Origin of the sequence: Acinetobacter sp. YH12116, assembly GCF_013418895.1 — a bacterium.
In the GTDB taxonomy this organism is placed as follows: Bacteria; Pseudomonadota; Gammaproteobacteria; order Pseudomonadales; family Moraxellaceae; genus Acinetobacter; species Acinetobacter indicus.
This window is the reverse complement of the sequence record NZ_VPBE01000011.1, coordinates 1-57,671: the sequence shown is the minus strand read 5'-3', so window position 1 is coordinate 57,671 and position 57,671 is coordinate 1. Positions and strand designations below refer to the sequence as shown.

The 57,671-nt window shown below is 45.7% G+C and carries 49 protein-coding genes and 1 pseudogene (1 of these 50 running past the window's edge); 14 read left to right on the top strand and 36 right to left on the bottom strand.

The features are described from left to right. A protein-coding gene (gene thrS / locus FTU54_RS08520; RefSeq protein ID WP_104472408.1) for a threonine--tRNA ligase crosses the window boundary here: on the bottom strand, nt 1-902 show its beginning. The gene continues 1,021 nt to the left of window position 1, outside the view; the window shows 902 of its 1,923 coding nt (coding positions 1-902); the start codon lies at nt 900-902; its stop codon lies beyond the left edge, outside the window. A 497-nt stretch (nt 903-1,399) separates the two neighbouring features. Between thrS and FTU54_RS08515 the strand changes: the two genes are divergently transcribed. Continuing rightward, entirely contained in the window at nt 1,400-3,043 is a 1,644-nt protein-coding gene (locus tag FTU54_RS08515) for an acyl-CoA synthetase (protein ID WP_127801702.1), read from the top strand. A 130-nt stretch (nt 3,044-3,173) separates the two neighbouring features. On the opposite strand, the gene yjgA is transcribed toward FTU54_RS08515, so the two are convergent. The 9 genes from yjgA to mazG form a co-directional block, all read right to left on the bottom strand. After that, nucleotides 3,174-3,707 (bottom strand): ribosome biogenesis factor YjgA, encoded by a 534-nt coding sequence (yjgA, locus tag FTU54_RS08510; RefSeq protein WP_156188789.1) that lies wholly within the window; start codon nt 3,705-3,707, stop codon nt 3,174-3,176. Nucleotides 3,708-3,709: 2 nt separating this feature from the next. Beyond that, on the bottom strand, nt 3,710-3,979 hold the full coding sequence (locus FTU54_RS08505; RefSeq protein ID WP_034598158.1) for an HPr family phosphocarrier protein: 270 nt from the start codon (nt 3,977-3,979) through the stop codon (nt 3,710-3,712). Further along, nucleotides 3,976-4,827: an RNase adapter RapZ gene (gene rapZ / locus FTU54_RS08500; protein ID WP_005182418.1), complete on the bottom strand. Its 852-nt coding sequence runs from the start codon at nt 4,825-4,827 to the stop codon at nt 3,976-3,978. Before rapZ ends, FTU54_RS08505 begins: the two co-directional genes overlap by 4 nt. 27 nt (nt 4,828-4,854) lie before the next feature. Continuing rightward, a complete protein-coding gene (gene panC / locus FTU54_RS08495) occupies nt 4,855-5,700 on the bottom strand; it encodes a pantoate--beta-alanine ligase (RefSeq protein ID WP_005182413.1) in 846 nt (281 codons plus the stop codon). Nucleotides 5,701-5,703: 3 nt separating this feature from the next. After that, complete coding sequence (gene panB / locus FTU54_RS08490; protein ID WP_180046231.1) at nt 5,704-6,513, bottom strand: 3-methyl-2-oxobutanoate hydroxymethyltransferase; 810 nt, start codon at nt 6,511-6,513, stop codon at nt 5,704-5,706. A 45-nt stretch (nt 6,514-6,558) separates the two neighbouring features. Next, nucleotides 6,559-7,047, bottom strand: a complete 489-nt coding sequence (gene folK, locus FTU54_RS08485; protein ID WP_180046233.1) for a 2-amino-4-hydroxy-6-hydroxymethyldihydropteridine diphosphokinase — start codon at nt 7,045-7,047, stop codon at nt 6,559-6,561. Then, a complete protein-coding gene (gene pcnB, locus FTU54_RS08480; protein ID WP_180046235.1) occupies nt 7,044-8,516 on the bottom strand; it encodes a polynucleotide adenylyltransferase PcnB in 1,473 nt (490 codons plus the stop codon). Before pcnB ends, folK begins: the two co-directional genes overlap by 4 nt. Nucleotides 8,517-8,652: 136 nt before the next feature. Continuing rightward, the gene (locus FTU54_RS08475; protein ID WP_104470595.1) at nt 8,653-9,066 is read right to left on the bottom strand and encodes a ComEA family DNA-binding protein; all 414 of its coding nucleotides are present in this window, start codon (nt 9,064-9,066) and stop codon (nt 8,653-8,655) included. Nucleotides 9,067-9,076: 10 nt separating this feature from the next. Then, nucleotides 9,077-9,838, bottom strand: coding sequence for a nucleoside triphosphate pyrophosphohydrolase (mazG, locus tag FTU54_RS08470; RefSeq protein ID WP_104487792.1), 762 nt, complete (start codon nt 9,836-9,838; stop codon nt 9,077-9,079). Between the two features lie 100 nt (nt 9,839-9,938). On the opposite strand from mazG, the gene FTU54_RS08465 reads away from it, so the two are divergent. Further along, a complete protein-coding gene (locus FTU54_RS08465) occupies nt 9,939-10,715 on the top strand; it encodes an SDR family oxidoreductase (protein ID WP_180046236.1) in 777 nt (258 codons plus the stop codon). Nucleotides 10,716-10,779: 64 nt separating this feature from the next. On the opposite strand, the gene der is transcribed toward FTU54_RS08465, so the two are convergent. The 19 genes from der to FTU54_RS08370 all read right to left on the bottom strand — a co-directional run bounded on the left by der (nt 10,780) and on the right by FTU54_RS08370 (nt 31,062). Next, complete coding sequence (gene der / locus FTU54_RS08460; RefSeq protein ID WP_005182406.1) at nt 10,780-12,192, bottom strand: ribosome biogenesis GTPase Der; 1,413 nt, start codon at nt 12,190-12,192, stop codon at nt 10,780-10,782. Nucleotides 12,193-12,366: 174 nt separating this feature from the next. Then, nucleotides 12,367-13,515, bottom strand: coding sequence for an outer membrane protein assembly factor BamB (bamB, locus tag FTU54_RS08455; protein ID WP_180046237.1), 1,149 nt, complete (start codon nt 13,513-13,515; stop codon nt 12,367-12,369). Then, a complete protein-coding gene (locus FTU54_RS08450; protein ID WP_180074638.1) occupies nt 13,512-14,216 on the bottom strand; it encodes a tetratricopeptide repeat protein in 705 nt (234 codons plus the stop codon). Before FTU54_RS08450 ends, bamB begins: the two co-directional genes overlap by 4 nt. Before the next feature lie 30 nt (nt 14,217-14,246). Continuing rightward, nucleotides 14,247-15,542: a histidine--tRNA ligase gene (hisS, locus tag FTU54_RS08445; RefSeq protein ID WP_005182398.1), complete on the bottom strand. Its 1,296-nt coding sequence runs from the start codon at nt 15,540-15,542 to the stop codon at nt 14,247-14,249. A gap of 3 nt (nt 15,543-15,545) precedes the next feature. After that, nucleotides 15,546-16,667 (bottom strand): flavodoxin-dependent (E)-4-hydroxy-3-methylbut-2-enyl-diphosphate synthase, encoded by a 1,122-nt coding sequence (gene ispG, locus FTU54_RS08440; RefSeq protein ID WP_005182396.1) that lies wholly within the window; start codon nt 16,665-16,667, stop codon nt 15,546-15,548. Between the two features lie 22 nt (nt 16,668-16,689). Beyond that, nucleotides 16,690-17,478, bottom strand: coding sequence for a helix-turn-helix domain-containing protein (locus FTU54_RS08435; protein ID WP_127799074.1), 789 nt, complete (start codon nt 17,476-17,478; stop codon nt 16,690-16,692). Beyond that, nucleotides 17,469-18,266: a type IV pilus biogenesis/stability protein PilW gene (gene pilW, locus FTU54_RS08430; protein ID WP_104470591.1), complete on the bottom strand. Its 798-nt coding sequence runs from the start codon at nt 18,264-18,266 to the stop codon at nt 17,469-17,471. Before pilW ends, FTU54_RS08435 begins: the two co-directional genes overlap by 10 nt. A gap of 35 nt (nt 18,267-18,301) precedes the next feature. Then, entirely contained in the window at nt 18,302-19,537 is a 1,236-nt protein-coding gene (gene rlmN, locus FTU54_RS08425; protein WP_180046238.1) for a 23S rRNA (adenine(2503)-C(2))-methyltransferase RlmN, read from the bottom strand. A gap of 122 nt (nt 19,538-19,659) precedes the next feature. After that, nucleotides 19,660-20,091, bottom strand: coding sequence for a nucleoside-diphosphate kinase (gene ndk, locus FTU54_RS08420; protein WP_180046240.1), 432 nt, complete (start codon nt 20,089-20,091; stop codon nt 19,660-19,662). Between the two features lie 108 nt (nt 20,092-20,199). Then, the gene (gene iscX, locus FTU54_RS08415) at nt 20,200-20,400 is read right to left on the bottom strand and encodes a Fe-S cluster assembly protein IscX (RefSeq protein ID WP_005182385.1); all 201 of its coding nucleotides are present in this window, start codon (nt 20,398-20,400) and stop codon (nt 20,200-20,202) included. 94 nt (nt 20,401-20,494) lie between these two features. Continuing rightward, nucleotides 20,495-21,046: a phosphatase PAP2 family protein gene (locus tag FTU54_RS08410; protein ID WP_016659534.1), complete on the bottom strand. Its 552-nt coding sequence runs from the start codon at nt 21,044-21,046 to the stop codon at nt 20,495-20,497. Nucleotides 21,047-21,078: 32 nt separating this feature from the next. Continuing rightward, entirely contained in the window at nt 21,079-22,362 is a 1,284-nt protein-coding gene (locus FTU54_RS08405; RefSeq protein WP_163142800.1) for a glycosyltransferase family 1 protein, read from the bottom strand. A 167-nt stretch (nt 22,363-22,529) separates the two neighbouring features. Further along, the gene (locus tag FTU54_RS08400; RefSeq protein ID WP_005182377.1) at nt 22,530-22,949 is read right to left on the bottom strand and encodes a hypothetical protein; all 420 of its coding nucleotides are present in this window, start codon (nt 22,947-22,949) and stop codon (nt 22,530-22,532) included. A 14-nt stretch (nt 22,950-22,963) separates the two neighbouring features. Beyond that, nucleotides 22,964-25,264 (bottom strand): fimbria/pilus outer membrane usher protein, encoded by a 2,301-nt coding sequence (locus tag FTU54_RS08395; protein WP_180046242.1) that lies wholly within the window; start codon nt 25,262-25,264, stop codon nt 22,964-22,966. A 20-nt stretch (nt 25,265-25,284) separates the two neighbouring features. Next, a complete protein-coding gene (locus FTU54_RS08390; RefSeq protein ID WP_016659537.1) occupies nt 25,285-25,989 on the bottom strand; it encodes a molecular chaperone in 705 nt (234 codons plus the stop codon). A gap of 69 nt (nt 25,990-26,058) precedes the next feature. Beyond that, nucleotides 26,059-26,580 (bottom strand): hypothetical protein, encoded by a 522-nt coding sequence (locus FTU54_RS08385; RefSeq protein ID WP_180046244.1) that lies wholly within the window; start codon nt 26,578-26,580, stop codon nt 26,059-26,061. A gap of 1,145 nt (nt 26,581-27,725) precedes the next feature. Continuing rightward, nucleotides 27,726-28,742, bottom strand: coding sequence for a ketol-acid reductoisomerase (gene ilvC / locus FTU54_RS08380; protein ID WP_005182373.1), 1,017 nt, complete (start codon nt 28,740-28,742; stop codon nt 27,726-27,728). 104 nt (nt 28,743-28,846) lie between these two features. After that, nucleotides 28,847-29,338, bottom strand: coding sequence for an acetolactate synthase small subunit (gene ilvN / locus FTU54_RS08375; RefSeq protein WP_005182370.1), 492 nt, complete (start codon nt 29,336-29,338; stop codon nt 28,847-28,849). Further along, entirely contained in the window at nt 29,335-31,062 is a 1,728-nt protein-coding gene (locus tag FTU54_RS08370) for an acetolactate synthase 3 large subunit (RefSeq protein WP_035363671.1), read from the bottom strand. Before FTU54_RS08370 ends, ilvN begins: the two co-directional genes overlap by 4 nt. A gap of 707 nt (nt 31,063-31,769) precedes the next feature. On the opposite strand from FTU54_RS08370, the gene FTU54_RS08365 reads away from it, so the two are divergent. The 8 genes and pseudogenes from FTU54_RS08365 to FTU54_RS08330 all read left to right on the top strand — a co-directional run bounded on the left by FTU54_RS08365 (nt 31,770) and on the right by FTU54_RS08330 (nt 42,287). Further along, the gene (locus FTU54_RS08365) at nt 31,770-32,123 is read left to right on the top strand and encodes a DUF4124 domain-containing protein (protein WP_005182363.1); all 354 of its coding nucleotides are present in this window, start codon (nt 31,770-31,772) and stop codon (nt 32,121-32,123) included. 127 nt (nt 32,124-32,250) lie between these two features. Further along, nucleotides 32,251-34,872: a leucine--tRNA ligase gene (gene leuS, locus FTU54_RS08360; RefSeq protein ID WP_180046246.1), complete on the top strand. Its 2,622-nt coding sequence runs from the start codon at nt 32,251-32,253 to the stop codon at nt 34,870-34,872. Between the two features lie 196 nt (nt 34,873-35,068). Next, nucleotides 35,069-35,596 carry an LPS assembly lipoprotein LptE gene (gene lptE, locus FTU54_RS08355; protein ID WP_005182353.1) on the top strand — a complete coding sequence of 176 codons (528 nt, stop codon included), beginning with the start codon at nt 35,069-35,071 and terminating at the stop codon, nt 35,594-35,596. Next, nucleotides 35,593-36,582 carry a DNA polymerase III subunit delta gene (gene holA / locus FTU54_RS08350; RefSeq protein WP_163142809.1) on the top strand — a complete coding sequence of 330 codons (990 nt, stop codon included), beginning with the start codon at nt 35,593-35,595 and terminating at the stop codon, nt 36,580-36,582. Before lptE ends, holA begins: the two co-directional genes overlap by 4 nt. A gap of 118 nt (nt 36,583-36,700) precedes the next feature. Beyond that, nucleotides 36,701-38,044 carry a MacA family efflux pump subunit gene (locus FTU54_RS08345; protein ID WP_180046248.1) on the top strand — a complete coding sequence of 448 codons (1,344 nt, stop codon included), beginning with the start codon at nt 36,701-36,703 and terminating at the stop codon, nt 38,042-38,044. A gap of 2 nt (nt 38,045-38,046) precedes the next feature. Continuing rightward, a complete protein-coding gene (locus FTU54_RS08340) occupies nt 38,047-40,026 on the top strand; it encodes a MacB family efflux pump subunit (protein WP_180046250.1) in 1,980 nt (659 codons plus the stop codon). Nucleotides 40,027-40,036: 10 nt separating this feature from the next. Then, entirely contained in the window at nt 40,037-41,455 is a 1,419-nt protein-coding gene (locus tag FTU54_RS08335; protein ID WP_180046252.1) for an efflux transporter outer membrane subunit, read from the top strand. Nucleotides 41,456-41,587: 132 nt separating this feature from the next. After that, nucleotides 41,588-42,287: pseudogene (locus FTU54_RS08330) on the top strand (IS5 family transposase). 66 nt (nt 42,288-42,353) lie between these two features. On the opposite strand, the gene FTU54_RS08325 reads toward FTU54_RS08330, so the two are convergent. From FTU54_RS08325 to orn, 7 genes are all read right to left on the bottom strand, one after another. After that, nucleotides 42,354-42,872, bottom strand: a complete 519-nt coding sequence (locus tag FTU54_RS08325) for a tetratricopeptide repeat protein (protein WP_075167347.1) — start codon at nt 42,870-42,872, stop codon at nt 42,354-42,356. A 593-nt stretch (nt 42,873-43,465) separates the two neighbouring features. Beyond that, a complete protein-coding gene (locus tag FTU54_RS08320) occupies nt 43,466-44,197 on the bottom strand; it encodes a tetratricopeptide repeat protein (RefSeq protein WP_168383420.1) in 732 nt (243 codons plus the stop codon). Nucleotides 44,198-44,203: 6 nt separating this feature from the next. Beyond that, nucleotides 44,204-48,928 carry an RHS repeat-associated core domain-containing protein gene (locus FTU54_RS08315; RefSeq protein ID WP_180046254.1) on the bottom strand — a complete coding sequence of 1,575 codons (4,725 nt, stop codon included), beginning with the start codon at nt 48,926-48,928 and terminating at the stop codon, nt 44,204-44,206. A 40-nt stretch (nt 48,929-48,968) separates the two neighbouring features. Further along, nucleotides 48,969-52,370, bottom strand: coding sequence for a type VI secretion system Vgr family protein (locus FTU54_RS08310; RefSeq protein ID WP_257222802.1), 3,402 nt, complete (start codon nt 52,368-52,370; stop codon nt 48,969-48,971). 142 nt (nt 52,371-52,512) lie between these two features. Then, nucleotides 52,513-53,316, bottom strand: coding sequence for an enoyl-ACP reductase (locus FTU54_RS08305; protein WP_005182307.1), 804 nt, complete (start codon nt 53,314-53,316; stop codon nt 52,513-52,515). Between the two features lie 148 nt (nt 53,317-53,464). Further along, nucleotides 53,465-54,199 (bottom strand): Bax inhibitor-1/YccA family protein, encoded by a 735-nt coding sequence (locus FTU54_RS08300; protein WP_016659546.1) that lies wholly within the window; start codon nt 54,197-54,199, stop codon nt 53,465-53,467. A gap of 253 nt (nt 54,200-54,452) precedes the next feature. Further along, nucleotides 54,453-55,007, bottom strand: a complete 555-nt coding sequence (gene orn, locus FTU54_RS08295; protein WP_005182297.1) for an oligoribonuclease — start codon at nt 55,005-55,007, stop codon at nt 54,453-54,455. Nucleotides 55,008-55,132: 125 nt separating this feature from the next. Here orn and rsgA point away from each other — a divergent pair, with 125 nt between their 5' ends. From rsgA to secB, 4 genes are all read left to right on the top strand, one after another. Continuing rightward, a complete protein-coding gene (gene rsgA / locus FTU54_RS08290; protein WP_005182294.1) occupies nt 55,133-56,191 on the top strand; it encodes a small ribosomal subunit biogenesis GTPase RsgA in 1,059 nt (352 codons plus the stop codon). Between the two features lie 96 nt (nt 56,192-56,287). After that, nucleotides 56,288-56,695, top strand: a complete 408-nt coding sequence (locus tag FTU54_RS08285) for a rhodanese-like domain-containing protein (protein WP_005182291.1) — start codon at nt 56,288-56,290, stop codon at nt 56,693-56,695. Between the two features lie 20 nt (nt 56,696-56,715). Next, entirely contained in the window at nt 56,716-56,973 is a 258-nt protein-coding gene (gene grxC, locus FTU54_RS08280; protein ID WP_005182284.1) for a glutaredoxin 3, read from the top strand. A gap of 40 nt (nt 56,974-57,013) precedes the next feature. Beyond that, nucleotides 57,014-57,472 carry a protein-export chaperone SecB gene (gene secB, locus FTU54_RS08275; RefSeq protein ID WP_005182282.1) on the top strand — a complete coding sequence of 153 codons (459 nt, stop codon included), beginning with the start codon at nt 57,014-57,016 and terminating at the stop codon, nt 57,470-57,472. The last annotated feature ends 199 nt before the right edge of the window (nt 57,473-57,671 follow it).

The window sequence follows — 57,671 nt, the reverse complement described above, 5'->3', positions numbered from 1 at the left end:
GTGAAATCGACCACCTGCGGAGTACGGATTTCCTGATAACCGTTGTCCTGCTGCACTTTACGCATGTACTGTTCCAGCACCTGGTAAATGGTCCAGCCATTTGGATGCCAGAACACCATACCCGGCGCTTCTTCCTGCATATGGAACAGGTCTAAGGCTTTACCAATTTTACGGTGGTCACGCTTTTCTGCTTCTTCAATACGTTTGATGTAGGCAGCCAGCTGTTTTTTGTCAGCCCAAGCGGTACCGTAAATCCGTTGCAGCTGCTCGTTCTTGGCATCACCGCGCCAGTAAGCACCCGAGATTTTGGTCAGCTTGAACGATTTTAAGAATTTGGTATTTGGTACGTGCGGACCACGGCACATATCCAGATAGTCCTGATGGTAGTACAGGCCCATTTGAGTTTCTTCAGGCATGTCTGCAATCAGGCGCAGTTTGTATTCTTCGCCACGCGCAGTGAATTCAGCAATAACTTCATCACGCGGGGTCATTTTTTTCACAACATCGTAGTCCTGGTCGATGAGCTTTTTCATACGCTCTTCGATGGCCGCCATGTCATCTAAAGTAAATGGACGTGGCATCCAGATGTCATAGTAGAAACCTTCTTCAATGACCGGACCAATCACCATTTTTGCTTCAGGGAACAATTGTTTTACCGCATGGCCCACCAGGTGCGCACAAGAGTGACGAATAATTTCGACCCCTTCTTCGTCTTTCGGTGTGATGATTTGTAAGGTGGCATCTTCGGTAATTAAATCGCAGGCATCGACTAAACGATCGTTCACACGACCTGCCACAGTATTTTTGGCAAGACCCGGGCCGATGCTTTGTGCAACTTCCATCACAGATACGGCTTGATCAAATTGTTTTTGATCACCATTCGGCAAAGTGATAATTGGCATAGAAAATCCTTAAGGAGTGATGCCCCGTACCATGGAGCATGTCACCGCGAGATTATGATCGAGGAGAACCTCAAAAGATAAAAAACGGTGGTAAATAAAAAATCGACTAGAATTTTACACGTCTTGGCGCGGTGATTAAACCTTTTCTCCGAGAAAATTCAAATTAAGCCTCGTGTTTATGCTTAATTTTTTCCGATTTAAAAAAATGTGCTGCATGGGCCAATTTTATTTCCGGATTTACCGGTCAAACGGATGATGTGGCTTTTTATATGCTGATCTGGCCAATCTATCTGCAACTGCCATCATCAGCTACACCCAGATAAAAAAGAAATATCTCCATACAATTTTACCGGATCAAAAAAGGTTTATATTTCAGATGATAGCGTGCCTATTCAGCAGCAATACCGCTCACTCGACTAAAGAATAACTGCAAGCCTGCACTGAAATGAATATCTTTAAACCAGAGAAACAATAAATATGATTAGGGAGTAATAATAATGGTTAGCGCATATGATCAATTGCCGCGTACCCCTGCCAATTTCGTGGCCTTGTCTCCACTGAGATACCTTGAACGCGCTGCTTATATCTACCCGCATCAGGACGCCATTATTCACGGTAAACGCCGCATTACCTGGCGAGAAAAATATCAACGTTGCCGCCAGTTTGCCCATCAGCTACAACAGCTGGGGGTCGGCAAGAATGATACCGTGTCCACCTTACTCCCGAACGTACCAGCCATGCTGGAAGCACATTTTGCCGTACCAATGGCAGGCGCCGTCCTCAATACCCTCAACACCCGGCTCGATGCCAAAAGTCTGGCCTTTATGCTGGAACATGCCGAATCCAAAGTGTTACTGGTTGATCCGGAATTTTCTGCCGTGGCCAAAGAAGCGTTGGCGCTGGTGCCACAAGAAATTTTTGTGATTGATGTTGAAGATGAGCTGTACGAGCAGTGCTTTACTGCCCCGATTGGCCAGATTGAATATGAAGACTGGCTGGCTGAAGGCGATGCCAATTTTGAATGGTCACTCCCACAAGATGAATGGGATGCGATTAGCCTGAACTATACCTCTGGCACCACCGGCAACCCGAAAGGCGTGGTCTATCATCATCGTGGGGCTTATATCAATGCCGCCAGTAATATTATTGCCTGCGGCATGACCCCGCGCGCGACCTATTTATGGACCTTGCCGCTGTTCCACTGCAATGGCTGGTGTTTTGCCTGGACCATGGCGGCCAATGGCGGCACCAATATCTGCCTGCGCAAAGTCGATCCTGAACTGATTTTTAAGCTGATTGCAGAACACAAAGTTGATTACTTCTGCGGCGCACCGATTGTACTGTCGATGCTGATTAATGCCCCGGAACAGCAGCAGATCAAAATTGAGCATCGCGTAGAAGTGATGGTGGCCGGTGCTGCACCACCTGCGGCGATTATTGAAGGGATGCGTAATCTGGGCATTAACGTGACCCATGTTTATGGCTTAACTGAAACCTATGGCCCATCGGCGCTATGTGCATCACAAGCTGGCTGGTCTGAGCTGACTATTCAGGAACAGGCGCAATTGCATTCACGCCAAGGCGTGCCATATCCGCTGCAAGATGGCATGAAAGTCCTCGACCCGGAGACCATGCAACCGGTACCGAACGATGGCGAAACCATGGGCGAAATTATGTTCCGTGGCAATATCGTGATGAAAGGCTATTTAAAAAATCCGGAAGCGACGGCCGAAGCCTTTGCCGGTGGCTGGTTCCATACCGGTGACCTGGCCGTTTGCCAGCCGGATGGCTATGCCAAAATTACCGACCGCTCCAAGGATGTGATTATTTCCGGCGGTGAAAATATTTCCTCGCTGGAGGTTGAAGAGGTGCTGTACCAGCACCCTGCGGTCCTCACCGCGGCAGTGGTGGCCAAACCGGATCCGCGCTGGCAGGAAGTCCCGTGCGCCTTTATTGAAATTAAAGAAGGTAAAACCGTGACCGAAGATGAAATCATTGCCTTCTGCCAGCAGCATCTGGCGCGCTTTAAAGTGCCAAAAGAAGTGGTGATTACCGAGATTCCTAAAACCTCGACCGGAAAATTACAGAAGTTTGTATTACGTGAATGGGCCAAAGAACGCGCTGTCGGCGAGTTCGGTTAAAGCCAGCTGAGATGTTGATGCGGGTCATAGTGCCCGTTTTCAAATCAGTCACCCAAAAATGAACCGCAATAAAAAAACGACTCCATTGAGTCGTTTTTAATGGCTTCGGACCAGATAAAGTCTGATTAGCTTAATTGTCAGATAACAGCGCCACTTGCTGCACATAGTTAAACAATTTTAACTTGGATGCTTCCAGCTCTGCTTCCGGCATTTCCACTTTCAAATCACGGTGAATGCGCAACACATGCTGACGCAGGGTATGTCGTTCTGCCGCATTATAAGTTTTGCAGAAATCATTAATTACCGGATCACCATCTTTAATAATCCGCTCGACCCAGCGTTGCAGCTGTGCGGTTTTTTTGGCACCCTGCTGCGGGGTTAAATAAGACAGAATCACCGATTCATCTTCATTGCGCAGCAGTTTCCCAATCCGCTGGAACTGACGGCGACGCGCCTCATGCGAACTGATATTCTGCACTTCAATGAGTGCATCAATTAAACGCTCATCTACAGGAAGCTTTTGAATTTGCTTCGGGTTCAGTTGAGACAACTGCTCGCCCAAAGCAGCCATACGCTGTACGGCTTTTTTCTGTTCAGTTTTACTTGCACGTCCTTCTAAAGATTCGAAATCATCTTCGGTAAAACGGTGCGGTCGACGTGCCACGATTAATCTGCCTCGTAAAATTTTGCTGCAAAAAGTGCCTGAATTTCAGATAAAGCTTGTTCTTCATCTGCACCTTCAATCACTAAACGTAAAGTTGTGCCCTTACCTGCGCCGAGCATGAGCAGGGACATGATATTTTTTGCATCGACCAACTTGTCACCTTTGCCAATTTGAATGGACGAACGGAATTTCGTGGTGACTTCAATCAGTTTGCCTGATGCACGCGCATGTAAACCTAGTTTATTAATTACGTCAACAGTTGTGTCAATCATGACCAGTGCTTCATTTCCCGGTGTAAGACTTGAATAGACCATTGTGCCTCAAGTGCCTTTTTTAGTCTATCCACCATATAAACAGATCGGTGCTGCCCACCGGTACAGCCAATAGAGATGGTCATATAATGACGATGCCCTTCTGCAAATGCAGGCAGCCATTTATTTAAAAACTGATAAATATCCTGGAACATTTCATTGGTCTGTTCATGCTGTTCCAGAAACTGTTGCACCGGCTCATCCAGCCCGGAATATTTGCGCAAAGACAGATCCCAATGTGGGTTCGGCAAATGCCGGATATCAAAGACATAGTCGGCATCCAGCGGAATACCATGCTTGTAGCCAAAAGATTGCAAAATCACAATCAGTTTATCGGTCTGACCCAGCTTCGACAGCAAGGTATGCTTTAAGTCATGCACACTCTTGTCGGTGGTATCAATGTGCACCGTGGAGCGCAGCTGAATCGGCATAAGCAGGACTTTTTCTTCCTGAATGCATTGATGCAGACTTTTAAACCGGCTGGCCAGAGGATGTGGACGGCGCGAAGCACTAAAGCGGGTGATCAGCTCCTGATCTTGGGCGGTCAGATAAATAATATCGACCGAGCCATGACCCTGCAGCTGTTCAAATACCTGGTCAAATTCCTGCAAATTGGCGCGGGTACTGCGCACATCGACCCCTAGCGCCAGCTGTTCCAGATTATTTTCCAGATCAAGCTTGGCCACAATTTCGGGCAGCAATGCCAGAGGAAGGTTATCAATACAGTAATATCCGAGGTCTTCGAGAACCTGCAAAGCCGAGGATTTTCCTGAACCTGATTGTCCGGTCACAATCAAAATACGCTTCATGACAAGGCTGTCCTTTCCATTGCTGAGCTATGCAGTCGGTTTGATCTGCATATTATCAATTAAGCGGGTGCTTCCCAATTTTGCCGCCACGAACAAAACAATCTCTTGATTAAATTCATCAATTTTTTGCAGTTCAGGTGTACGTGCCTCTACATAGTCCACAACAAAGCCGGCCTGCGTCAATGCTGCTTTAATATTCGCTAACACTTCTGACAGCTTTTCACCCTGTTGCAGTGCCTGTTCAGCGTTTTTCAGGCTTTGATAAATTACTGGTGCCGTTTTACGTTCCTGTTCACTTAAATAACCGTTACGTGAACTGAGCGCCAGACCATCCTCTGCCCGGACAATTGGCACGCCAATCACTTCCAGCGGAATATTCAGGTCACGTACAAACTGACGGATCACCGCCAGCTGTTGATAATCTTTTTGGCCAAAGAAGGCATAGTTCGGCTGCACAATATTAAACAGCTTGGTCACCACCACCGCGACACCATCAAAATGTCCCGGACGCTGCAAACCACACAGGTCTTCGGTAATTTCAGACACACTGATGTTGGTTAAACGCGGGTTTTTGCCATACATTTGCTCGACAGAAGGTGCAAATACGATGTCACAACCGGCTTCTGCCAGCAATTGACTGTCTTGTTCCAAGGTCCGTGGATAGTTGTCAAAGTCTTCATTTGGACCAAACTGAATCGGGTTCACGAAGATGCTGACCACCACCACATCACATAATTGACGCGCTTCACGCACCAGGCTCAGATGGCCTTCATGCAAATTGCCCATGGTCGGGACAAAACCAATAATTTTACGCGCTGCACGTGCAGGATTTAATGAGGCTGCCAATCCCTGAATCGTGGTTTCTGTTTTCATGTTTTACAACTCAACTTGGAAAGTTTGTTCACGTGCCGGGAAAGAACCGTCTTGTACCGCAGCATGATAGGATTTGAAGGCATCTAAAATGGCTGTTTCACCAGACTGCTCTTTCATAAAGTTCCGTACAAATTTGGCAACGCGGCCAAACGTCAGACCCAGCATATCTTGCACCACCAGCACCTGACCATCGGTGTCTGCACCGGCACCAATCCCAATTACCGGAATATGCGGGAACAGGGCACTAATTTCCTGACCAAGCTGCGCCGGTACACATTCCAGCAATAACAGCGCAGCACCGGCATCAACCACCGCCTGACAGTCGGCAATCAACTTGTCCGCCGCTTCACGGGTACGCGCCTGGAGTTTATAACCGCCAAAGACATGTACCGATTGCGGCGTCAGGCCCAAATGCACACACACTGGAATTCCGTTACGGGTCAGCACTTCTACGGTTTCAGCCAGCCAGGCACCACCTTCCATTTTGACCATTTGCGCACCGGCCTGCATCACGGTTTTCGAGCTTTGCAGTGCATCATTCAAGGTGGCATAACTCATAAATGGCAGATCGGTCATGATAAAGGCATGCTGATTGCCACGACGCACTGCTGCCGTATGATAGGCCATATCTTCAACGGTCACCGGCAAGGTAGAGTCACGGCCCTGAATCGACATCCCCAGCGAGTCGCCAATTAAAATACTATCAATTTCAGCAATTTCCATTGCCTTGGCCATACTCGCATCATAACAAGTCAGGCAGGAGAATTTGCGACCATCGGCTTTAAATTGTCTTAAGTCACTGAGACTAATCATGGAGATGTTCCTCTAGGAAAAGCATAGAACATGCTAAAAATCACTTTAAATATTTGCCCAGTGTTCATGGTCCAGCACATCCAGTGCGGGCTGTTGAATGAACGGCAAGTCTTTTAATAATTGCGTATGCACACGCAGTTCGGGGTCTAAATCCAGTAATGGAATGACCACGAAATTGCGTTCTAAAACGCCGACATGCGGCACAGTCAGACGTTCATGCTGAATCTGCTCCTGTCCATAGAGGAGTAAATCCAGATCGAGCGTGCGTTCACCCCAATGGCGTAAACGCACCCGTCCGGCTTCCTGCTCAAAACGCTGCAGCTGATCCAGCAATTCCAGCGCCGGTAAATCTGTACGCAGCTGTACCACCGCATTTAAATAATTCGGCTGGTCTTGTGGCCCCATTGGCGGACTTTGATACAGTTTAGAGGTTTTGACCTGACCCAACGTCGCCAGCTTGTGCACAGCTTCGGTCAGAATCTGGCGTGAATCGCCCAGGTTACTACCTAGGCCAATATAAGTCACCCTACTCATTGTGTTGGCCCGAAAATAACCTGACTTAAATCACGTTGTACCCGCTTGCGCTTCAGAATTGGATGGTCTGCACCAATACCCGAGCCATTGCTTGATGATGTTGATGCAACTTGGGCACGGGCATCTTCCTGCTGTTTGGCTTTATGGGCACGGCGGCTGCGTGGCTCCGGCTCATTCACCAGCGGTTCAATTTCGGCGGTCTGCGCGGCATTCAGCTGCTGCTCCAGATGTTCTTCCTGTGCAGCTTTGCGACGGCTCTTGGCCCGCTGACGGTTGTACTGGCCAATGGCACGTTCTTTTTCATCGGTGCTCATGGTCTGGTACTGATCCCACCACGTACCCATCTCTTGAGTCTGGGCATCGCCAGATCTTTCACGCAGCAGCAAAAAGTCGAAACCGGCACGGAAACGCGCATGGTTGGACAAGGCAGCAATTTGCTGAGGTTTTGGATTCAGCAAACGGGTTTGCATTTCCCAGACTTCACGAATAAAGGTTTCGGCAAAACGCGGAATCACCGTGCGGGTGGCCTGACGTTTCAACACATCCAGCCCAGCCTGTGCACGTGCTTCTGCCGGAATTACCCCTTTGGACAGATAAAAATCACAGCGCTCTAAAAATGGCTTCCACAGCAGCACCGCATAGAAAAAGGCCGGGTTGATGGTTTTGCCAATCGCAATGCGCTGATCGGTATTTTTTGCAGCCAGTTCAATAAAGGGGGTGATGTCCGGCTTGATGTCGGCAAAAAGCTGACGCCAGATACCGAAGTCAATCAGCATCGGCAAGACGCGATTTAAATGCCCCATGGTGAACAGTTTTTGCGATTCATCATACAGACGGTGCGGAGAAACATCGCGCAGCAACTGAGTCATTTCCGGAGTAAAAATCTCCAGAATGGCCGGATCAATATTGAAATTCAGCTTGGCCGCAAAACGTAAGGTCCGCAGCATCCGCACCGGATCTTCTTCAAAACGGACGGTCGGATCCCCAAGCAGACGCAAGGTTTTGGATTTAATGTCATCAACTGCATGACAGAAATCCAGCACGATTCCTTTACGTGGCTGGTAATACAAAGCATTGATACTGAAGTCACGACGGGCAAAATCCTGCTCAATCGTGCCCCAGTTATTGTCTCTTAAAATCATGCCCGCAGCAGAGGTCACCGCTCTTTTCGGCGGTGCACGGAAGGTAGCAACTTCCACCAGTTCACGTCCAGAATAGACATGAGCCAGCTCAAAGCGGCGTCCGATAATGCGACAGCGGCGTCCGAACACCTCTTTGACCTGAGATGGCGTGGCATTGGTCACGGCATCAAAATCCTTCGGATTCAGGCCCAACATCAGGTCACGAACACCACCACCAACGATATAAGCTTCATAGCCAGCTTTGGTTAAAGCATCAATAACATCTAGAATGTAAGCAGGTAATTGCGTGGTTGATAAACCACATTTTGACGCGCGCAAAGTTTGCAAAAGACGCTGTCTCCTACGTCTGAACGTAAAATAGATTAGATGACGCTAATCATATCTCTAACACAATCAAAGGGCAATTTGATTATCTCAATACTCGGGCCCGGCTGATGCGGTGTTGGCCGATGATCAGACCCGATTAAATACCCAGCCGGTGCCGGTTTTTGGCCAATAATGCCGGTCCAATCCCTTTGACTAACTGTAAATCTTCAATCCGTTTGAATTTTCCATGCCGATTGCGGTACTCAATAATAGCTTCCGCCTTCTTTTGTCCCACGCCAGATAATTGCTGTAATTGCGCGGCTGTTGCCATATTCAGATTAATTTTTTCACTACTGCCTGCGCTAGCTGAACGGGGTTGGGAAGTCTTCGTAGAAGCCGACGGGCTTAAGCGGGCATCAATCGCCTCTTGTTCAGCCTTCCATTGCAGATAACGCGCATCATAATTTTCTGCCTGCGCATTTTGCAGCGCGAAAAAGCTACAAAACACGCAGAACATCACAGTAAATTGAATTAGAGCTTGAGCGTGTTGAAATCTTATTCTTCTTGTCATGGTCACTCTGTCATTTTAATTGTTGTTTTGCCTGCTCCCACAACTGATCCATTTCAGCCAACGACACCTGTTCTATATTTTTATGCTGCTGTTGTAACTGCTGTTCAATGAAAGCAAAGCGGGTTCTAAATTTATGTACGGTACTCAGCAAAGCCATTTCGCTGGACAGATTCAGTTTACGGCCAACATTAATTAAAGAAAATAAACAGTCACCCAGCTCATCCAGAATTTCGTCGGAATTTTGCCGATCCACCGCCTGTTTCAACTCCTGCAACTCTTCATCGACTTTCTGCATCGCGCCAGTGACATCGGGAAAATCAAAGCCAATCTGCGCGACATTGTGCTGTAACTGCTGAGCCTGCTGAATGGCCGGGCCATGTTTGACCTCAGATAAGCGCGATGCAGGTTTGCCGGCTTTTTCCTGCTGTTTAATCTGCTGCCACAATGCACTGACATCTTCCGGGCTTAAGGCCGCAAACTGCTCGGGCTGAAATACATGCGGATGACGGCGAATCATTTTATCGGTAATGGCCTGCACCACATCCTGAAAGTCAAAAGCACCCTGCTCGCTATACATTTGCGACTGGAATACCACTTGCAGCAATAGATCGCCCAGTTCCTCTTTGACGTCCTGAGCATGACCACTGCGCACGGCCGCTTCGACTTCATAGGCTTCTTCAATCGCATACTTGGTCAGCGATTCTGGGGTCTGCTTCTGGTCCCACGGACATTGCTCACGAAGCTGTTTCATCACTGCCAATAACTGATCCATGCCGATTTCTACCTTCTTCAACCATCATCTACATAAAAATATTTGCTATGCTCTCAACAGAACCACACGTTGAAAAACAAAAACACAAGGAGTTAGCCACATGCACAGTATCTTCATTAGTGGCGCAGCACAAGGCATTGGTGCAGCAGTGGCCCGCTTATTTTATCAGGCGGGTTATAAAGTCGGAATTTATGATTTAAATGTTGCGCTGGCCGAGCAACTGGCGCAGCAGCTGGGTCCTAATGCGCAAGCCGGCGGGCTGGATGTCGCGGATTATGCGCAGTGGCAAACGGCTTTGGCGCGTTTTGTAGACTGGGCTGGCGAGCTGAATATTTTAGTCAACAATGCCGGCATTTTATATTCGGGTGCTTTTGAAGACACCGAGATTCAGGCGCATCAGCGCACCATGCAAGTTAATGTCAATGGGGTACTAAATGGCTGTCATGCCGCACTGCCTTATTTAAAACAGGCGACTTTTGCCCGGGTGGTGAACCTGTCGTCAGCTTCGGCCATTTATGGACAGGCCGATCTGGTGTCGTATTCGGCCAGTAAATTTGCGGTACGCGGTATAAGCGAAGGGCTGGATGTAGAATGGCAAAAATACGGTATCCGGGTGCTGGATGTGATGCCGCTGTTTGTACAAACCGCCATGGTCAAAGATATGGATGCCGGCACCATCCAAAATATGGGGGTACATTTAAGCGCGGAAGATGTGGCCGATGAAATTTTCAGTTGTGTTACGCGAAAAAGCTCGCTATTTACCGCCACCCATCAGCCTGTCGGATTAAAAAGCAAATTCCTGTTTACCCTGTCGCGCCTAAGCCCGCAGTGGGTGAATCGTTATAGCAATATGTGGCTGGCACGGCGTCCAGACTAGAAACTGATGGCCATAAAAAAGCCCGAATCTGATTCGGGCTTTTTTTGTATCAAGTAAAAACCGCTTAACCGCGTTTAAATTTCTTCTCGGCTTTCTTAAACTTCTGTACATAACGACGACGACGCGCAGCAGTACGTTCATCCACCTGTGATTTACGTCCTTCAAACGGGTTCTCAGAGGTTTTAAATTCAATCTTCACCGGAGTTCCTTCCAGCTTATAGACCTTACGGAACACGTTTTCCAGGTAACGACGATAATCGGCCGGGGTTTTATCCACCTTGTTACCGTGAATTACAATCGTTGGCGGGTTCTGGCCTCCCATGTGTGCATAACGCATTTTAATGGCACGACCCTGCACTTTTGGCGGATGGTGCGCTTCAGTTGCATCATTCAGAATCTGAGTCAGTTTGGCTGGTGATACTTTTAAGCGCGAAGACTCATAAGCACGATGAATCGATGGATAAAGATCACCCACCCCAGTGCCATGCAGCGCTGAAATCAGGTGAATACGCGCCCAAGGAATAAAGTCAAAGCGGCGCTCGACATCCAGCTTACACTGCTTGCGATCATATTCAGACATGTTGTCCCATTTATTGATCGCAATCACCATGGCACGGCCAGCTTCCAGCGCATAACCAATCAGGTGCAGGTCCTGCTCGACAATCCCTTCACGCGCATCGACCACCACAACCACCACGTTGGCATCTTTCATCGCCTGCAAGGTTTTTACAATCGAGAATTTCTCGATCATTTCATCGACCTTGCCTTTACGGCGTACACCGGCAGTATCAATCAGGGTGTATTTACGCCCTTCACGCTCAAACGGAATATAGATCGAGTCACGTGTTGTGCCCGGCTGGTCAAAAGCAACCACGCGCTCTTCACCCAGCAAACGGTTCACCAGCGTCGATTTACCCACGTTTGGACGACCAATAATCGCTAGACGCAGACCCGTGTCTTCATCACGCTCTTCCGGGTTTTCATCTTCCGGCACATCTTGCAGTACTTCTTCCAGCATCTGCTGAACACCGCGACCATGGCTGGCGGCCACTTGCATTGGCTCGCCCATCCCCAGTTTAAAGAATTCAACCAGCGCGGCTTCTGCATGTACGCCATCGACCTTGTTGGCCACCAGAAAGACTTTTTTACCCAGCGTACGCAGTTCACGGGCAATCTGCTCATCCGAAGCCAGCAGACCGGCACGCGCATCGACCACGAAGATGATCATATCGGCTTCATGGATGGCGGTTTTCGACTGCTCGGCCATGTAAGAATCGATACCACCTTCAGATTCGCCAATACCGCCGGTATCGACCACGATGAAGGATTTATTCTGATAGGTCGCATCACCATATTTACGGTCACGCGTCAGGCCGGCAAAGTCTGCGACCAGAGCATCACGACTCTTGGTGATCTGGTTAAACAACGTTGATTTTCCGACGTTCGGACGACCAATGAGCGCAATTACGGGTTTCATAGATTAACCTTTATTTGAGATCAGTCCACTACACGGGTCTGAACATCAGAAACAAATGGGAAGAAAAAATTTGAGTCAAAGACCTGAATAAAAACACGGGGCATTGAACATTCAATCACCCCGCGTTAAAAAATACGGAAATTGTCGCCTAGTTTAACATAAGGCAACAAAAAGTTAACGGTTTTGCCAAATGCTGAATGCACCCTTTTGCGTACCAACATATAACTGGTTGTCGATGACACGTAAAGAACGCACTTCACCGCTGGTTTTGGCGCGACCAATCAGCTGACCGTTGCTCGGGTTAAACAGATGCAAGACACCATCCATATCTCCCACCACCAGGTCCTGACCCAGCATTACCGGGTTACTTAAACGACGGTTAAGCAACTGGTCATTTTCCCACAGCTTCTGGCCACTGGTAATTTCATAAGCCACTAAACGGCCATCGGCACTGGCGACAAAAACCCCATTGCCGACCACTTCCGGACGTTTGGTGCTGCTCAGGTCTTCGCTCCAAACCACTTGCTGTGAAGCCAGATCAGTGACGGTCACCTGGCCCTGGAAGCTGGTAGTGACCAGGAACTGGCCAGCTACTACCGGATCGCCATCAATATCATTTAAACGCTGAATATCGGAGCGACCTTCACTGATGGCCACACGGCGCTGCATACGCGGCGTACCGGTCACCACATCAATTGCATAAATATAAGCATTGGCGGTTGCTACCAGCACGGTACGCGGATCAACCGCTACCGGTGCAGCGCTACCACGCAGGCTAAACTGGACATTCGGCAAATTGTAAGTCCACATTTGCTGGCCAGTCGCCAGGTTATGCGCATAGACAATACCATCATTGCTGATGGTCACCACACGGTTGGCATGCACCAGCGAAGGTGCCAGAATGGCGCCAGTCAATTGTGCGGTCCATTTTTTCTCACCTGTAGCCTGATCCAGTGCAAACAGTTGGCCTTTCTGATTCCCAACAATCACCAGACCTTCTGCCGCTTCTACACCTGAGCTGAGCCCCTGTTTGCTGACTTCGGTCTGCCACAAACGCTGCTTGCCACGATAGGCTGCTACTTCACCTTTAGGATCAATATTAAATACCACGCCATTATCGACATCTAGCTGTAAACGCAGCGGATCTTCTTCAGCAGTCGATGAGGTGTTTTGAGAAAATACAGGCACCAGGGTTTTGGCCTGTTGCAGTTTTGGCAAAGGATTCGGTTTTACTTTTTCAACTTTAATGCTGTTGCTTGAACAGCCAACCAATGCAAGGCTTAAAACAGTTAGTGCAAACGGGATCTTATATTTTCTATTCATTCAGTTTCATCCACTTGTGTGTCGATTACAGGACGTTCAATTTCAGGATCATCAACTAAAACGCCGACACTTTCGAGTTTAATTTGTAAAATTTGACGTTCCTGTTGACGTTCAAGTAACGCATTCCATGCGTTCTGATACGCTTTTTTGGCATTTTCAATATCATTTTTCGCCACGTACACATCACCACGCGCTTCTTCAGCTGTTGCTTTAAAGGCAGGATCGTTGACGGCAGACAAGGTTTTCAGTGCCTCATCATATTTCTTTTGTGCCAATTGCGCATAGGCCAAACGCAGTTTTAATACCTGCATTAAGCCGGCATCATCGACTTTAGAATTTTCAACTTTCTTTAAGGCTTTTTCTGCACCGGCATAATCGCCCTGATCATAGGCCAGTTTCGCCATTAAGAACTGGGTCTGAATGGCCTGGATGGAATCTGGTGCTTCTTTCACAATCTTATCGGCCGTGGTTGACAGATTCTGGAAAGCTTTGTCATCGCCTTCAGCCGCACGCGCCTCGTCCATCAGTTGCTGGACTTTGGCGGTGTTGGTCTGATCTTCAGCCAGGTTTTTCTTCTGCCAGTATTGCCATCCGAAAAAGGCAATCAGCGCAATCAAAATCCCGCTAATAATTGCAGAACCATATTTCTTAGCGAATGATTTTAAATGATCAAGTTGTTCATCATCACTTAATGCGCTCATTGAATTACCCTTTTCCTTATATTCTTTGGCTTATTTTGAAGAAAATTTTTCAATCATAAATGGCACAATCTCTGCCACAGCTACATCCAACTGCTCGGCAGTGGCCAGTTCTTTAACGGCGAAGCGCTGGTTTTCCCACTCACGCTCACCCAGAATTAAAGCATACAGTGCACCCGACTGGTCGGCTTTTTTCATCTGGCTTTTCATCGAGCCTTGTGAGCCGACTTTCAGGCGAATGGCACTACCACTGGCTTCAAGCTGGTCACGAATCTGCTCTGCCAGCACCAGTGCTTTACCTTGTGATGCCGGATCGGCCACCAGGAATACTTCACAATCGCGGCTTGGGCTGTTGTCTTCGACCTGTTCCAATAGAAGCAATAAACGCTCCATGCCCATGGCAAAACCAACTGCCGGAACCGACTGTTCTGGCTTGCCTTTTAACTGCCCCACCAGACCATCATAACGGCCGCCGGCACACACTGTCCCCTGTGAACCCAAATGGGTGGTGGTCCATTCAAATACAGTTTTGTTGTAATAATCCAGACCACGGACCAATTTTTGATTAATCACGAAGCTGACACCGGCATCAGTCAGATACTGCTGCAACAGGGCAAAATGCGCCATGGTGTCTTCACCCATAAAGTCGTGAAGTTTTGGTGCATTTTCCAGGATGCTTTGAGTTTTGGCATCTTTAGAGTCCAGAATACGCAGCGGGTTGGTGCTTAAACGGCGCTGAGAATCTTCATCGAGATCGGCTTTGTGCGTTTCCAGGAACTCAACCAAGGCGGCGCGATACGCGGCACGTTCATCTGACTCACCTAAAGTATTCAGTTCAAGTTGAACTTTATCTGCAACGCCCATACGTTTCCATAAACGCGCGGTCATTAAAATCAGCTCGGCATCCATATCTGGGGTAGCGACACCAAAAGTTTCCACACCAAACTGATGGAACTGGCGATAACGGCCTTTTTGCGGTTTTTCATAACGGAACATTGGGCCGATATACCACACGCGAGGCGTTGCACCGCGCAGCAGGTTATGCTCAAGCATGGCACGTACACAGCCTGCCGTACCTTCCGGACGTAAAGTCAATGACTCTGGCGGATTGCCTTTGTCCAGGAAGGTGTACATTTCTTTTTCAACGATATCGGTTGCATCACCAATGGAACGCTTGAACAGATGGGTCTGCTCAACCATCGGCAAACGGATTTGCTGATAACCATAAGCATCCATAAGACTGGACAGATGCTGTTCCAGACGTCTCCAAGCCGGGGTCTGGGTTGGGAGAATGTCATTAAAACCTTTGATTGCGACGATTGAACTCATGATCTACTCAGAAAAACCTGTGCGAATAATCTCTTTTGACTTAGCTTCTTCAAGCTCTTTAACACGTTGACGAACCATTGTTTCGATTTCATCAACCAATTGATTGGTATCAATTAAATGGCTCTTTTCACCATTACGATACACCAGTGAACGCGGACTTGCACCTACCACGCCAATATCAGCTTCTTTGGCTTCGCCCGGACCGTTAACTTTACAGCCAATCACCGACACATCCATTGGAGTGCGGACATCTTCCAGACGCTCTTCCAACATCTGCATGGCTTTAATCACGTTAAATTCCTGACGTGAACAGCTTGGGCAGGCAATGAAGTTAATGCCATTAGAACGCAGGCCGAGCGATTTTAAAATATCAAAGCCAATTTTGACTTCTTCTTCCGGCTCTGCTGCCAGGGAAATACGCATGGTGTCGCCAATGCCTTCCATCAGCAGGCCACCTAAGGCAATCGCTGATTTCACCGAACCGGTCCGATAGATTCCCGCTTCAGTCACACCTAAATGTAGCGGATTATCAATTTGCTGCGACAGCAAACGATAGGCATCCATGGTTAAAAATACATTCGATGCTTTCACCGAGACCTTAAATTCCTGGAAATCCAGACGGTCTAAAATATCAATATGGCGCATGGCCGATTCAAGCAAGGCTGCACCGGTCGGCTCGCCGTATTTTTTTTGAATATCTTTTTCCAGTGAACCGGCATTGACCCCAATCCGCATGGAAATATCATGATGTTTGGCCGCAGCCACCACTTCACGGATTTTCGCTTCCGAACCGATATTACCCGGGTTAATCCGCAGACAGTCAGCACCGAAATCGGCCACAGCCAAAGCAATTTTATAGTCGAAGTGAATATCAGCCACCAAAGGAACAGAGACCTGCTTACGGATTTCACCAAAAGCCTGTGCGGCTTCCATGCTTGGTACCGATACCCGCATGATGTCTGCACCAGCATCAACACAGCGCTGAATTTGCGCAACCGTTGCAGCGACATCACAGGTTTCGGTATTGGTCATACTCTGAATGCTGATTGGCGCATCACCGCCCACATAGACTGAACCGACACGAATTTTACGGGTTGGACGGCGTCGAATTGGATTCTCAATCATGATTTCGCTCTACTCTGTGCCATTAAGGCGACAAACGGAATTCCGCTTTGCCATTGACGGTATATGGAGACAATGAAATATTTTCATTGTTTAGACTTAATGACACTGCGGTTGCATCATCTAAACGAATCTGAAATGGTGCCTCACCAGTTAAATTCAAGCTGGACGCCTGACGGCCAGTGGCCAGCACCTTCCCGGTCGAATCCACAATATGAACCGACGTCGGACGGTTAAAGCTTAAAGACAGCTGATCGCCGGTCACGGCACTGCTGTTGTCTAAATTAATAATTTCGACATCAGACATTGGCACAATATTCTGCTCAGTGTCGCTCGACTGCGAAGATGACCAGTTTTGCACGGCCGCGATGATAATCCAGATTAAGGCCAGTGCCACTACCGCCAGCGCAATACGTTTTAACCATTTGCGGTTACGGTCACGATTCGAGCCAGGCAGTTTGCCCATAATTTTAATTGGGGAATTATTCAGGGCATGATTCGGCAGCATGCCGGTATCATTGGCATAGATTTCATCAAAACGCTGGATGATACTGGTGGCATCGACTTTTAAATATTTGGCGTAGGTGCGGTAATAACCCTTGATAAAGGTCGCTTCAGGCAGTGACTTGTATTCATCCTGCTCCAGCGCCGTCAGGGTTTTGACCGGAATATTCAATTCTTGCGCCACATCTTCAAGCTCAAGCTTCTGATTTTGACGGATTTGACGCAGATACTCACCTGGGCGTTGGATATTTCCTAATGCATTGGGCGCTACATTTGTATTTGATTGCGGTGAATTAGGATTTACTTCCATACGGCCTCAGTACTGTGCTGTAATTGCAAATAACGTTGATATTCCTGGCTTTCAGGGAACAATGCCCGAAGCTGATTGACCAGCACCTGCTGTCCCAACTGATCGCCATTTGCTCGTGCAACACGGATCCCAATCCACAATGCACGCGCACCTTGATTTTTTTGTCCCACAGCACGCACAAACTGTTCATACATTCTGGATGCTGCAGGAGTCTGCTGGTTGAAATAAAAAATTTCCGCCAACTCTAACATTGAAACATAGGAGTCACGGTTCGCCTGCAGAGCCTGCTTGAATGATTTTTCAGCATTCGCCATATCGCCCAGTTTCAGGTAAATCCGCCCCACGTTTTCCAATGCACGAAAACGTTGATCATAACCGAGTGTTGCCCCGGCAATACTCAGCTGTTCAATGGCATCATTATAGCGTTCAACCTGATACAAATACGTACCATAGTTGTTACGCGCCTGCGCATTGTTCGGATCGGCAGAGATGGCACGCTTAAAATACGTATCGGCCTTCTCCAGATTCAGCTTGCTTCCTTCTTGCTGTAGCAGCACGCCCATCATCATATTGGCCATGGAATCACGCGAATCTGTTTCCAGCGCCTGATCCAGGGCACGTTTGGCCGAGTCTAAATCACCCGATTTTAAATACTCGGCCGCCAGCTGGGTACGCACCTGAATTGCCTTTTCCGGATCTTTCGGACTTAAAGTAGGAGTTGTGGTTTGACAGCCGGTGCTCATCCATGCAGCCACACACAATGTGCTGATGGTTGTGAATTTATACATCAACTTAGTCAATGGACCTCTCCCCCTAAATTTAATTATCCTTGAGAGCGCATAATTTCATTTCGCTCTGCAACTTTCTTTTTCCATTGTTCCGCACGACGGGTACGGTCTGCCACCTGTCCCACCAGCTGGCCACACGCTGCATCAATATCATCACCGCGTGTCTGACGAATCGTACACACAAATCCGGCATCAGACAAAGTTTTTTGGAAAGAAATAATCCGGTTCCGGCTTGAACGGCCATATGGCGCATGCGGGAACGGGTTAAACGGAATTAAATTGATTTTGCTTGGCAGGTCTTTGAGCAGCTTGATCATCTCTTTGGCATGTTCAATGCTGTCATTCACGCCATCGAGCATGACATATTCAATGGTCACGTGCTTACGCGCACTTTCGTTGCCATCTTTTTTGATATAACGCTGGCAGGCTGCAATCAGCTGTTCCAGTGGATATTTCTTGTTGATTGGCACCAGCTCATTGCGCAGTTCATCGTTGGTGGCGTGTAAAGAAATCGCCAGCGCGACATCAATATCTTCAGCCAGCTGGTCAATTTTTGGCACTACACCCGAGGTCGACAGCGTTACACGGCGTTTTGACATGCCATAGGCGAAGTCATCCAGCATAATACGCATCGAGTTTAAGACCGCATCATAGTTCAGCAGCGGCTCGCCCATGCCCATCATCACCACGTTCGTCACCGAACGCTCACGATCCGCGATAGGCACATCTTCCATATAGGAATAGTTTGCCATCCACAACTGACCAATAATTTCCGCTTGGGTTAGGTCACGTTGGAAGCCCTGTTTACCAGTTGAGCAAAATGAGCAATCCAGTGCACAGCCCACCTGTGAAGAAATACACAGGGTCTTACGTGAACCAGTTTTATCTTCTGCTGGAATCAGTACGGTTTCAACCAGTGAGCCTTCCCCATCACCCACACGGAATACCCATTTACGGGTACCGTCTTTGGAGAAGTTTTTATGCACCACTTCTGGCGCTTTAATTTTACAAATCTTTTCCAGCTTTTCACGCAGCTTGCCTGAGATATTGGTCATCTCAGAAAAATCAGTCACGAAATACTGGTGAATCCATTTCATCACCTGCCCGGCACGGAATTTCTTCTCACCCATATCTTCGAAGAATTTTTCCATTTGCGGACGTGACATGCCAAGTAAGTTCACTTTCTCCACAGTTTTTTCCTGTGCAGGAGCGGATGGAGTGTGTTGCTGTGCATCAGAAACGGCTGATACAGCGACTGCTTCAGTACTCATGTGTGTTACCTAAACCATGTCTAAAGATGAAAGGAGAAGCTCAATATGTGAGCAAAGGATTATTCAGAGAATAAAAAAACCAGATAAGTATAATAACACTTATCTGGTTTGAATACTGCGTATTAACGAGTACGTGGAGCAATCTCAGTTTGAGCGAAGAAGTAGTTAATTTCGCGGTCAGCAGATGCTACAGAGTCAGAACCGTGAGCAGCGTTTTCGTCGATGCTTACAGCGAAGTCTGCACGGATAGTGCCAGGAGCCGCTTCTTTAGGGTTAGTTGCGCCCAGGATTTCACGGTGAGCAAGAACTGCGTTTTCACCTTCAAGAACTGAAACAACCACTGGACCAGAAGTCATGAACGCAACTAAGTCAGCGAAGAAACCACGTTCTTTGTGCTCAGCGTAGAAGCCTTCAGCTTCAGCTTGAGTCAAGTGTTTCATTTTAGTTGCAACGATTTTAAGACCCGCTTTTTCAAAACGTGCGAAGATTTCGCCGATTACGTTTTTAGCAACTGCGTCTGGTTTAACGATAGATAATGTACGTTCGATAGCCATGATTGGCTCCTTAAAGTCAAAGTTGACAGAAATTTTGCCGCATTATACCGAAAAATGGGCTTTTTTCTGCGTTTAATCTGTAAAAAAATCGGTTTTTTGAGGTCGCTGTTAACGTGCTTCGTCAATCCATGCCATTTGAATGGCTTCTAACAGACCTTCGGTTGACTTGGTCGGATCATCTTCAAAATCTGGAAGTGCACAAACCCAGGCATGCAGGTCAGTAAAACGGATCCATTGCGGATCGACATCTGGATGTGCTTCATACAATTCAATAGCGATATCGATGCTATCTGTCCAACGTAAACCCATGTCTATTCCTAAGGCAGTTTAGTGTGATGCACTACTTTAGCAAATTTTGCAAATGCTGTACCAGCTTTGACAGGCCGTACCGCCGGTGAATGGGCTATAGCGCAATTTCCAGATACGGCGCAGCCGAAATAATGCAGCTGGCCACCAGACCGCCAATTAGTGCACCGACCGCCACATCACTTGGATAATGCAGCCCCAGCACCATACGTGATAGCGCCACCAGAATGGTAAAAGGTAACATCAACACCAGCAGTAGCGGCTGAATATAGCCCAGCACTGTGGTAATCATGACCGCATGCAAAGTGTGACCGGAAGGAAAACTAAAGTGATCAAGCGGACGCTCGCCCAGGCGGATCACCTGATGTACCTGATAAGGACGGGGACGCACCGTTTTGCTTTTAAGCAGTTTATAGATGCCCGTACCGACCGATCCACCTAACAGCAAGTAGATAATCTGTAATCCATACAGCAGACCCTGCCATAACCAGACTGTGGCCAACATGACATACCAGAATAAACCGTCGCCTAAGCGGCTCACCACTTTAAAGAAATAAGCCACCCGTTCGGAGTGGGAAAAATGATTGAGATACAAACAGCCTTTCAAGTCGAGATCAAGTATTCTTATTTTTGCATTTTTAAGTTTCATTCTATGCTCTCCTTTAAGCTTGAGCTTAAAATCTAGGTCGTCATATGCGACTCCTGCACCACCCGATAAAGTGCCTGTTCAAATTGTTGGATCGGATATTGCCAGCCGATATGCTGGGTAGATTCACGGGCTTTTTTACCCATCTGTCTTAATACTTTTGCGCTTGGTAACTGATAAATCGAACGCATAATTCCGGCGACATCACCCAGTGGACTAAGCCAGCCGGTTTCATCTTGCTTGACATGCAAATTGGCACAAGCATAGTCATACGCCACGACTGGCAAGCCGCTGGCCATGGCTTCAAGCACCACATTACCAAAGGTTTCTACCTGACTGGCAAAGACAAACACATCGGCACTAGCATAAGCTTCAGCCAGTTTTTGTCCGCTTAAGCTGCCCATAAAAATGACTTCGCCATCGGTGTTCAGCCCTTCCAGACGTTTCAGGTCCGGACCATCGCCTACTACCACCAGCTTGGTTGGATATTTGGCAATGGACTGCATGGCCCGATAGGCATCAATCACCACATTCACTTCTTTTTCTGGCGACACCCGGCCCACATAAATCAGCACCCGGGTCTGTTCATCGGCGCCCCAACGTAAACGTAAGGCTTCTGAACGATGTTGCGGTGAGAACCTGTCGACGTCGACCCCACGACCAACGACCACCAGTGGGCCTTCCACACCAAACTGGCGTAAAGACTGCTCGGTATCGGTACTGGGTACACAGGTCAGTTGCGTATTGTTATGGAACCAGCACAGATAACGCTGGATCGGTTTAACCAGAAAAGCCAGGTCAAAAAAGCGGCTAAAGTCCTGAAAGGCAGAGTGGAAGCCGCTAGACACCGGAATCTGCTTGGATTTTGCCACCTGTAACGCAGCCAGACCCAGCGGCCCTTCGGTCACCACATGCACGATATCTGGCTCAAACTCATCCATGGCAGTGGAGAGTTTATAAAGCTGTGGCCAGCCAAACTGCAGATGACCATATTTCGGAATAGACTGCGCCTTGACCAGACATTCTTTGTTGGGACTAAAATCGGTACAAGGTTGTTTTTGTTCAGGACGAATCAGTAGAATTTTATGTCCCAGTTTTTGCAATCCTTTGCACAGTTGTAATAATGAATTGGCTACACCATTAATTTCTGGCGGCCAGGTTTCTGTCACTAACGCAATTCTTAAACGAGGTCGCACCAGCTCTTCAATTTCAATGACTTCATTAATCGCGTTTTTTTGTTTTTCCTGTTTAAAATAAAATTTAAAATTCTCAGGAATATTAGGCGACTTTAATACCAGTGTGCGTGAAGACGCTGACATCCGCGTATTCCTCTGTTGTTGTTGTCTGCCCAGCATAATCCTTACAGTTTGCAGTTTTATGATAAATTCATGAAATTAATTTCATACTTGTATCAAACTCGTGGTATTGCACCCGCCTGGTTAGAGCCTTGGAAAAATATTCGATATTTCCAATATTTAAAGCATAATTAAAACATCAAATTAATATATAGACTGTCCCGGTATACACCGGCAGGTGTTCTTGCCGTTGGACGTTCCATTAATTGTACCAACACCACAAATTTATCTTGACCAGTGGGAGCCTGACTAAGCGGAACATTCCAGCGTGAAGAGCTGGCACCACTAATATTCATCTGGGTTCTGAGCTTATAATTCTTCTCATTCACCAGATAACTGCTGCCTGTACTATTCACCAGATTTCGGCTATTAAACTTAATGGCATAACGACTATCACAATTCACCGAAAAGGAAGTCGCAGCCTGACTTAAATAAGAGGCATTCAAATTTAATTGGGTTGCCGTTAAACGCTCGATTTGGCATTGTCTCGCATGTGCCAGAGACAGACTGCTGCTGATACAACAGACTAAAAACAGTACACTCGCTTTCATTACCCCTACTCCTTTTATTTACACACAAGTTCAACTGGTACAGTTATATCTTGTGCCTGAGCTGAAACCTGTAATACAGCACTACAGGTTTGCGCCTCTCGGGTTTTAATCCGGACACTATAATTCCCTGGAATCAAGCCATATAAAGTGACCGTTCCATCCGAACCAATCGGATAAACCTCGCCACCTTCATTGTTAATATGCAGCTCTGATCCCGGTACAAAACTGCGATTTTGGACATCTACCGGCCGGATACGAACCTGTTTAGCATGGAAAACCGGGAAATTGATTTTGTAGCCGCGCTGGTTTAACGCGGTAATTTGTTTACTTGAATAAAGAATTTTATCTTCGATAGGTAACTGGTTTTCATCAAAGGCGATGTCGTATTTCACATAAGGAATAATGTCATGCACAAAGGCATAGCCGTCTTTGTTGGTTTTATCGACATAAACCAGTGAGCGTAGAATATCAATATCTTGATAATCCCCGACTTTGACCAAACCAAAAGCATGTTCAACAATTTTGGTAAAACTTAACTGATTACCCAGCCAGACAACAGCACCACGATAAGCCAGTTGCGAGTCACGCGTTTCCTTGCCCTGAACATGGTAAAAATCTAGATCACCTACCTTGGTTTTCAGCAGGCCATTTACATTATAAAGTGTGTCATCATTGCGATGATTCACACCGACAGCATAGTCAAAGCCGACCTGACTCGAGTCACTTTTCACTAGCTGCAGGTTGGTGTTCTGGTCTGCAGACTGACTAAAATAGACGGATTTATCATTATCAAAATTATAACTAAGAGATAATATCCCGCCAGAATCTTTACGATCGCCAAAAGCATTGAAATAACTGAGCCCGACAGCAAATCGGCGTCCAAAATTCCGGTTAAATCCGACATTGATCACCCGCTGGTTCTGCTGTTCAAATTCAGGATGATCATAGTATTTCTGTTCAGCATAGTTCAGATTAATATTGTGCACATAAGGCACATTGGTCAGCCCTAAATACACCAGATTTTCAAATTTTGGATAATTCGAAACATTGTCCAGATCATCGCCTAAAAACTTAAAATCCCGTTCGGTATACTTGGAACTGGCACCCAGTGAAAAATTCCCGAAATCTTTGCTGGCGGATAAACCATAGGAATAGTTCATCTGATTCCGGTCATCATGCGAGGCCATGACCACACTGTCTACAATTAAAATATTACTGATGGCCTGAGTCCACATAACCCCTGCATTCTGAATATCTTCACTATAGGACAGGTTGGTTCCCAAGGTGGTTGCGTTAGACAGCCCCCTGCGGTAAAAGCCATTAACAAAGAAATCCCGATAATCGCTACTGTCCAGATTGTAGTTATAACGCAGCTTACCTAAGGCAATATTATATTCATTCAGGCCATCACGTAATAAACGGTTAGTGACCAGCACTGGAAAAGTTTGCACACTGCGATTACCTAAAACATCTTCAACTACAATTTGTGCATCACCCGCCTGCTGAATTTGCGCCCCTGTTTCCAGCATGTAATCACCCGGGCTGACTTTCTGGCTATAAATACTCACCCCGTTAATAAACAGCTCAACAGTAGATGGAATACGCGCGCTACCCTGTAAGGTTGGAATATTCCAATAGACAAAACTTGGTCGCTCGGTGTAGTTGGTTCCCCAGTTTAAACCGGCAAAACGCAAAGAGTTAATTAACGGGTTATAGGTTGTTGTGGTGTCGCCCAGGGTTAGACGGGTCATGCTTTCCGGAAATTCCAGATCAAAACTGCTATTTAAACGTACCACCTGCTCCTCGACAGAGGTATTCTGATACAGCACCGAATTCTTGAGAATCCAGTAATCTTTAAAGATCCCCAACTCGGCCAGACCACTATAAGCTTCATTTGAATCGCTGTTGGCATAGACCCAGTCATAATTCATAAAGCCACCAAAACTGGCTTTTTCAGGAATCACTTTCTGGTTAAAAACGTTTAAATCGGATTGAAAATAGTGAGTGGGGATGGTTAATTTAATGGACTGCGATGAACTATCAAAAACCGCTTGAATATCGCCTTCACTGACCAGACAGAAATCCGCACGCTGCTGATGTTTCTTTAACTTCTGCACTTGAATTTGCCGTTCGGACAGCACATCACAACCCATATAATAATGCTGCCCTTCTGTGATTAAAATAATATCAGTATGATGATCAAGTTCATTAATCCACAGATTGGCAAGACTTTCTTCTACCGGATTTTCATTCGCATTCGCTGCGAAGCTAAATAAAATATGAACAACAATAAACCACCGATTTTTTATATTCATCGCAAATTCCCCCTATACCGCTAGTCCGAGAATTTAAGCTCCACCATGTTATCGTTCTTATCCGTAAAAAATTGGACAGTATACTTTTTTGGATCTGCAATCTTGGTTCCATTTAACTCATAGCTGTAATTCATTTTGGCCAATAAGTAAGCCATAGTATCGGCCTTAAACACTTCCTTCTTATTAGCATCAACAATCTTCAAATTATTAATCTGAACATGCGAATTGGCCTGATTTTGTGCAACCAGCCGGTTATTCTCAATATTAAATTTAACGTTCGTATCTTCCTGCTTACCGACAAATAAAGGCAGGTTAAAGCTGAGCAGAAAGTTAACTGAGGTTTCTTTCACGGCCTGTGGAATTTCTTCCACCAGAATGCGCCATGCACCCTCCTGATTACCGGTGAGTACCGACTCTAAAGGACGATTAAAACCAACACGGATAGTCTGTTTGCCATTCGGCTGCAGAATAAAGTTTTTGGGATTTAAAATAAGGGTGTCATCTGGTACTAAAACATTCTCACCATTGCCTTGTTGCGTCCATTTAAAGGCTTTAATTTCAAAAATTTTTGCTTCAGTTTCATCTGTAGATTCTAAAGTAAGCGTTGTGGTTCTTTGTTTAGCCTGACTGTTGATATACATCTGAACCGGGTCAATAGAAACACCTGCATAACTTGCAGATGCATAACACAGCGATGAAACTAAAAAGGCTATTATTTTTTTCATATTATTCCCCAGCTTTTATAACGAAAAAGCCTAACTTGGTCCGAAGACCAAGTTAGGCGAAACACTAAATTAGTAGAACACTTTGATTTTATAAGTGTCTGAATATGTACCTGCACGCTGGAATGGAGCTACTGCCGAGTTAGTAACCGAAACAGTATAGACATCATCTGCTAGACCAGCATGGTTACTGCTACCCCAAGCAATCGCACCACCACCTGTTTTTGTTGTTGTGATTGTAGTTGGAATACGTACTGTGCCATCATCTTCATGCTTAACATATGTACTTGCATTGGTACCATTGTTTGCAGTTGTAATATTTAATACATAGTGAGTATTACTTCTTACTGTATAGTTAGATGTTTTGGTACCACCGGCTTTGCTCAACTCAATTGCTGATCCGCCTTTAATTTCACATTTTTTTGGAACTTCTAGTTTAATTGGAATATCTTTTTCACAACCTAAAGTTGTACAGTTATTCCAGTTATGTTTACCACCTGGTTTACCAGCTGTTTCAGCTTCTGTTGCATAAATTGCTGATGAGCAAGTACCTGCAAATAATACCGCCATAGCTGTTTTAATTAATGTAGACATGTCGTGTTTCTCCATAACTTTAATATAAGAACCATTTTTCTAATCACTCACCCAAACCAGAATGTCTTTAGACTGATTAAAACCCGATCCTGAGCAAGTTCTTTTATTGTAGGTATTCCACAGAAAAAACCATCTATACGGGATTTTTCACACAAGGCTAAGTATTTATTTTTTAAAATTATTTTTCTTGCCTAATCGACTGTTTTTGGGCTAATTCTCTTTTTTTGGTGACCCAAATTCTCCTTGCTACTTGGGTCACTATTTTTAGGGAATTTTTTTCTAACCAGTTTTTTAAGATAAAAACAAATAGATGTTTTTTATAAAAAATATTAAATACCCTCAATAAACATTCCTTTACATTTATTACATTTTTTTTTAGTTTTCCTCGAAATATTGGAATTTTCCACCAAAAATTAGTTGAAATTTCACATATTATTAAGAAGCCTGACAATTTAAACAGATTATTTGATTGTTATTTTAAATATAAAATACTTAGTAATAGGGATAGCCTTATTCAATAAACTGTCAGGAAGAAATAATAAAATACATAAAGCACATCAGAAAAAACCAAAGCAGCCCAATCTGTTTTATTCCTGATTCATTTTTTACTTTTTTCGCATTTATTCATTTTTCACTCGACTTTTAATCTGAGTAAAAAATAATTCTTCTAAATAAAAGTATTTTTCAGCCAATTTAGTACCCCTATGCGATTAATTATCTCACTCAGTACAGTAGTTCTTTTTCATGCCGATGATCTGGCAGCGACGTCAATGCAGCGCCTTGAGTGAAGCGCAAGAAGTAGAAAAACAGTGTTTTGTATGAAGTACAAGGAAGAAAAGCACTCCTTTGAATGAAGCAAGGCACACAATATTAAATGTAAAAAAACCCACTCTAGTGAGTGGGTCTTCGCGTTCAAATCAAGTGATTCGAGAAATTAGTTCTTTTCTTTGTCTACGATTTTGTTTGCTTGAATCCAAGGTATGAGCAAGCTCAGAACACTGTTCTGAGTGAAGTGCAAGGAAAGAAAAGCACTGCTTTCTTTTCTTTAAGGCACGGAAGTTAACTTAACTCAGTAAGCTCTATTTTTAAATGACATAAAAAAGCCCCTGTGAAACACAAGGGCTTTTTGGCTCAGAAATTAGAACTTAGTTCTTTTCTTTATCAACGATTTTGTTTGCTTGAATCCAAGGCATCATCGCACGCAATTTAGCACCAGTCACTTCGATACCGTGAGCAGCATTTTGACGACGGCGAGCCGTCATAGATGGGTAGTTCAACGCACCTTCCTGGATGAACATCTTCGCGTATTCACCAGATTGAATACGTTTAAGCGCATTACGCATTGCTTCACGAGACTGTTCGTTGATGACTTCAGTACCTGTTACGTATTCGCCGTATTCAGCGTTGTTTGATACAGAGTAGTTCATGTCCGCGATACCGCCTTCGAACATTAAGTCAACGATCAATTTAAGTTCGTGTAGACATTCGAAGTAAGCCATTTCAGGCGCATAACCCGCTTCAACCAGAGTTTCGAAGCCCATTTTAACCAGTTCAACTGCACCACCACAAAGAACCGCTTGCTCACCGAACAGGTCAGTTTCAGTTTCTTCACGGAAAGAAGTTTCGATGATACCTGTACGGCCGCCACCTACGCCTGAAGCGTAAGAAAGTGCAAGGTTACGTGCATTACCAGAAGCATCTTGGTGAATCGCGATAAGATCAGGAACACCTGAACCACGTTGGTATTCAGAACGTACAGTGTGACCAGGTGCTTTAGGTGCAACCATGATTACGTCTAAGTCAGCACGTGGAACAACTTGGTTATAAAGAACAGAGAAACCGTGAGCAAATGCTAAAGTCGCGCCTTGCTTGATGTTTGGCTCAATCACGTCACGATAAAGTTGCGCTTGGAACTCGTCTGGAGTCAAGATCATCACCACGTCAGCTTGTGCAACTGCAGCAGGAACTTCAGCAACTTTAAGACCTGAATTTTCAGCTTTTTTCCAAGAAGCTGAACCAGCACGTAAACCAACAGTTACGTCAACGCCAGAATCTTTAAGGTTAAGCGCATGCGCGTGACCTTGTGAACCGTAACCAATGATCGCTACTTTCTTAGATTGGATGATAGATAAGTCGCAGTCTTTATCGTAAAAAATTTGCATTGCTGTCTCCGCTTAAATGCTTTTGATTCCTGTCCGCTAGGGCAATTTCATTATTCAGCTTGCTAGCGCCTCTCCCAGCCGAGAGAGGTGAATTCGTTGTTAAATTAAATAGTTAAAACTTTTTCGCCACGTGCGATACCCGATACGCCTGAACGCACCACTTCCAGAATGGTGTTCTCAGCCAACGCATCAATAAAGCCATCGAGCTTTTCTGTGGTACCGGCAATTTGAATGGTATAGGTCGTTGGTGTCACATCGACCACCTGACCACGGAAAATATCGGCAGTACGCTTGATTTCATCACGTGCTGAACCCAGTGCCTTGACTTTAATCAGCATCAGTTCACGCTCAATATGCGCACCTTCAGACAAATCTACCACTTTGACCACTTCAACCAGCTTGTTCAGCTGCTTGGTAATCTGCTCAATTTTGTGGTCATCACCATAAGTAGTGAGTGTCAAACGTGACAAAGTCGGGTCTTCAGTCGGTGCTACGTTCAGCGTCTCAATGTTATAACCACGTTGAGAGAACAAGCCCACTAAACGAGAAAGCGCACCAGCTTCGTTTTCAACGAGAACGGAAATAATGTGTCTCATTCTGTACGCTCCCCTTTTCCTAACCACATATCTTTCATGGACTGACCGGCAATCTGCATCGGATAAACGTGTTCAGTACGGTCAACCATCACGTTAATAAATACACATTTATCATTGATGGCCATGGCTTCAGCCAGCTTCGATTCAAGCTCATCGGCATGGTCAATCTGGATTCCCACGTGACCATACGCTTCCATCAGCTTGGCAAAGTCAGGTAAAGACTCTACATATGAGCTTGAGTGACGACCTTCATAGTTCATATCTTGCCACTGTTTTACCATACCCAAGGCACGGTTGTTCAGGCACAGAATTTTCACGTTCAAACCGTATTGCTTACAGGTCGACAGTTCCTGAATACACATCTGGATGGATGCTTCACCAGTAATACACACCACCTGCTGGTCTGGATACGCCAGTTTCGCAGCCATTGCATAAGGTAAGCCTACACCCATGGTGCCCAAGCCACCCGAGTTGATCCATTGACGTGGACGCTTATATTTGTAGTAAAGCGCACCAAACATCTGATGCTGACCAACGTCAGAAGTAATAATGGCCTCACCATTGGTCACTTTATCTAAAGCTTCAACCACCTGTTGTGGCTTCATGGTGCCATCAGTTGGCTTTTCATATTTCAGACCATGAACTTTACGCCATTCATTGATCTGCTCCCACCATGCTGCAATCGCTTCAGGATTTGGCTTCGACACATTCATCTGTTTCAGCTGTACCAGCATCTCCTGGAGTACAGGTTCAACTGCGCCCACAATTGGAATGTGCGCCATGATGGTTTTAGAAATTGTTGCCGGGTCAATATCAATATGAATGACTTTAGCATTCGGACAGAATTTTGCCGGATTGTTGGTGACACGGTCATCGAAACGCGCGCCGACACACAGAATCACGTCTGCATTGTGCATGGCCATGTTGGCTTCATAGGTACCGTGCATACCGAGCATGCCGATGAATTGCGGATCATCACCCGGGAATGCGCCCAAGCCCATTAAGGTATTGGTCACAGGATAACCCAGAATATGCGCCAGCTCAGTTAACTGTGCTGCGGCATTGCCCTGCACCACACCACCGCCTGAATAAATCACTGGACGTTTGGCATGAATCAGTTCATCAATCGCTTTACGGATTTGACCTGAGTGACCACGATGTGGTGGTTGATACGAACGCATCTTCACTTTTTCAGGATATTCGTAGGCAAATTTTTCTGCCGGATTGGTCGCATCTTTTGGAATATCAACCACAACCGGACCAGGACGGCCAGATGACGCGATATAGAATGCTTTTTTAATAATTGATGGAATTTCGCTGGCATGACGCACCTGGAAACTGTGTTTTACGATTGGTCGGGAAATCCCCACCATATCGGTTTCCTGGAACGCATCTTCACCAATTAAATGAGAAGCAACCTGACCTGACAGAATCACCATTGGAATGGAGTCCATATAGGCTGTTGCAATTGGAGTAACGGTGTTGGTTGCACCTGGACCTGAAGTCACCAGCACCACACCGGTCTTACCGGTTACGCGCGAGTAAGCATCAGCCATATGGCCTGCTGCCTGTTCATGGCGCACAAGGTAATGATTGATTTTGTCTTGTTGAAAGAACGCGTCGTAAATGTGTAAAACGGCGCCGCCTGGGTATCCAAATACATGTTCAACGCCTTCGTCCGCTAATGCACGAACGAGCATTTCACCACCAGATAAAAGTTCCAACGTGATTCACCCTAATCTTAATCACTGCGAAATGGGAGGCATTTGCAGCGTTTCATTAATTCATTGTTGCACTGTTATAGCACACATATTTCATAGTTTTCATCGCAATAGGAAAAATTTGTGATCTGATTGCTGATTGAGCAATATGAGATCTAAAAACATGTTGGGATAAACACGTTTCACAGCTTTGTTCAGCTTCTCGGCTAGAGAAGTTGCCCATTGCATGACATGACACTTATTCGAAGGGTGATCGATCTAAGGCATATAAAACTAAAGACAGCATTTTTGTAGTTTCGTCCCCTAAAGTCAAGTTTAAAAATTGGCTTTTTTCCTAAACTTGGCTGTGTGCCTGTTTTTTAAACATATCTAGTTTTCAAGCATTACATAGAAAAATTTAAATTTCCGTTATAAAACATGATATTTCATGTGTTTGCCTTTATTTCACATAAATTTTAAATATAAAATACATAAAAAAAATGAATGAATTTTATTAAATAAAAAATCGTTTATTTATAATTCACCCATCAAAATGGATCATTCTGCAGCAGTAAAATGGTTATTTCAGATACAACAGCCGAGGATATTCAGGCGCAGATTCATGCTGTTATTTTTCATCTTCCAGCCTAAAAATTAATCAACTTTGGCGCCAATTATTGCTAAGATAAACGCGCAGATTGATCAGCTGAATACAGCATGAGGATAACAAGATGAATCGCTCTATTTTAACTTGGGGATTATGTTCAGTAGTCGCACTGGCCAGCGCCAATGTGATGGCCAAACAGTACTACAAATGGGTCGATGCCAATGGTTCAACCCATTACACCACCACCCCGCCACCGAAAAATGCCAAGAAACACGGCAAAGTCGATACTTACGGCTGGCGCAACTCTGCCCCAACGACTTCAGCGCAAACGGCGGCAGCGAATAATACGCACAGTCCAACCACAGCACAGACAGCGAACACGCCAGCAACCGCTCCCGAGATGGATTCACAGCAACGTGAAGCCAATGCTGCCCTGCAGCAAGCCCAACAGGAACGTGCCAATCCGCAAGTTTTTTAAGTTTCTGCTTGCTCTGGCCTGATCAGTTAAATTTTTCCAGCAGAAACCGCCGCGCAAAATTCACTTTTCGCTGCATTTTGCGCTATGCTGTGCAACAAACTTTTAACCGTAATTCATTAATCCGTTTATGACTACTCATATTGACCCTGAATATCAAGCCAGTGCGATTGAACCTCAAGTCCAAAGCGACTGGGAAACTCGCAAAGCCTTTAAAGTTGCCGACACTGTAGAAGGTCCACGTCGTTATATCCTCTCGATGTTCCCTTACCCAAGTGGCAAACTGCATATGGGTCATGTGCGTAACTATACGATTGGTGACGTGATCAGCCGTTTCCACCGCTTAAAAGGCGAAACCGTACTGCAACCAATGGGTTGGGATGCCTTCGGTCTGCCTGCTGAAAACGCAGCCATTGCACACCAGGTTGCACCAGCAAAATGGACTTTTGAAAACATTGATTACATGCGTAATCAGTTGAAAAAACTTGGTCTATCGATTGACTGGGATCGTGAATTTGCAACCTGTACACCAGAATACTATCGCTGGGAACAATGGTTATTTGTTCAGCTTTATAAAAAAGGTCTGATCTACCGTAAACTTTCAACGGTGAACTGGGATCCAGTGGATCAAACCGTACTTGCCAACGAACAGGTTGAAAATGGTCGTGGCTGGCGTTCAGGTGCATTGGTTGAAAAACGTGATATTCCAATGTACTACTTCCGCATTACTGACTATGCGCAAGAATTACTGGACGACCTAGACACGCTGAAAGATGGTTGGCCACAACAAGTATTAACCATGCAACGTAACTGGATTGGTCGCTCACAGGGTATGGAAATTACCTTCCCTTCAGCAAATCCTGACGTGTATGCAGATGGTTTAACAGTCTTCACAACGCGTGCTGACACCTTAATGGGCGTGACTTATGTTGCAGTTGCAGCAGAGCACCCAATGGCGCTTAAAGCAGCTGAAAACAACCCTGAACTTGCTGCATTTATCGAAGAATGCCGTATGGGTTCAGTTGCAGAAGCTGATCTTGCGACTGCTGAGAAGAAAGGCATGGCAACAGGTCTTTCTGTAAAACACCCTGTGACAGGTGAAGAAGTTCCGGTTTGGATCGCGAACTATGTGCTGATGTCATACGGTTCAGGTGCGGTGATGGCAGTGCCTTCACACGATGAACGTGACTTCGAATTTGCCAATAAATATGGCCTCACCATCAAACAAGTGATTGATGCCAAAGGCGCAGATGATGCGGAATTTGACGCAACTCAGTGGCAAGAATGGTACGGCTCTAAAGAAGGTAAATTGGTCAATTCAGGTGAATTTGACGGTTTAGACTTCCAGGGTGCATTTGATGCATTCTTGGCAAAACTTGAACCACAAGGTCTTGCCAATGTCAAAGTTCAATTCCGTTTACGCGACTGGGGTGTATCTCGTCAGCGTTATTGGGGTTGTCCAATTCCAATGATCAACTGTGACACGTGTGGTCAAGTGCCAGTGCCTGAAGATCAACTTCCGGTTGTACTTCCGACTAATGTTGTGCCTGATGGTTCAGGTAACCCACTCAATAAAATGCCTGAGTTCTACGAAACCAAATGTCCATGCTGTGGTGGCGACGCACGTCGTGAAACAGATACATTGGATACCTTCGTAGAATCTTCTTGGTACTATGCACGTTATGCTTCTCCAGACTTTACAGATGGCATGGTGAAACCTGAAGCGGGTCAAACCTGGTTGCCTGTGAACCAATACATCGGTGGTGTGGAACACGCGATTCTGCACTTGTTATATGCACGTTTCTTCCACAAATTGATGCGTGACGAAGGCGTGGTACAAGGCAACGAACCATTCACCAACTTGTTAACACAAGGTATGGTACTTGCCGATACTTATTACCGCGAGTCTGAATCAGGTAAGAAAACTTGGTTCAACCCTGCCGACATCGAACTTGAAAAAGACGAAAAAGGTCGTATCACGTCTGCGAAATACAAAGGTGATGGTCAAGACGTCATTGTTGGCGGCCAAGAAAAAATGTCGAAATCGAAAAATAACGGGATCGACCCGCAAGCGATTATTGACCAATACGGCGCAGATACGGCTCGTGTATTCATGATGTTTGCAGCCCCTCCTGATCAATCTCTTGAATGGTCTGATGCTGGTGTTGAAGGTGCAAACCGCTTCCTGAAACGTGTATGGCGTTTGGCAACTGGTTTCCTTGAACAAGGCAACAATGCATCAAACATCGACAAAGCTGCGCTTTCTACAGCAGCGCAAGACTTACGTCGTAAAACCCATGAAACCATCCAAAAAGTGGGTGATGACATCGAACGTCGTCATGCCTTTAACACTGCTATTGCAGCGATGATGGAACTTCTAAACGCAAACAACAAGTTTGAAGTGAAAGATGACAATGACGTGGCGGTTGCACGTGAATCCATCACCACGCTGTTAACTTTACTTGCACCATTTGCCCCACACTTAAGCCAGACTTTATTGGCGCAGTTTGGCATTGAGTTAACCTCTGCTCAATTCCCAATCGTTGATGAATCTGCGTTAACCCGTAATACCCAAACCATCGTGGTTCAGGTGAACGGTAAGCTTCGTGGCAAATTAGAAGTGTCTGTGGATGCATCGAAAGATGACATTTTGGCACAAGCAAAAGCATTGCCTGAAGTGCAACAATTCTTGACTGGCCCAACCAAGAAAGAAATTGTGGTGCCGAATAAGTTAGTGAATTTGGTGGTTTAAGAATCTCCCCTACCCCCTCTTTAAAAAAGAGGGGAAAAGCCTCCCTGAGCAAGAGATAAAGCACCGCTTTAGATCGAAGCGCAAGAAAGGGAGGCTTAAAAAACACAAAGCCCGTTGCCAGTCAACGGGCTTTGCACATACAATCAAAATCTCATTTTATTTTTCGCTTGATTCAGGCCAACACAGAGGACAACACATGCATTTGGGCAAACGTGTCGCAGCTATTGTACTTACATGCGGTTTAGCTACTAGCCTGGTCGGTTGTGGTTTTCATCTGAAAGGCACCAACCCAACCGTCGCCCCGGTGGCCTATTCGAAAATGCGTCTGGCGCTGCCTGCCCAAGCGGAAGAATTACAGGAAAAACTGTCGATTTATTTGGGTGCCGCCGGTGTCCAGCTCAGCAATAGCAATGATGCCTATCTGCTGCGGGTACTCGACTATAGCCCGCGCCGTCTGGAATTAAATGGCAAGCTGGTCGAAACCATGCTGCGTTTAAATGTGACTTTCCGTATTGAAGATGCACAAGGCAATCCGGTAACTGAACCGCGTACCGTAGTCGCCACCCGAAGCTATCAATATGATGTCGCAACAGTGAACACCGATGATCAGGAACAGAAATTCCTGCGTGATGTGATCATTGATGACGTGGCTCAGCAAATTGTGCGTCAGATTTCATCAAACCGCTTACCTGCCGCATCGACCAGCCAAACTGCTGCACCATGAAACTGGATTACTTACAGGCCCTGAAACGGATTGATGATGCCCGGGGGGCCTGGGTGCTGCATGGTCAGGAACCATTACTAGAACAAAACCTGATTGATGCTTTTCGCCAAAGCTGGCAGAAGCAGGACATTGAACGTCAGCGCTATGATATTAGCAGCGTCAGTGACTGGAAAAATGTCTTTAATGCCTTAAACAGCCTGTCTTTATTTTCCACCCAACTGGCGGTTGAAGTGCATGGTAACATCAAGCCCGATGCCAGCAGCTTAAAACTGCTGAAAAACTACTTACAACAAGACAGCAATAACCTGCTGCTGGTGGTCATGCCCAAGCAGGATGCCAGTAGCCTCAAGTCAAGCTTTTTCCAGACGGTGGAGGCCAATGGCGTTTGCGTCGCCTTAACGGCAAATTACCCACGCGATCGTCAGCAGATTTTAGCAGTTGAAGCGCAGAAACTCGGGATTCAACTGGCCAATGATGCCTGGCAATGGCTGGAACAGCATCATGAACACAACTTGCTGGCGGCCAAAAATAGCTTGATGCGGGTGCGCGATACATTTCCGGACCTTGAACAGATTCAGATTGAGCATTTATATGCCTGCCTGCAAGACCAGTCACGCTATACCACTTATGATTTAAGCGATGCCCTTTTAGCCGGAAATCTGGCTCAATCTATCAAGATTTTTCAGTATCTGACTGCCTCTGGCGAGCCGATGAGCCTGATCTTATGGAGTATCAGCAAGGAAATGCGACTTCTGATGCAACTGTTCGAGCAACCACAGAATGCCTTGCAACTGGGGATCTGGAAAAACAAGGTCAGCACTTATCAGCAGGCGGTACGCCGTTTATCGCCACAGACGTTTTTAAGCTGGCCAGCGCTGTTATTAAATATTGATGCGGCTATTAAAGGCGTCAGTCAGGACAACCCGGAACAGCTGGTGCAGCAAGCCATTGCCAGTCTCTGTGGTCGGCCTTTATTTGCTGTTTAACCGGATATTCAGACCTGCATAGAATAATTATCATTTGCAATGTCTTCAAAATATTCACGATTTATCCTTAATTCGCTTTTATAATTCCGTTTAATTCTTTTTACCTGTTTCGATGATCATGCCTAAAATAAAACCAACCAAACTCGCGCTTGCTGCGTTGGCCATTGTGGCACTTATTGCTGCAGCCTGGTTCTTTTTAAAACCTAAACAGGAACAGCCACAGTACATTACCGCTGCCGTCAGCCGTGGCGATATTGAAAATTCAGTACTGGCCACCGGTGTCCTTGAAGCCACCAAAATGGTCAGTGTCGGCGCCCAGGTGTCGGGACAGGTCAGAAAAATGTATGTTGAACTCGGCGATCAGGTCAAACAGGGCCAGCTGATTGCCCAGATTGATTCGGTACGTCAGGAAAACGAATTAAAAACCGCAGAAGCCAGCATTAAAAACCAACAGGCTCAACTGGCGGTGCGTCAGGCCAATCTTGCCAAAGTCGAAGCTGAATATCGCCGACAACAGGCCATGTATGACCAGGATGCGACCTCACGTGCAGAACTGGAAGCCGCACTGGCCAGCTACAAAACCGCACAGGCCGATATTGCTGCCATTAATGCCCAGATTGAACAGTCCCGCTTAACTTTAGCCACCACACGTGAAGATTTAGGCTATACTCGTATTGTTGCACCCATGGATGGTACGGTCGTGGCGATTGTTACGGAAGAAGGTCAGACTGTAAACGCCAACCAGAGTGCGCCGACCATTGTCAAACTAGCCAAGCTCGACACCATGACCGTAAAATCGGAGATTTCTGAAGCCGACGTTATGAAAGTGGAAGAAGGCCAGCGTGTGTACTTCACCACCTTGGGCAACAGTGAGAAAAAACACTACGCCACCTTGCGTCAGGTTGAACCGGCACCGAATTCAATTAACACCGAAACCAGTAACAGTTCCTCTACTTCAAGCTCTGCGGTGTATTACAACGCCCTGTTTGATGTTCCGAATGAAGATGGCAAGTTGCGTATTGACATGACCGCACAGGTGTCAATTGTGCTGGATGAAGCGAAAAATGTCCTGATGATTCCAGCGGCAGCCATTCAGGCCTCTAACCGTCCACAGCGTAGCCGTGCCCCGGGTGCAGATCAGGCGCCGGCTGAACGCGGTGCATCTGAAGCTCGTGGTCAACGCCCGGCCGATGACCGTCCTGCGCGCTTAACCCTGACCGAACAGGAACGTGCCCTGATTGATCAAGGCAAAGCTGCACTGGCAATGGTACGTGTCTTACAGGCCGATGGCAGCGCCAAACCGCAACAGGTCCTGACTGGCTTAAATAACCGGGTTAGCGTTGAAATCATCAAAGGTTTGAAAGAAGGTGATCAGGTCATTATTGCCGATGGTTCAGATACTTCAAACGATGGCGCCAAACGTAGTAACCGTGGTGGTCCTTCCGGCCCAATGAGAATGTAAGCATGAGTCAACAACAGCAACCTCTACTCGAGGTCAAGAATCTGACTCGTGAATTCCCGGCAGGTGAATCAACGGTGCAGATTCTCAAGGGTGTCGATCTGGCGATTTACCCCGGTGAACTGGTCGCAATTGTCGGTCAGTCCGGTTCGGGTAAATCGACTCTGATGAATATTTTAGGCTGTCTGGATAAACCGACCTCGGGCAGCTACCGCGTCAATGGCCGTGAAACCCGTGAACTGGAACCCGATGAACTGGCGCAGTTACGCCGTGAATATTTTGGTTTTATTTTCCAGCGTTATCACTTACTCGGTGATTTGAATGCTGCTGGTAACGTTGAAGTTCCCGCGATCTATGCTGGTGCCGATACCGATGAACGTCATCAACGTGCAGAAAAACTGCTGACCGATTTGGGTCTGGGCGAGAAAACCCAGAACCGTCCGAGCCAGCTTTCCGGTGGTCAGCAACAGCGTGTTTCGATTGCCCGTGCACTGATGAATGGCGGCGATGTGATTCTGGCCGATGAACCAACCGGTGCGCTGGATAAAAATAGCGGCATCGAGGTGATGCGGATTCTGCGCGAGCTGAATGCCCAAGGTCATACCATTATTCTGGTCACCCATGACCACAATGTCGCCAAAAGCGCCAGCCGGATTATTGAAATCAGTGATGGGAATATTATTTCCGATCAGCCGAATACGCCGGAAACCGAAGGCGCGCCCCTAGAAAAACAGCAACTGCAACGCAATACACAAAAGAAAATTTCGTCCTGGCGTTCTGCGGTGGACCGCCTAGGGGAAGCCTTTCGTATGGCCTTACTGGCCATGAATGCACACCGGATGCGGACCTTCCTGACCATGCTCGGGATTATTATCGGGATTGCCTCGGTGGTTTCGGTGGTCGCACTCGGCAATGGTTCACAAAAACAGATTCTGGAAAACATCAGCAGTCTGGGTACCAATACCATCACCGTGTATCAGGGCCGGGGCTTCGGGGACAATTCACGTTCCTCTCAGGTCAGAACCCTGATTCCCGCAGATGCCGATGCGCTGGCGGAACAGCCCTATGTCGATGGGGTCAGCCCGTCGGTGAATACCAGCGTGACCGGACGCTTTAAGGAAATTGAAGCCTCGACCACCGTGAATGGTGTGAGTGAAGACTTCTTCTATGTACGCGGTCTGGATTTTAACAGCGGTCAACCTTTTGACCGGAGCAGTGTCCGCACTCAAGCCCAAGACGTGGTGATTGATACCAACACCCAAAAGACTTTCTTTAGTGACGGCTCTAACCCGGTAGGTCAGGTGATTTTACTGGGGAGCGTACCCAGTCGGATCATTGGGGTGGTCGATGCCCAGCAAGGCATGGGCGGTAATGCGGATAGCCTGAATGTCTATCTGCCCTACTCCACCGTTTTAAGCCGGATGCTGGGGCAATCGCATGTGCGCAGCATCATTGTCCGGATTAAAGATGAATATCCAAGTGCCACCGCAGAAAATGCAATTTTAAGCCTGCTGGTCCAACGCCACGGTGCGCAGGATGTCTTTACCCAGAATGCCGACAGTATTCGGGAAACCATCCAGCAGACCACTGCGACGATGACCCTGCTGATTTCAGCCATTGCCGTGATTTCTCTGGTGGTGGGTGGTATCGGGGTGATGAACATCATGCTGGTATCGGTTACAGAGCGGACGCAGGAAATCGGCGTTCGTATGGCGGTGGGTGCCCGACAAAGTGACATCTTGCAGCAGTTCCTGATTGAAGCCGTACTGGTCTGTATTTTAGGTGGTATTCTCGGGGTGCTCTTATCTTTAGGGATTGGACAACTGATTACCCAGTTCGCCGGCGGGACTTTCCAAATGGCTTACTCGACCACCTCCATTGTGGCAGCCTTTATCTGTTCCAGCCTGATCGGGATTGTGTTTGGCTTTATTCCTGCCCGTAACGCTGCCCGTTTAAATCCCGTCGATGCCCTGTCTCGAGAATAAGGATACTTTCATGCAATTGAATTTCAGTAAACTTGCAACCGCCTTGCTATTGAGCAGCAGCCTGGTCGGCTGTGCGGCGGTGGTGAAAACCCCATATCAGGCACCCGCTGTGACTATTCCAGGCAGTTTCCAGAACAGTAAAGCGGTTAGCCAGCAGGTGCATGCCCAGGTTCAGGCCGATCAGTGGTGGACGCTGTTTAAGGATGCCCAGCTGAATGCCCTGGTTGAACAAACCTTGACGCGCAATAGCGATCTGGCAGTTGCGGGGATTAACCTGCAACAGGCTCGTCTACAGGCGGGACAGTCTCAAAGCCAGCAAGGGATCCGGATTGGAGATGCCAGCATTTCAACCGGGCACCGTTTTAGTCTGGATGGCGATGGTAATGCCTCGACCGGAATTTCTCTGGGCTATCCACGCTTGAGTTATGAACTGGATTTATTTGGCAAACTGGCCAACCAGACCGAAGCTGCGCGCTGGGAAGCCTTAGCCACCGAGCAGGATTTACAGGCCACAGCACAGAGTTTGATTGGTACAGCAGCAGAGCTGTATTGGCAGCTGGGCTATTTAAATGAACGTTATCAGGTGGTCCAGCAAAACCTGGCGACCGCACAAAAAACCTATGAACTGGTACAAGTACAGTATCGGGCTGGCGCGGTATCGGGTCTGGATGTAACCCAGGCAGAACAGTCGGTACAAAACCAGAAATCAACCTTAAGCCAGATTGAGCAGCAGCGTGTAGAAACCCGGACAGCCTTGGCGGTTTTATTAAACATGCCGGTGCAGCAGCTGAATATTCAGGAACCGCCGCGTTTACCACGCACGGCTCTGCCGGAGATTAGTGCCGGTTTACCTGCAGAATTATTGGCGCGTCGTCCGGACTTACAGGCTGCCGAGTTACGCCTGCGTAAAGCCCTGGCCAATAAAGATGCCAATCGGGCCAGCTATTATCCATCGATCAGCTTGACCGGTGCGCTCTCTAGCGGTGTAGTCGCCTCTACCTCACTAAGCAGTGCATTGCAAAATCCGGCCTTGACCTTGGGTGCAGGATTAAGTCTGCCATTTTTACAATGGAATGACATGAAACGCGATTTACAGGTCAACGAACTGGAATATGAAAAAGCGATTTTAGAGTATCGCCAGACCCTATATGCCGCCTTTGCAGATGTGGAAAATGCATTATCGGCACGTAATGAGCTGGATAAGCAGCTTGCTTTACAGGCACGTAATGTCGAACTGGCGGAAAAGTCTGAACGGTTGACTGAAGTTCGTTATCGTAACGGCGCAGTGGCGTTAAAAAATCTGTTAGATGCACAGGAAACCACGCGTAATGCCCGTTTGTCTTTGGTACAAACCCGTCAGAGCCAATACAATGCTTATGTGACCTTGTTACAAGCGTTGGGTGGGAGTCCAATTCAGCAGTTGCCTTAAATTTGATTAAAAATTAAAAAGCCCTAAGGGGCTTTTTTAAATTCAAGATGTAAAAATCTTAGAGTGTAGTATTTCATGGGCTTTGTTGCACAAACCTATCTGTAAAGGCTTTTTCAGCGATATAATTTTCAAATGAAGAAGCCTACACACAAAATCTACCGTACAACCAATTGGCCCGCATATAACCGAGCACTCATGAGTCGCGGAAATATTGCCATTTGGTTTGATCCTGCTACGCGATGGGCTGCATCTACTCATAGACTCTACAGGCATGAAGTTTCTGGGTGAGGGCGAATGGAAACGCAAGAAACATGGACCTGAATATCGTCGCCAATGGCGTAAATTACATATTGGTATAGATGCTAAAACCCTGCAAATACGTGCTATTCAGCTCACAACCAATAATGTCAGTGATTCACAGGTGCTTGGTGATTTACTCGATCAGATTCCACAAGATGAGCAGATTGACTCTGTTTATACCGATGGAGCTTATGATACCAAGCAATGCCGTCAGGTCATTGCAGATCGGCAAGCGCATGCAGTGATTCCACCTAGAAAAAATGCGAAACCATGGAAAGATACAAAGAGTAGCTCGCTAGCGCGAAATGAATTACTTCGAACAGTTAAACGTTTAGGCAGGACACTATAGAAAAAATGGTCAGGCTATCATCGCCGCAGTTTGGTGGAAACCAAGATGCATTGCATCAAATTATTAGGCGATAAATTAATGGCAAGAAGCTTTCCTAGTCAGGTGAATGAGATTCATGCACGTGTAGCAGTCCTCAACAGATTTACGGAATTAGGTCGACCACTTACCCAAGTTACGCCTTAAATTTGGCTCAATTAGGGGCGCTTTGCATTTCAAATCTTTGTGCAACAAAGCCGTAAATAGACCAAACTACTTATCACTCTCCATAAGAAGTTTTATATCATCTGGTATTGATGCATCTGGTATTTCATTATTTTTTATTTTCTGTAAATAACTTTTAGCAATTTCTTCATTATTACTTGCAGCAAGTGTTAGCCACTTTTCTGCTTTTACCAAATCTTGAGTTACTCCATTAGTTCCAAAAAAATAGGCTGTACCTAAATTAAGTTGAGCAAGTGAAGACCCCTTAGATGCAGCTAACTCTGACCAATAAATAAATTTCTCTCCACTTTTTGGTACGCCCTCACCAAATGCATATAATCCAGCCAATTCATTTTGGGCAATTACATCCCCACTTTCAGCAGACGTTTCTAAAAGTTTTAAATAATTTTCCTTATCGCCAGCTTCAGAATATTTCTGTATTTTTTGATATGAATCTTGCTCCGTTGATGTAATCTTTTCTGAATCAGGAAGTGTATTCGTTGATGTACCATTACTACAACCACTTACCATCAATAGGCTGAAAAAGATAGAATAAGAATATTTCATTTACTAACTCCAAAAATTAAAAACTTGACGGAAACCATTGAGAACTCGGAGGTACATTTAAATACACAGGATTTTCTTTTTGATATCTCTCCCCCAGTTCTTGTAATCGCTTCATTTCAGTACATTTGCCACTTGAGTTGGATTAGGCATAACTAATGCAGCGGTCTTTTGCTTCATCCAATAATGTAGATGCGCCGACAGGACTTGTATTAGTATAGACTACCCACCCATCGAAAATGCTTATGGTGAGGCAGGTAAACTATAATTAGCTAATGCTGGTACTGCTACTCAGCATGCTGAGTTATATTTTCTTGCGCATGGCTTTTTTGGTCATTATCACCACACCCAGTTAACCCCAATAAAATTGCTAGTAAAAGTATTTCTTTCATTTATTTCTCCTTGTTTTCAGTTATTTTACTTTTTAATAAATGACTATAATTGGTAAGAAATAAAAAAACCTGCTAATACTTTTCTCTTTAATTACAAAAACAAGAAAATAATTTTATTTAAAAAACCTATCAAACAGTATCTTTTCATATAACCCCAGAAAATAAAGCTTCATTATGATAAAAATGATAATGAAGCCTCATCATTTATTTTTGCCTAAGAATATTTAAATTATTAATTGCGTTTAAATGTCCTTGTTTAGCTGCTTTTTCATACCAAAATTCAGCTTGATTTTTATCTTTTTTTACATACACACCTTGCTCAAAGAAAACCCCTAAATTATATTGAGCTTCAGGATTACCTAGTTCAGCAGCTTTTTCAGAAAAACTAAATGCTTTCTCATAGTTTTCCTGATCCAAGTACATTTTTGATAAACCCTCATATGCCCGTGAAGGGTTATCTTGGACCCCTAATAAATACCAACTCTCTGCTTTTTCAAAATCTGGTGATCGACCAAAATCCTTAACTCTATATAGCTCTGCTAAGTTCAATTTAGCATCTTTGTTACCATACTTATTTGCTTCTAGAAAATACTCTTCAGCCTTCTGAAAATTCTTATCTTTTCCTAAACCAGCAAAATAAATCATACCTAATGAGTTTATAGCTTCATGGTTATTAGCTTTTGCAGCCTTTTCAAACCAATAGTAAGCTTTATCATAATTAGGTTTGATATTATCTAACCCATTTAGATAGACCCATCCCATTAGATTCTCTTTTTCATCTAAGGATAGATCTTTTAAATTAAAAATTTCACACTGCTTACTACTACTTCCTGCTAATTTACACTCTTCCTCAAGCGTAGGAAACCTGTCCTGTTTATTCAAATTTGTACAAGCAATTAAACTTCCGAGAATAAAAAATAGTAAAATATGCTTCATATACGATTACCTACAATAATTAACTGCATAACAAACTGAACCCGTTGCACCAGCGCCAGCACCTACAATAACGTTCCCTGAATATGTTTGTGAGCCATCTGTATTTTGACAAGCTTGAACACCACCACCTATCACAGCAGCTCCTTTTGCACTGCCACAAGCAGAACCAGAACTTGAAAATCCTTGACTTGTTGAACTATTGGTATAACTTTGTCCACCACTTCCATAAGCGCTTGCCTCTGCTCCAGCACTACCACACACGGTTACAGCTGCACAACGTAAAACTTTTCCATATTGATCTCGAGTATGTCCACCACCAACGCCAATCGATGCTCCCGCTATTGCTGAGAGCCCAACATTCACATTTGTCATTGTCGTATAAGGCACATGTGTTGCGGCTTTTACAGGTGGAGGAGGCGTCATTACCTGATTTCGATAAGCTGGATCATTTTGCATTCGCCAATTATGTTCAGATGCTTTGGCTCGACCATACTCCATTAATCCAGGAGGGAATGCATTTGCCCAATCAAGTCCCATCGGATCAACCCATTGAGTTGGATCTCTTACATAAGCAGAAGTATTCATTCCTCCATTCAACCCAATCGGATCTTTACTCACATATCTTGCACTATGTGGCTCGTAATATCGGTAACGATTATAGTGCAGTCCTGTTTCTTGATCGTAATATTGACCTTGGAATCTGAGATTACTCTGCTCAAACGGATTGTCTGGATTTACTGTTTTGATGTCGAGTGTGCTGCCCCAAGTATCTTGGGTAATTTCCCAAACACACTCACCTCTTGCATTGGTCATAGTCTGTGGCGTACCGACTTGATCACAATGGTAAAAAGTGATCTGCTCTAACTCCACTCGATTTTTACGGGTATCATTGCGCCATACAGGATCTTTATAAACCGAATAAGGTTTACTTTGATATTCAGCATAATCAGGTGTTTCAATCAGTTGAATAAAATCTTTATATCCAGCTTGCAACAGTGGAACAAAGCTATTCGGTTCATACAGATAGTGCTTGGTAAAACTATCTTGCTCTGATTTGCGGGATTCCCAAATCATCAAATCGCCATCCCAACCAAACAAGGTCAGCGCATCTACCGTTTTCTTATAAAGTCTGCGCCCAAATACATCATAACCGTAGTCAGTGACTTGACCATTGCGATCACTGCGAATCAATCGATTTTGGTTGTCCCATGTCAGTTTGAGGGTTTTACCTGCTTGTTTAGCCTCTATGACATTGCCTTGTGCGTCGTAGTGGTAATGTTTTCCTTGATAGCTTCTGACCAGATTGTTTTTAATTTGTGCCGTACTAGATGCGGATACAGGGTCGATCAAATTACCCGCAGGATCAAAGCTAAAACTCTCGGTTTTATGTGCGCTTTGTGTTGTGATTAAGCGCCCAATTGGATCGTATTGATAGTTGAGCTTACCCAAACGGCTATCTTCAACTTGGTTTAGTAGGTAGTTTTGGTCGTAATGATAATGTCGATGCGCTTGGTACTGTAAATAGTCTTGCGTTTCTTGTTCAGGCTGAATCAGTTGTGAACTGAGTAAACCAACGTCATTATAGTGTTTAGTTTGGATGAGTCCATTTGCCAATAGGCGTGTTGTTTCTCGATGTAAGTCATCTCGTTGGAATGAAACCATGTCCTGTTTATTCAGGGCAATCGCATATAAATGTCCTGAGCCGTAACTCAAATTGGCTTGTTCCTGTCCATCTGGACGGATTGTTTTAACTAGATTACCAAGTTCGTCATATTCATAACGTAACACCGCAGTAAGTGGACGAAGCCCTGAGATTTTGTAGTGCTGATGCTCTCTCACCAATTGCCCAAGGGCATTGCGATAAAAATCAATTTGGCTAACCTCATTACTGACTCGGCTCAGTTGACTGTTCAGATTGTAATCAAATTGTTCTGTTTGCTTCTTTCCTGTATGTAAATGGGTAAAGCTTTTCGATGCGATTTGTCCATCTGCGTAATAATCAAATTGGGTCAGGATATTAGGCTGTCGGATTTCAGATAACCTGCCACTCTCATCATGATAGCTGTAGTTTTTTTCTTCTCCATCAAAAGCTTGTTCACGTACCAAATAACCATATTGATTGTAATCAAATAAATATTCTGCTTGGTTTTGGTTGATTAGTTTTTTGATGCGTCCCTGTTTATCCCATTGATAGCCAATGCGATGTCGATTAGCATCGATGCGTTGTTCGAGTAATCCTGTGGCATTGTATTGGTACTCAGTCACTAAACCTTTAGTATCAATATGTTTGAGTAAACGCCCTTCTTCATCATGTTCAAAATGTTCTTTTAATCCATCAGGGTAAACAATACTTTGGAGTTGTCCTTTGTCTCGACCTTGAGTGCTGTAAAGGTACTGTACGACTTTATCATTTGCAGTTTGTTCAGCTGTTAGCGAACCCTCTTCATCGTATTCCCAAGTACTGCTTTTGCCTGAGCAATCAGTATAGGAGGTCATTTGTCCTAATTCATTGTATTGAATTTTTTTGCTGCCGCCTTTGGCATCAATCACTTCGATCAATTGATTGTCATTGTTGTATTTATATTGGGTGATATGCCCCAAAGGATTTATTTCTTTGCTGATATTACCCTTGGCATCATATTCTCGTTTCCAAATATTGCCTTCAGGGTCTTTGGTTTCGACCAAATTGCCTTGCTCATCATAGGCAAAACGGATTACTCCGCCATTTGGCTGTACGATTTTGATGAGTTGATCTTGATCATTGTATTCTTGTTGGGTCTCTCGCCCTTCAAAATCAATTTGACGGGTAATACGTTTTTTACTATCACGGCTGTACCACGATTCACGCCCATCTGCTAAACGTGTACGGTAGGTAAATCCATTCAGATCAAAATAGTAATAGGTCGGGACATCGTAAGCGTCATAAACAGCAACTTGGCGTAAGCGAGGATGCCACTTGAGTTTGGTATGGTAACTACCATCATCTGCCCATTCTTCAATTGCTTTAGCTTGGGCGTCGGTTGATTCATAGCGAATATTTTGTCCACGCCCTGTACGATCGGTATAACGTGTAAGTTGATGAAAATGGTTGTATTCATAGTTTCGGACATGACCATTTTGATCAATAGCTTCAATTAAATTGCCTTGGGTATCATATTGATAACGCGCTAAAGGCTCAACTTGTTCATCAACAAATACAGCAATGATTTTAACTTGCTCATTAAAAGCAAATTTCAATTGATGTTGGGCATGTGCTAATTGGAAATCAACGCTTTGTAGATAGGCAATTTCATCAAAAATAAGGTAGCTTAAAACAATTTTTTCTTGCGTATTTTCATTAAATTGTTGAATCAACTGATAAGGCTGTCCAGTCGAAAATTGATGGAATTGAAAAGACCACTCTCCACCAAAGTTTAAAACGAGATCACTATTTTCAATGGGTTGTACCGTTATACCTTCATACGGCACTTCATAGGCCTGCTGAATAATAGAGGCAGGTAATTGTAGTTTGCGGCCTTTTCCATCAATAAACAGATAACCTTTTTCATTCTGTTGAATGATATTGGAAAAAGGCATCTGCCAGCGCGCCCCCATGCTGCTACCATCAAGCTCAGATAATTGAGAGTTATAGAGCCGGCTAAAGACAAAACCTATTTTGGGCAAGCTAAAGTCACTATGGCTAATCCGCTCAGCGCCGATGGCATAGCTAATACTGTTACCTGTTGCAGATTCAGATGCTACTGCGGTTTGCGACATATTCAAACAAGGCGGTTCCTTTAACGCATCAGCTTGTAAGGAAACAAACTCTAAAATATCACCTTCAGTATGTCGTTCATATTCACCGGTCTGATTGATGGGTACACTGGCTCTGCCCTGATATTCAGCGGACTGAATTGCGCTGAGCGTTTCCTGAATCAGCCAGGCCAAACTATATTGCAAACCGGCATTGGCCTGTTCTTGCAGAACGGTATTTAATTGAGTGATGGCTTCGGGAATAAGGGTCTGTAATGAACTCTGTTCCGGATTTAACTTTGGTCGTACATCCGCTTCTGCTGGTGCCTGGATTAATTCAATTAATGGACTGGCCCAATTGTTAAATTGTAATTTAGGATCACGTTTTTCTGCTGAGGCGCCAGCAGATGCCGTAGCTGTGGTCGCCCCAGCTCCAGAGGAGACCAAACTGTTTAAAATACTTCCGCCCAAATCAGCCGCTGCTTTGAGCAGGCCAGTGAGTTTGGTCTGAGTTTCCTGTAAAAAAAGCTCCAGATCACCTGCAATACGTGCATTCAGATGCAGCTCCATCCGACGTAAATCGGCTGTTTTTACTTTAGTATTGGCAGGATATAAACACTCTGCCATAAGTCCAAACATTGGACGTAGCGCCATCCGTGCATGTGCTTCATTTTTGGGCTCTGCAAATAAACCAATTAAATTGGCTGCCAGTAATGCATGACGCTGTACAGCTGCCGCGCCCGTTTGTGGCGCCATAACATAAAGCAGTAAATCTAATACGCTACCAGTTAAGGCATAAATATTGGCTACGGTTTTAATTGTAGCCTGGCCTTCAATTTGCATCAGACTGGTTTGACCACAAACCTGCAAATAATTCTGGATCTGATGGGCAATCAGTTTATGATCTTCCAGATGAGTTACACTGTTTAAATTAAATACAGCCAATTCGACAGCAGCTTGCTGTTCTTGTTTTTTATTCTGATCGGTTGATGTAGACATGTTTAATCCATACGTTCTTTATTTTAAATACCGGCACAACTTAAGTTTTCTTTCTTAAGGTTTCGGTAATTTTCAGCCCACCCGCCTGATAGTGCTTTTGGGAAATAAAATCTTCCGAGGTTGGAGAAGACTTTGCAGCCACTGGAACTGCAGGTTGCTCCACCGGAGAAAAGTCTGGCTGCTGGGTTAACACTGGAGCCACTAGATTTTTTGATGCTCCATACCGCGTGGTTTCGGTATAGGTCAGCCCTCCAGATTGGTAATATTTTTGGCTTACCCAATCATTATCCTGAGGCAAACTCGAAGATGTATTTCCATTAGAGCCTGTTGGCATCAAGGACATTGCATTCTGTGGCAATTGCGCTGTATGTTTTAATTGCTCAGGCGATAAATTAATATTGAGCTGATTGGCCACAGCTCCTAGTGCAGCTGAGCTTGCTTGCCCTTGGACCTGACTCAGCATTTGGCTTCCAGTCTGGTTCAGTGCAGTTTTAGCCATATTCTTCAAGCCATCAGCATTCAGCGTATCTGGAGATAACAGGTTTGTCTTTAGCTGTGACAGCATATTCTGTTTCACAGACTGCAAGCTATTTTGAGCCAAACTTTTAACCTGACTGCTTAATTTGTCTGTCCAGGTATAATCGCGCTCAAAGTGGCTGGCCTGATCCCAGGCACTCCGGGTATCTTTGTCAAAGATAATTTTTGCTGCTCCTGGAGCAATACCCGTCACCTGAGCAAATCCATTCGCATCCAATTTACCGCTAAACTCCTGCCCTAAAGCATCAATCACTTTATAGCTATTTTGTTCAAAGAAGTCTTGACCTCCATAACTACGCAGCAGCTCCAGGGTTCCTTTTAATGGTTTAGCTCGAGGTAATTGCTGTACGCTGGCATCTATATTGGCACCGGTATTAAAGGCATGCTGCCCCGCCTTCACCTCAAACTTGCCACCCGTGGTTGGAAAAATCCCCGAGCCATTAATCTTGATTTGTGAACCACCGGCGGTCAGGTTAATTTCGGTTGGACTGGTAATATAGACCGTGTCTTCCGTCGAAATAATTTGCACCCCTTTTCTGGCAATCAGATCTGCACCATCACCCTGTGCCTGAATTTCGACTTTGCCTTTACCCGCATATAAACGTGCACCCTCTTGTGCTGCAAACAGGCTCAGTTTCTGGCTGGCATGGGCAATCAAAGATTGCTGCGTACTCAGGTTAATACTCTCTCCGGCACTGTGACTGATCTGACCATCAGCAGAGAGATGCACATCTTGCTGGCTACTTAAAGCAATAGAGTTTGGTGCGCTGAGGATCATCAGTGCCTGTTTAAAAGCAGCGGCTTTGCTTTCATCCTGCTGTTCGATCTGCTCTAAAAAATTCTTTAAGTTATCGAGAACTTCTAAAGGGTCAGTCTGCTGGTTTTCGGCCACTTCACTTAGGGCAGTACTGTTGTTTAAGCTGCTTTCTAGCTGGCTCTTGGCTTCACTGGCATCGAGATGATTGCCTTCGGCCTGTGCCTGTGGATGGGTGGAAATCAGCAAGCCTTCTCCAGCACGGACTGCACCCCACTGATCGGTTCTCAGTTCAAAACCTTCACCACGACCGTCACTTTCAGCGCTGGCTTTGGGATGGCTCAAGTTCCCCAGGTTCAGTTGGGTCGCGCCATGACTACTTTGCAGCTGGGCTGAAATCTGCTTCGGAGTATCATCAAAACGCAGCTGGTTAAAACCACTGCCCTCAATTTCCTGTGAGCGGATCCCGCTGAGTTTTTTGGTGTCGGGTAGCTGGCCTAGGGTATCAAAGCGGGTTGGCGAGCGTTCTGCTTCATGTAAACGCCCCACCACAAATGGCCGGTCGATGTTACCGTCAAAGAAGTCGATCACCACAATTTCATTAATCCGTGGCAGGAAACGTGCCCCGTAGCCTTCTCCGGCCCAAGGCGTCAGTACATCGACCCAGGCCGAATCGGTGTCATTGTCATTACTGCCGGCCCCGCCATCATGCTGATGGTCATCACTGCGGGTAAACAGGAAACGGACTTTGATTCGGCCCCATTCATCGACATGGATGCTTTCGCCAGCAGGACCGACTACCCGGGCGCGCTGTGGATGAGCCGCCGGTCGGTGCTGTAGTGGGTGGTATTCCGGTACCGTATGGATGTTGCGACGTTGCAGGGTTAAGGTATTGCCTTGACGTTCATCCGGGTGTTGTTCGTGTTGAAAACTAAAATGGCTATGCCAGTGGCTCTGGCTGAGTAGCTGGTTAATCTGCTGATTGAGGTCTTTAGGTAAGTTGTTCTGGTTATAGAACTGTTTGCCGGTGATTAAGAATTCTTTGTCTGCTGCGCTGTGCTGATCAATTTCCGGGTGTTCATTCAGTTCAAACCAGTAGCCGACCTGGGCATCACGGACGGTGGAGTGGGCACTAAAGTATTTGGATTGCAGGTCGTGGTAGTGACTGAGGTTCTGGTTCAGCTTGTCCAGCTGGTTATTAGAGGATGCGGTGGCCTGGTCTTCGCCATTTAAATCCTGCATCCAGGCCGGGCTGATCTGCCAGGCTTGTTCCAGGCTTAAGCTGGCATTGTCCTGATTGTGGCTGTGCTGGTGTTTGCTTTGCACTGAACCGGCACCTTCTTCCTGGCTCAGGCTATCTGACTGCCAGCGTTGCAGATGTACGGCAGTCGGTTGCAGGCTGCGCTGGGCAATCAACTGGGTGATGCTGTCTAATTGTTCGGTGGCACTGGAGCGATGAAAGCGGATGCTGCGGCGGTTTAAAGCACTGTACTGGCTGTTGTCATCAATCAGACGTAGTTTCTGGGCCTGTATCGGGCTGCTGGAATGTACGACCTGTAACTGGGCTTCATCAATCAGCCAGTTAATGCCTTCACTGCGCCAGAGCCGGGTCAAAAAGTCATAGTCGGTTTCATTGGACTGCATGATAAAAGGACGCACATCCAGTTCCTGGGTCAGTCCGGTTAAGTCCAGGGTCAGGCTGGCGGCAAAGAGTGGGCTTTTGTTTTGCCATTCTTTAAACAGAATTTCACTGACCTCACGCACGCTTTTATTCATAAACACGCGGCTGTTACGGCGTTTATGCCAGAGTGCGGTTGGATCTTCTAGCGTAAGTTTATAGAGGGTGAGAGAGCCATCACTCTGGCCTTGCGCGGCGGCGGTGATGATGCCGCTGCTGCGAAACAGCTGGCCCTGGTCAGTGACCTGGTCGACGGCGACCTGCGCGCCGATAAACTGTTTTAACGGAATCTGGGCGTTGGTCGAAAGACAGATCAGTTCGGCACGTAAACCGTCATTGAGCTGGTGTTCACCTTCGATGCGCTGTAAAAAAACATCGGCATTTAAGGCAGGCTGAGAAAATTGAATATGGAGGGCACGTTTTTGTGGGCTGAGGCCTAATTTTTCTAGTGCTGCAAATATATTGCTTGGCATCATTGTTCTGTAATAAATAGCTAAAAAAAAGTGTGGCTATTTTATACAAAATAACCACATAAAACATCGCTTCAACCCGGCCGCTTGTTTATCAATATGTAACTATCCGATAAAAAGCCGGCGCAGGTTAAAACGTTCCGACTTATTCTGCGTCCATCATGGCGGCGCTCATACCCACAGTATTAAAGCCAGCATCTACATATAGAATTTCACCGGTAATCCCGTTGGCCCACGGTGAGCACAGGAATAAAGCGGCATTGCCCACTTCTTCAATGGTGACATTACGTTTTAATGGGGCAATTTTTTCATTGGCATCCAACATCTTACGGAATGATTTAATTCCTGATGCAGCCAATGTACGGATTGGACCGGCAGAAATGGCATTAACACGAATGCCTTCAGCACCCAAGCTAGAGGCTAAATAACGCACCCCTGCTTCAAGCGAAGCTTTGGCCATGCCCATCACGTTGTAGTTTGGCATTACACGCTCAGAACCCTGATAAGTCAGGGTTAATAAACAGCCTTGACGCGCCTGTAATAATGGTTTTGCGGCACGCGCCATCGCAACAAAGCTGTAGGCACTGATGTCATGCGCAATTTTAAAACCTTCACGGTCGGTCACATCAGTAAAGTCACCATCTAAGGTATGGGCTGGTGCGAAACCAATTGAATGCACCACGCCATCCAGACCATCCCAATGTTGAGCAAGATCGACAAAGACCTGTTCAATTTCAGCATCTACCGCAACATCACAAGGAAGAACAATTTTAGAACCGAACTGTTCTGCAAATTCATCCACACGTTTTTTCAATTTTTCATTCGGATAGGTAAAAGCCAGCTCTGCACCTTCACGATGTAAAGCCTGAGCAACACCAAATGCAATGGATAATTTACTCGCAATACCCGCGATTAAAAAGCGTTTACCCGCTAATAGTCCTTGTGCCATGTGAATCTCACTCATATTGATTTTGCAGTATCATGCCAATTCTGAGCCAATTCGGAAATTGCATAATGCGCCTTTTTTTCAATTCCTCCGAAGAAAATAAAAATCGCGCAAAGGTTGCGCGATGTTAATGTCGATAAATGCCGGGAAGTTAATCATTGCTTTGCAATAAGCCCAGCAAACGCAGGAAGGAATAATACATCCAGACCAAGGTGGCCAATAAGGCAATGGCGCTCAGCCATTCCATGCTTTTCGGTGCACCTTGTGCTGCACCGGTTTCAATCAGGTCAAAGTCTAGAATCAGGTTTAAAGAGGCAATCACGGCCACAAATGCTGCAAAGCCAATTCCAAGCCAGTTGCTTTCAAACAGATAAGGAATACTCGACCCCAAGGCCAGACTCAGAAAGATTTGCACCACAAACACCATCGCAATCGCAATTGAGGCCGACATCACCACCGCCTTAAATTTTTCAGTGGCGCGAATTACCCGAGTACGATACAGCACAAACATCACCAATGTGGTCACAAAGGTAGCCAGCAAGGCCTGTAATGGCACACCCGGAAACTGCAACTGGAAGATCACTGAAATCCCGCCCAGAAAGGCCCCTTCAAACAGCGCATAGGGAATGGCCAGCGTGCGCGCTGTATTTGGCTTAAAGGTGGCCACCAAAGCCAGAATCAGTCCGCCAATGGCACCGACAATTGCGCCAGCATAGGCAATAGAAAGATTGGCGGTCAGGAAACTGTAGAAAAACAGGCCGATGCCCACCACGGCGGCAATTAAAGTCAGCAGGACAGATTTTTGGATTGCTCCCTGCACGCTCATCGGCTGGGCATAATCACTCGACACCTCAACGCGTGTCAGGATCGGGTTATTACTTTGCATGATTTAAGCTACTCCGATCATTGCGGCAAATGGGTTTTGAAATACACATTGCTCCTATCATAAGCGCGCAGCCGCATCCTGTCTAAATAATCGCCAAAAAGATTACATCTTTATAACGGGTGTGATTTCTGAATTACGCCGAAGTAACAGCAGATAAAACGATAGCGATAAAAAAAGAGGCCCAAAGCCTCTTCTTAAGCGCTGTGGATACGCTCGTCCCCACAGTGCAAATAGATGGATGATGAACAGATACTTATTTATTCATAATAAAGAAATATTCACGATAGTATTTCAGCTCGGCAATCGAGTCACGGATATCATCCATGGCCAGGTGAGAGGCATTTTTCTTTAAGCCGCTCATGATTTCCGGACGCCAGCGTTTGGCCAGTTCTTTAACAGAAGATACATCCAGATTACGGTAATGGAAGAACTGCTCCAGCTCCGGCATTAACCGGTGTAAAAAGCGTCGGTCCTGACAGATCGAGTTACCGCACATCGGCGAAGTTTTTGGATTGACCCATTTTTTCAGGAATTCCAAGGTTTGCTGCTCGGCATCCTGCGCGCTCAGTTTACTGCGACGTACACGCTCAATTAGCCCCGACTGACCATGCTGACGCGTGTTCCATTCATCCATGGCATTTAAAATACGATCTGATTGATGCACGGCCAGTACCGGACCTTCCGCCAGAATATTTAAATGATCGTCTGTCACAATGGTGGCAATTTCAATAATCTGATCATTATCGGTATCTAAACCTGTCATTTCCAGGTCAATCCAAATTAAGCGGGTATCAGGCGTGCTGCTCATAAATGTGCAATCTTATTCGTCTTAAAAACGGCTATAGTAGCAAATTTCTGTGTTCTTGGGTGTCATTCTGCCCGTGCTTCATGCTATTTTTGCACTCCAGATTTCATGGTTTTTTTAGGATATGAATGGCTTTAATTCGTAAGCGTCGCCTGACTGAACAGCAACAACGCCGCATTCAGAAACAGCAGCAAACCCGGCAGGAAGATATAGACAGCTCCAATGATCTGGAAGGTCTGGTGGTGCAGCATTATGGACGCCAACTGGAAGTACAAGCCCTCTCCGTGCCGGAGCAGCATCCTGAAAAACCCGTGGTGGCCGAAGGTGAACCTGAACCGTTCTGGAAACCGATTGAACTGGGCAGCATCTGGCGCTGTCATACCCGTACCAACCTGGAATTACTGGTTACCGGTGACCGGGTTAAATGGCAGGCCGATCCGAATACCGGCCTGGGTATTATTAGCGCGATTCATCCGCGCCAGTCTTTGCTCACGCGCCCGGACCGTTACCACAAAGTTAAACCGGTAGCCGCCAATATCTCATTGATTGTGATTGTGTTTGCACCGCTGCCAGAGCCAGCACCGGGTCTGATTGACCGCTATCTGGTGGCCTGTGCCGATGCCAATATTCCAGCGCTGCTGATCCTGAACAAATCCGACCTACTTACCGAAAATGATCCGATTCTGGATTTACTGCAAGAATACCGCAATTTGGGTTATGAAGTGATGCAGACCCAGTCTGATGCAGATCTGACCGAACTGTCCAACCGTTTAAAAAATGAAACTGTGGCCTTTGTCGGTCAGTCTGGCGTGGGTAAAAGCACCCTGATTAATGCCATCGTGCCGGAAGCGGCGCAGAAAACCAATATCATCTCAGAAAACTCGGCCCTGGGTCAGCACACCACCACCTCCACCCGCTTAATTCCGTTTGGTGAAGGTTCGGCGCTCATTGACTCACCGGGCATCCGTGAATTTGGCCTGTGGCATTTGACGACTGAAAAAATCCAGCAGGGTTTTCCGGAAATTAAAAATCTGCTCGGTCACTGTCAATTCCGTAACTGTACCCATAAGCACGAAAAGCAATGTGCCTTGCGTCAGGCGGCGGCAGCGGGTGAGATTTTAACGCGCCGGCTCGACAGTTATTTACGTCTGATTGATGAAGTCAACGAAGCCCAGCAAAAAAATTAGTTTAATTGCAGCCCGACCCTTGAAGCGGTGATTTTGATCACCATATTTATAGGCTATACTCTGTGACAATTTTTGAAATTGTAATTTAGGTGACTTGTGGAACGTTGGTTCGAGTTTATGGGGAATCACCCCTTCTTGTTTGGAACACTGGCAGTTTTGGTGGTTTTATTCTTCATTTTGGAAGGCCAACGTAACGGGCGTAAAATTTCCCCACAATCTTTAGGGATTCTGGTGAAAGCCAAAAATGCCATGCTGATTGATTTACGTGATGCCAAAGACTTCCGTGAAGGCCATATCAGCGGCAGCCGCAACATTCCTTACAGCAAAATTTCAAGCCATATTGAAGAGTTAAAAACCGCTGACCGTCCATTGGTATTTATCTGCAATTTAGGTCAAATTGCCGGCACTGCCCTGCAACAGGTAGGCCACGCAGATAGCTATCGTCTGGATGGTGGGATCAGTAACTGGAAAGCACAAGGCTTACCTTTAGTAAAAAGCAAATAATCCGCTTGAGGAGATTAGCAATGGCTGAAGTAACGATTTATTCAACAACTGTATGTCCATATTGCGTACGTGCAAAACAGCTTCTTGAGCGTAAAGGCGTTGTCTATAAAGAAATCAATTTATCCAACGAAGCACCAGAAGTCCGCACTGAACTGATGCAGCGCACCAACCATCGTACTGTTCCACAAATTTTTATTAATGAGCAGTTCATTGGTGGTTTCGACCAGCTTTACGCCCTTGAGCGTGAAGGCAAACTCGATGACTTACTGGCGTCATAATTTCAGTTAATTTTCTGTTCATATTTTTAAGGAATAAATAATGAGTGAACAACAACAAGCTCAACCACAATTGGCATTAGAGCGTATTTATACAAAAGATATTTCTTTTGAAGTTCCAGGGGCACAAGTATTTACCAAAGAATGGCAGCCTGAACTGAATATCAATCTGTCGTCTTCTGCAGAAAAGATTGATCCAACCCACTTTGAAGTGTCTTTAAAAGTTGTTGTTCAAGCCAACAATGCCGGTGATACAGCATTTATTGTAGATGTCACTCAAGCAGGTATTTTCCTGATTGATGGCGTAGAAGAAGAACGTCTGCCATATATTCTGGGTGCCTACTGCCCGAACATCCTGTTCCCGTTCTTGCGTGAAGCAGTGAATGATATGGTTACCAAAGGCAGCTTCCCGCAATTGCTGTTAACGCCAATCAACTTTGATGCTGAATTTGAAGCCAACATGCAACGCGCACAAGCCGCTGCTGCAGAAGGTCAGGCTTAATTGTATTCAGGCATTTAAGTCCAACACGAAAAAGCCCTGCACTTGCAGTAATGCCAGTCAGTTAAGCAAATTTTAGAAAAATGTAGTAAAAATGAGTGTATGTAAATACGCTCATTTTTTTATGTCTTTATCTGAACATTTAGAATCCACTCTTGAACATGCTCTCCCATCACTTAGCCATTTTTGTGAACTTATTGAC

Excerpts from the sequence above, each read along its gene's own strand:
- FTU54_RS08300 (WP_016659546.1), bottom strand. The coding sequence starts at position 54,199 with ATGCAAAGTAATAACCCGATCCTGACACGCGTTGAGGTGTCGAGTGAT.
- FTU54_RS08400 (WP_005182377.1), bottom strand. The coding sequence starts at position 22,949 with ATGAAAGCGAGTGTACTGTTTTTAGTCTGTTGTATCAGCAGCAGTCTG.
- der (WP_005182406.1), bottom strand. The coding sequence starts at position 12,192 with ATGAAACCCGTAATTGCGCTCATTGGTCGTCCGAACGTCGGAAAATCA.
- FTU54_RS08395 (WP_180046242.1), bottom strand. The coding sequence starts at position 25,264 with ATGAATATAAAAAATCGGTGGTTTATTGTTGTTCATATTTTATTTAGC.
- mazG (WP_104487792.1), bottom strand. The coding sequence starts at position 9,838 with ATGGATCAGTTATTGGCAGTGATGAAACAGCTTCGTGAGCAATGTCCG.
- FTU54_RS08410 (WP_016659534.1), bottom strand. The coding sequence starts at position 21,046 with ATGAAACTTAAAAATGCAAAAATAAGAATACTTGATCTCGACTTGAAA.
- FTU54_RS08340 (WP_180046250.1), top strand. The coding sequence starts at position 38,047 with ATGAGTCAACAACAGCAACCTCTACTCGAGGTCAAGAATCTGACTCGT.
- leuS (WP_180046246.1), top strand. The coding sequence starts at position 32,251 with ATGACTACTCATATTGACCCTGAATATCAAGCCAGTGCGATTGAACCT.
- FTU54_RS08320 (WP_168383420.1), bottom strand. The coding sequence starts at position 44,197 with ATGAAGCATATTTTACTATTTTTTATTCTCGGAAGTTTAATTGCTTGT.
- lptE (WP_005182353.1), top strand. The coding sequence starts at position 35,069 with ATGCATTTGGGCAAACGTGTCGCAGCTATTGTACTTACATGCGGTTTA.
- FTU54_RS08390 (WP_016659537.1), bottom strand. The coding sequence starts at position 25,989 with ATGAAAAAAATAATAGCCTTTTTAGTTTCATCGCTGTGTTATGCATCT.
- holA (WP_163142809.1), top strand. The coding sequence starts at position 35,593 with ATGAAACTGGATTACTTACAGGCCCTGAAACGGATTGATGATGCCCGG.
- rapZ (WP_005182418.1), bottom strand. The coding sequence starts at position 4,827 with ATGAAGCGTATTTTGATTGTGACCGGACAATCAGGTTCAGGAAAATCC.
- ispG (WP_005182396.1), bottom strand. The coding sequence starts at position 16,667 with ATGATTGAGAATCCAATTCGACGCCGTCCAACCCGTAAAATTCGTGTC.
- ilvN (WP_005182370.1), bottom strand. The coding sequence starts at position 29,338 with ATGAGACACATTATTTCCGTTCTCGTTGAAAACGAAGCTGGTGCGCTT.
- FTU54_RS08365 (WP_005182363.1), top strand. The coding sequence starts at position 31,770 with ATGAATCGCTCTATTTTAACTTGGGGATTATGTTCAGTAGTCGCACTG.
- FTU54_RS08325 (WP_075167347.1), bottom strand. The coding sequence starts at position 42,872 with ATGAAATATTCTTATTCTATCTTTTTCAGCCTATTGATGGTAAGTGGT.
- FTU54_RS08345 (WP_180046248.1), top strand. The coding sequence starts at position 36,701 with ATGCCTAAAATAAAACCAACCAAACTCGCGCTTGCTGCGTTGGCCATT.
- hisS (WP_005182398.1), bottom strand. The coding sequence starts at position 15,542 with ATGAGTTCAATCGTCGCAATCAAAGGTTTTAATGACATTCTCCCAACC.
- orn (WP_005182297.1), bottom strand. The coding sequence starts at position 55,007 with ATGAGCAGCACGCCTGATACCCGCTTAATTTGGATTGACCTGGAAATG.
- FTU54_RS08335 (WP_180046252.1), top strand. The coding sequence starts at position 40,037 with ATGCAATTGAATTTCAGTAAACTTGCAACCGCCTTGCTATTGAGCAGC.
- FTU54_RS08385 (WP_180046244.1), bottom strand. The coding sequence starts at position 26,580 with ATGTCTACATTAATTAAAACAGCTATGGCGGTATTATTTGCAGGTACT.
- secB (WP_005182282.1), top strand. The coding sequence starts at position 57,014 with ATGAGTGAACAACAACAAGCTCAACCACAATTGGCATTAGAGCGTATT.
- FTU54_RS08505 (WP_034598158.1), bottom strand. The coding sequence starts at position 3,979 with ATGATTGACACAACTGTTGACGTAATTAATAAACTAGGTTTACATGCG.
- panB (WP_180046231.1), bottom strand. The coding sequence starts at position 6,513 with ATGATTAGTCTCAGTGACTTAAGACAATTTAAAGCCGATGGTCGCAAA.
- FTU54_RS08435 (WP_127799074.1), bottom strand. The coding sequence starts at position 17,478 with ATGGAAGTAAATCCTAATTCACCGCAATCAAATACAAATGTAGCGCCC.
- rlmN (WP_180046238.1), bottom strand. The coding sequence starts at position 19,537 with ATGAGTACTGAAGCAGTCGCTGTATCAGCCGTTTCTGATGCACAGCAA.
- rsgA (WP_005182294.1), top strand. The coding sequence starts at position 55,133 with ATGGCTTTAATTCGTAAGCGTCGCCTGACTGAACAGCAACAACGCCGC.
- FTU54_RS08310 (WP_257222802.1), bottom strand. The coding sequence starts at position 52,370 with ATGCCAAGCAATATATTTGCAGCACTAGAAAAATTAGGCCTCAGCCCA.
- FTU54_RS08465 (WP_180046236.1), top strand. The coding sequence starts at position 9,939 with ATGCACAGTATCTTCATTAGTGGCGCAGCACAAGGCATTGGTGCAGCA.
- FTU54_RS08450 (WP_180074638.1), bottom strand. The coding sequence starts at position 14,216 with ATGAGCGCATTAAGTGATGATGAACAACTTGATCATTTAAAATCATTC.
- FTU54_RS08405 (WP_163142800.1), bottom strand. The coding sequence starts at position 22,362 with ATGTCAGCGTCTTCACGCACACTGGTATTAAAGTCGCCTAATATTCCT.
- grxC (WP_005182284.1), top strand. The coding sequence starts at position 56,716 with ATGGCTGAAGTAACGATTTATTCAACAACTGTATGTCCATATTGCGTA.
- ndk (WP_180046240.1), bottom strand. The coding sequence starts at position 20,091 with ATGGCTATCGAACGTACATTATCTATCGTTAAACCAGACGCAGTTGCT.
- panC (WP_005182413.1), bottom strand. The coding sequence starts at position 5,700 with ATGAAAACAGAAACCACGATTCAGGGATTGGCAGCCTCATTAAATCCT.
- FTU54_RS08515 (WP_127801702.1), top strand. The coding sequence starts at position 1,400 with ATGGTTAGCGCATATGATCAATTGCCGCGTACCCCTGCCAATTTCGTG.
- FTU54_RS08305 (WP_005182307.1), bottom strand. The coding sequence starts at position 53,316 with ATGGCACAAGGACTATTAGCGGGTAAACGCTTTTTAATCGCGGGTATT.
- folK (WP_180046233.1), bottom strand. The coding sequence starts at position 7,047 with ATGAGTAGGGTGACTTATATTGGCCTAGGTAGTAACCTGGGCGATTCA.
- FTU54_RS08475 (WP_104470595.1), bottom strand. The coding sequence starts at position 9,066 with ATGACAAGAAGAATAAGATTTCAACACGCTCAAGCTCTAATTCAATTT.
- ilvC (WP_005182373.1), bottom strand. The coding sequence starts at position 28,742 with ATGCAAATTTTTTACGATAAAGACTGCGACTTATCTATCATCCAATCT.
- iscX (WP_005182385.1), bottom strand. The coding sequence starts at position 20,400 with ATGGGTTTACGTTGGACAGATAGCATCGATATCGCTATTGAATTGTAT.
- pilW (WP_104470591.1), bottom strand. The coding sequence starts at position 18,266 with ATGTATAAATTCACAACCATCAGCACATTGTGTGTGGCTGCATGGATG.
- bamB (WP_180046237.1), bottom strand. The coding sequence starts at position 13,515 with ATGAATAGAAAATATAAGATCCCGTTTGCACTAACTGTTTTAAGCCTT.
- FTU54_RS08315 (WP_180046254.1), bottom strand. The coding sequence starts at position 48,928 with ATGTCTACATCAACCGATCAGAATAAAAAACAAGAACAGCAAGCTGCT.